A 55,965-nucleotide genomic window follows, 5' to 3' on the forward strand; every position below is an offset into this window, starting at 1 on the left:
TCGGCGTGCTCGGTCAGCCACTGCTGCTTGAGACGGCCCAGCGTCGAGGCCGACAGCCCCTGGGCCTGGTCGCCCAGCAGCGCGCTCAGCGCCTCCTGGAAGTCGCCCGAGGACACCCCCTTGAGATAGAGCCAGGGCAGCAGCTCCTCGACCGAGCGCGCCCGGCGCAGATACGGCGGCAGCAGGCTCGACGTGAAGTGCCGGCCGCCGCCGGACCGATCCCGGGTCTTCGGCACCTGCACCGGCACATCGCCGATGCCGGTCTGGACCCGGCGCTCCGGCTGATAGCCATTGCGCACCACTGCCCGGCGCCCGTCCGGCAAGCGGTCCTCCGCGTAGCGCTCCATGAACGTCTGCAACTCGGCCTCCACCGCTTGCTTGATCAGATCCCGCGCCCCGCGGCGCAGCAGATCGGTCAACGGGTCCGCTGGTCCGTTCGGGATGTCTGTCGTATCGTGAGCCATGGTGGCGTATCTCCTTTGGCTGGCTGGTTGCTAGCACTTCCATTCCAGCCGGATACGCCGCCTTCCTCAATCCCCCCGTACACCACTTTCGACAGTAACTCCGAGCGCCGATCCAGATACGCATCGAGCGACTCGAAGAGATCCGCGTGGAGGTGCATCAAGGCGAGGAAACCGAGCACCCGGGTCTCAACCCGGCCGAGTTCCAGACGCTCGCCCAACTGATCGAGGTTGCTACCCAGCGGCTCGGGGAAGGCAGACTGAACACCCTGATTCAGGAGGTCCTGAATTCTGCGTTCCGTCTCGGCGATTCCCTCTCCCTGTGCATCCGGACCGTACTCCAACCCTTCACCCTCAAGCCCGCAGGCGGTCATCAGGGAAGGCGTGACCTCGGACCAGCGCAGGCGTGTATGGAGCTGAAGGTCGTGCAGGATGCGCAAACACCACAAACGGACGAGCCGTTCCTGCTGCGTAAGGTCGTCCAACGGGTTGGGAGTAATGGGGGCGACTGCGACCACGACTGTCTCCTGTGCGAGTGCGATTCGATGATCCACCCATCAAGCGACAGTTTTTGACGCCAAGCTGAAAAACCCATTGCACAGCATGCGGCCAACGATCCGCTCGCGGAGACAGGGAGCGGATAAGAAAGGCGACGGCTGTCAGGCGATCGCTTCGATCAGCGTCGGGTCATCTTCGGCCGGCCGATTCACCCGAGTGGACACCGGGTGATACCGAAGCGCCTCAGGGGTCAGGCGCTGCGTCCGCGCCCGGATGGCTGCCCGTTCGGTGAGTGCCGGGTCCAGCCAGTCCCAGCGGCAGGCCGCATCCAGCACCAGGGGCTTGCGGTCGTGGATGTGCACCAGACGGTCCGATGCGGGTTCGGTGATGATGGCGCAGCAGGCGCCGCCGTCGGCGGTGGGTTCCCAGATCCCCGCCATCATCAGCACGTCCTGCGGCGCGTCTTCAGCCAGAGTGATGTAATACGGCTGCTTGCCCTGCTCCGTCCGCCGCCACTCGTACCAGCCGTCGGCCAGCACGATGCAGCGGCGATGCGCGAACGCCGCGCGGAAATACGGGCTGGTGGCCACATTCTCGGCTCGCGCGTTGATGGGCCGCGGGCCTTCCTCGACGCGTTGGGGACGAAAGCCCCAGAACATCGGCTGGAACGCGGCCCGTCCATCGTCGCCCGCCCGGAACCCTTCCAGCTCCGTCCCCGGCGCGACGTTGTACCGCGGTGCGTCGAAACCCGTATCAACCGGTACCTGGAAATAGCGCATGGCCAGCTCGCTGGTCGCGCTGTAACGCGTCATTCGTCCACACATGGGGCCAGCATGCCACGAGAGCTGGGCGAGCCGTAGGAATCGCCCTCGCATCGCCCTCCGCCGGGATGCTCATGCGAAGCCGCATCTCCGAAGTTTTCGATTGCCCAAAAGAAAAGGCGGGGACCTGCCCCCACCTTTTCCGCTCAACGTCATGCACGCCCCAGCCGGCCGGGTGGCCGCTCCGGATCGCTCGGCGACAACCACACAGGACGCCCGCCGCAGAGTCGATGCCAGTATCCGTTGCGGCGCGCCCGAAGCGCCCTCTCCGCAACATCGGCGTGGGCGCTACACTGATCAAGGCCCCGCACCAGAGCCGCCATGGGCGCGCCGTAGTCGTCACCACTGCGATAGGCATCAATCACCCGCCACAGCGCGTCATGGGCGTCCCGATCCCGGTGCCGCAGTGTGGCCATCGGCTCCTGCAGATAGTAGTCAATCAGCCGCTCGTGGCGCTTTTCCGGAATACGGTGCGCATCCGGAGTGACGCATTTGCCGACATCATGGAACAGCGCGAGAAGGACGCCGGCTTCCCGGGAATAAAGGTCCAGACTCATGTTGTCCGTGGCGGCCATCACCCCCTCGGCCACCTCCAGGCTATGGGCCAGCAAACCACCCGGCTCCCGGTGATGACAGTCCCCGGAGGCCCGGCCCGTCACGAAACTCAGGGTGAACGCCGGATCACCGAAGACGGTGCACAGGAAGTCTCGGTAGGCCTCGACCCTCAAGCCTTCCGCGAGCCGTACGAGTCGACCGAGATCTTCGGGGCAAGGCGCTCGATGAACGGGCAGCAGTTCCAGCGCATCCCGTTCACACGGCCGGGTGCCGTACAGGGGATGCGCCACCAGCACCCGTTCCCCACGCGGATTAACGGCTGTGTGCAGGGAAACATCCCGATGCTGCCCGTTCACCAACCCGTGCCCGTCCCAGTCGCGGCGCAGGCCGTACGCCCGCGCGCTCCCCGTCGTGTCATACAGCTGGAAGCGGAAAACCGGTTCGCCCGAAGATGCGACCCCCTCGTTCTCCACTTCCACGCGCGCCGACAACTCAACGGGCTCCGGACACGCCATGTCTTCGAAGTCCCGCATCCGCAGAACCTGTTCCACCGTTTCAGCCTTCATCCCGGACCTCCTTGCCCTCGTTGTCGGTCTCTCCGTGGAAACGCGCGCGCAACAGACGGTCCATCGCCGAACCGTCCTGACGCGTCAGGTTGGGCACGTATCGCGAATAGACCCGAAAGAGCATTTCCGTGTTGGTATGGCCCAGCTGCCGCGCGATCCACTCGGGGTTCTCCCCGGCCGCCAGCCACAATGTGGCGGCGGTGTGCCGGCACTGGTAGGGCTGACGTAACGCCAGCCCCAGATGGCGGAGCAGCGGATACCAGACCCGTTCGGCCACGTTCTTGGTATCCAGTGGCTGCCCGTTCGCCGTGTGGAAGACGTAGTCGCTGCGACCGGTCGCCTCACGCTGTGCCCGCAGGGCATCGGCGACCACTGAGGACATCATGACGTCCCGCTGCGAGCCATCGGTCTTCGTGTACTCCGTCCTCCCCCGGTTGTAGGTTTCGCGCACCAGGATGAGGCCGTTGTCGAAATCCACGTGGCGCCACTTGAGGCCGTGCACTTCCCCGGTACGCAGCCCGGTGAAGAAGCGGACCACGAAGTAGTTCCGGTAATCGGGCCGCACGTGCTCGAGGATCCGCTGGACCTCATCCCAGCTGAACGGCTGAATCTCCCGCTTGGGCTGCTTCAGCCTTTTCAGGTTCTGCAGCGGGAACGTAAACTGGAAACGGTCAGCGGCCTCGGCGAGCACCATCGACAGCACCCCAAGGGTGTGGTTGATGGTCTTGGGCGAGAGCGTAGCGTTGCCCTTCCGGCCGGGGACTTTGGCAAGTGTCGACCGGAATGCAAGAACGTCCGCCTTGCTGATGTCGCTGACCTTCCAGTCACCGAACTGGGGGATCAGGTGTCGTCTGAGAGCGCTTCGATTGCTCTCGAGCGTCTTGAAGCGCCAGAGCACCTCGTTCTCCTGGAGCCACTGCTCCGCGAAATCGCGGAACAGTGGAACATCCGACTCGGGCTCGCTTGCCTCCGCCTCGGCTTCGGCTTCAGGGGCCCGTTCCAGGGCCTCGAACTCCTTAAGCCGACGGCTCTGCGGAAAATACTCGCGGTAGGCGAAGGTGCCGAGGGTCATCTCGGCATCCATCTTCTTCGCCACCTTCTCCATCTTCCGCCGGTTGGCCGAGGTGTTCGGCAACGAGCTGTATTCCCTGCACCGTCGTCCCTTGTAGAAAAAGTCGAAATAGAGCTTACCCGTCTCTTTACGTTCACGGACCTTAACCATGGCAGGCACCCCCTCCCGCCATCGGGATCGTCAGGTCGTCGTCTTCGGCCGCCATGCCGGTCATATCCCTTTCGATGGTCTCCCAGATGTACAGGATCTTCCGGCCGCCGAACGGCCGGATGTAGTGGATCCCTTCAATGAGCACGCTGTCTTTCAGACTGTCCCGGATCGTGCGGGGGGTGTACTGGATCCGTTCGGCCAGTCCTTCAGTGGTCAGGTAGGTGTACCCCATGTATCCTTCCTCCGTATCAATGAAACATTCAAGTTTCGTGTGTAGCCTGTGCGCTTCACACAACTCCGACTCTACACAAAAAATGTAGCCTGTCAACTACGTTTGATGCCTGGGGTGTACATGGCGATCCGAATCCGGCTTAAAGAGCTCGTCGCGGAGAAGGAGTACCGGGAAGGGCGAGTCGTGACGATGAAGGAGATCTCCACGCAAACGGGGATCCATCGCGTCACGCTTTCAAAGATTGCGCATAACCGTGCGCAGAACGTCGGCACCGAGACGATCGACCGGCTGTGCAAGTTTTTCGGGTGCCGTATCGAGGAACTACTGGAATTCGTTGACGACGAGAATCGAGAAGGGGATACGGACTGAAGGAAGGCTGCGGAGCCGAGGCGGGAAAAGAGAAGTGACGGCGCCATGTGTCCCATGGACAGGCGGTCATTTTCAGGGGCGCACACCAGGGCGGAGACGGCGACTGTCCCACAGGTGTCCCAGAACTGTCCCACAGCCCTGGAAGGCCCCAAATGAAAAAGGGACCAGCGACTGTAAGTCACTGATCCCTTTCTCGAAATAATGGCGCGCCCGGGAGGATTCGAACCTCCGACCGCCTGGTTCGTAGCCAGGTACTCTATCCAGCTGAGCTACGGGCGCGTCGACTGAAACGCGAATTATGGGGATCCGGACCGAGTGATGCAAGCCCCCCGGCCGAATCCTTTCAGCGCTTGCGCGGCACGGGGTGATACGGCTGGCTGCGAACGCGGTCGTGTTCGTGCATGCGGTAGTGCACGAAGTCGTCCACCGCCTCGAAGTGCATGAAGGGGTTGCCCTCTTCTTCCTCGGCCAGAGTGGATTCGGACTTTTCCGCGTAGTTGTGGCCGGGATGGATGCAGGTGTGCTCCGGCAGGCCCTCGCGCAGGCCCTTCAGGGTGTGGAACATCTGCTCGGGGTCGCCGCCGTGCAGATCGCAACGGCCGCAGCCGAACACGAACAGGGTATCCCCGGTGATGAGGTCGTCGCCGGCCGGCATGTGGAAGCAGGTCGAGCCCGGGGTATGACCGGGGGTGTGCAGCAGGCGGATCTCGGTGTCGCCGAGCATGAAGCGGTCGCCACCGTGGTGCAGCTGCGGCTGTTCCAGGTCGCGGCCCCAGAACTCCGCCTCGGGCTTGAGCAGGTGCAGACGCGCCGAGGGGTTGTACTCGAGGATCGCCTCGATGCCATTGATGTGGTCGTGATGGCTGTGGGTCAGCAGGATGTCGCTGATCTCCACGTCCTGTTCCCGCGCCTGGCGCAGGATCGCGTCGGGGTCCCAGGCCGGATCCACCACGGCAGCGCGCCGGCTGCCGACATCTTCGATCAGGTAGACGAAGTTCTCCATGGGACCGAGTTCCTGGCGATGGATCCGATAGGGAAGCGCACTGGACTGGGGCATTGGCTGTCTCCGTGGTGATGTCCGTGGTAATGCTGTCGCGATTCCGGCCCGGAACGCGGGCCGGCTACCATGAGGAAGTAAACCTACATCCTGTGGAATCCCGAAACGTCATGCAAAGTTCCGCGCCCGAAGCCGAAAACCCCGAACAGCACTGGCAGGCCCGTTATGACGCGGGTTCGACCCGCTGGGACCGGGGCGAACCCAGCCCTTCTCTGGAGCGCTGGCTGGCGCTCACCGATCTCGCGCCCGGCGCCCATGTGCTGGTGCCGGGCTGCGGCTATGGCCACGAGGTGCCGGCGCTGGCCGAACGCGGCTTCCGGGTAACCGGCCTGGACGTGGCCCCCACCCCGGTTGAACACCTGCAGGCGGAGCTGGAACACCGGGGCCTGCAGGCACACGCGGCGGCCGTACAGGTCGACATGCTCGACTGGATGCCGGAGGCACCCGCGGACGCCATCTACGAACAGACCTCGCTGTGTGCCCTGCCGCCCGCGCAGTGGGAGGCGTACGCCGAGCGCCTGCGGCGCTGGCTGCGCCCGGGTGGCGAGCTGTTCGCCTGTTTCATGCAGACCGGGCGCGAAGGCGGGCCGCCCTATCATTGCGCCCTGCCCGACATGCAGGCACTGTTTCCCGAGGAGCACTGGATCTGGCGCGACGACGCCGGGGCCACGGAGCATTTCAACGGCAAGCATGAAATCCTGCGTCGGCTGATCCGGCGCTGATACGGGCCGCCCGACGGCCGGGAGGTGACCATGTTCCTGCAGCCACCCAGTGGCCTCGACCGCACCCGCGCGGTGCTTCTGGATCTCTCCGGTGTCCTGTATGTCGGGGACAAGGCGCTGCCCGGGGCGGCCGATGCCCTCCGGCGCCTGCACACCGCCGGCTACCCGGTGCGCTACGTCACCAATACCACGCGGCATTCCCGATCCCGCATCGTGCGGGAGATGGCCGCGCTGGGCTTCAGCATCCAGCCGGAGCACCTGGCCACCGCGCCCACGGCCATTCACGCCCGCCTGCAGGCCGAAGGGCGGCGGCCGCTCCTGCTGCTGAATCCGGATCTCGCGCCGGAGTTCGCGGACCTGCCGACGGAAGATCCCGACGTCGTGGTCATGGGCGACATGGGCGAGGCCTTCGACTATGCCCATCTCAACGGCGCGTTCCGGGTCCTGATGCACGGGGCACCCCTGTGGGCCATGGGACTAAACCGGTATTTCCGCGAAGGGGACGGTCTGTCGCTGGATCTGGGCCCGTTCGTGCGCGCGCTGGAATTCGCCGCCGACGTCACCGCGGAAAACTTCGGCAAGCCGGACCCGCGGCTGTTCCACGCCGCCGTCGCCGATCTGGGACTGCAACCGGAAGAGGTCCTGATGGTGGGGGATGACGTGACCGCCGATGTCGACGGGGCACTGGAGGCGGGCATGGCCGCCTGCCTGGTGCAGACGGGCAAGTACCAGCCCGGCGACGAGAACCTGTGCGGTCACCCCGGCGCGGGACTGGCGGGCGATCTGGCGGATGTCGTGGACGGCCTGCTGGATCCCGCCTGCCATCCCGAGCGGGAACGCCCCTGAATGAGGACCGCCCCGACGGACTTCCGGGGGGAGAAGACCGACGGGGCGGATAGGGTACCGGACCACGAACCCGGCACGACCCGCCAGAGCGGGCCGTACCGTTGATCGTGATCAGGCGGCGTCGTTACGGAAGATGAAGTGGTGCCGGGCGCCGCGACGCTCGTCCTGCTGCCGCGCCACCTTCTGCACTTCCGGACGGTTGGCGAACTGCGCCAGGGTGATGCCGTCGAGGAAATCGTACAGCTGCTGGCTCAGCTCGTCCCACAGCTCGTGGGTCAGGCAGCGATCGCCCTCCTGGCAGTCCTTGTGGCCCTTGCAGCGGGTCACGTCCACCGACTCATCCACCGCCGTGATGATGTTCGCGACGCTGATCTGGTCAGCACGCTTGGCCAGACGGTAACCACCGCCGGGACCGCGGACCCCTTCGACCAGACCCGCCTTGCGCAGCTTCGCAAACAGCTGCTCCAGATAGGACAGGGAGATCCCCTGGCACTGGGAAATGTCGGCGAGGGTCACCGGACCGATCCGGTCGTGAATCGCCAGGTCCATCATTGCTGTCACCGCATAGCGGCCCTTGGTCGAGAGTTTCATGTCTTTCGCCTCCGAAATCGTGGTCGGTATGTCGCCTTGTTCCTTTTCCCAATCCTTATGGCAACAGATTCCGTTCCTAGTTCCCGACAACCATGGTCAGGAATAATTCCGCTATCCTAACAAGCGCTTTGACAGATTTCACGCTTTTCTAACGGTTGTACGCATTAGGATATTCGGGAACGGTCAAAGTTCCAACAATCGCGGGGATTTTTTTCCCTGGCGGTATCGGGGCTATAGACCCGGACGGACTACGACCCCGCCCGGGCGTCGGGCAGGATCCGCACGGGCGTGCCGACCGGGAGACGGGGGAACAGCTCGATGACCTCGTCATTGCGCATGCGCACGCAACCATGCGAGGCCGGCTGGCCGATGCGACCCTCTTCGTCGGTACCATGGATGTAGATGTAACGCTGCAGCGAGTCGATGCCCTCGCCACGGTTCACACCATCTTCCAGACCTTCCAGCCACAGGATCCGCGAGGTGATGTTGTCACGCGGACTGCGTTCATCGGGGCCGGTGAGGATCTCGGCCGTCTGCCCGGTATTGCCCCGGGCGCGGAAGATGGTGCCCTTCGGGGCGCCCTCGCCGAAGCGCTCGGCGATGCGATGCAGACCCGGCGGGGTCTTGAGGCTCCCGTCCTCGTTACCCACGCCGTTCTCGGCGGTGGACACCTCGAAGATATCGGTCACCCGGCCGCCCTCCCACACGTAGAGGCGCTGCTGGTCCACGCGGACCACGACCACCGGCAGATCGGCGGAGGCCCGCGCCCGTTCACGGGCGTCGGCCACCACCGGTTCGATCCATTCGAGCGAGGGCAAGGTCACGTCGCCTACTTCTTGTTGGCCAGGTCGAGGACTTCGCCCGCGACCGGCGTGTTCTTCACGCCGTCGGCGCGGGCCGCGGCCAGCTGGTCCAGATAGCCATCCGGCAACTCGGTCACGTATTCGCCGGTGAATACCGAGCAGTCGAATTCGTCGATCGCGCGGTTACCGCGCCACACCGCTGCCTTCAGGTCTTCCAGGTCCTGGTAGATCAGCCGATCGGCCGCGATCGCCTCGCACACCTCGTCCTCATCGCGCCCGTGGGCGATCAGCTCGTGTGCAGCCGGCATGTCGATCCCGTAGACATTGGGATAGCGCACCGGCGGCGCGGCGGAGGCGAAATACACTTTCTTCGCCCCCGCCTCGCGCGCCATCAGCACGATCTCGCGCGACGTGGTCCCGCGCACGATGGAATCGTCCACCAGCATCACGTTCTTGCCCCGGAACTCCAGCGAGATGGCATTGAGCTTCTGCCGTACCGACTTCTGCCGCTTGGTCTGCCCCGGCATGATGAAAGTTCGGCCGATGTAGCGGTTCTTGATGAAGCCCTCGCGGTACTTGATATCCAGCTCGTGGGCCATCTCCAGCGCGACGGTGCGACCCGTGTCGGGGATGGGCACGATCACGTCGATATCGTGATCCGGCCACTCGCGGCGGATCTTCTCGCCCAGCGCGGTGCCCATGCGCATGCGCGCGCGATGGACGAACACGTTGTCGATCACCGAATCGGGCCGGGCAAAATACACATGCTCGAACATGCAGGGCGTCAGCCGCGTATTCTCCGCGCAGGCGCGCGTGTACACCTCCCCCTCGGGCGTAACGAACAGCGCCTCGCCGGGGGCCAGGTCACGCTCCAGCTCGAAGCCCAGCGACTCCAGCGCCGCGCTCTCGGAGGCCGCCATCCACTCCCGTCCCTCACCGTCTTCGGCCTCGCGCGAGCCGTAGACCAGCGGCCGGATCCCCTGCGGGTCGCGGAACGCCAGCATCCCGCGGCCGGCGATCATGGCCACCACGCCGTACGCCCCGCGCGCCCGCTGGTGCACCCGTTCCACCGCATCGAAGACAGAGTCCGGCGTCAGGCCGTTGTCGATGAACCGGAGCAGCTCCTGGGCGAAGACGTTGAGCAGGATTTCGGAGTCGGAATCCGTATTGATGTGGCGCCGATCGGTCGCGAACAGCTCGTGCTTGAGTTCCCCGGCATTGGTCAGGTTGCCGTTGTGCCCCAGCGTGATGCCGAACGGCGAATTCACGTAGAACGGCTGGGCCTCGGCCGAAGACGAGGAACCGGCGGTGGGATAACGCACATGGCCGATCCCCATGTTGCCGGTCAGCGTCTGCATGTGGTGATTGTTGAACACATCGCGCACCAGCCCGTTGTCCTTGCGCAGATGCAGCCGCCCGTCATCGTCGCAGGTCACGATGCCCGCGGCGTCCTGGCCACGGTGCTGCAGCACCAGCAGGGCATCATAAATGGGCTGATTGACCGGGGAACGGCCAACGATTCCGACAACTCCGCACATACTGACTCCAGGGGGTTCGGGATGGCCCTTGCGTGACCGGGCCGGATCGGTGATTCGTTTCGACGGGTAATGATTACGGATGACGTCCTATTGCGGCGCATCCGGCGGTTCGGCGTCCGGTTCGGCCCCGGACTCGAACGGGAACGAGGCCTCTCCGCCGGCGCCCGCGTCCGTCTCGCCGCCGGACAGCAGACCCTCCAGCTGTTCCTGCCAGTCTTCGGGGAGCAGTCCCAGCATCCAGTCGACCACGCGCTCGAAATGCGGGATGAGCATGCTGCGCTCCCACCAGCCCTCCTCCGGCATCAGGGTCAGCGAGGCGAGGAACACCAGCATGGCCACCAGCACCACACCGCGCAGAGCACCAAAGATGACGCCCAGGGAACGGTCGGTCCCGGTGAGCCCGGTTCCCTTCACCAGCTTGCCCGCCAGCACGCCCAGCAGGCCGCCCACGATCAGCACGGCGATGAACAGCACGGCGAAGCCGATCGCCAGACGGATGGTCTCGTCCGGGATCGCATCCGGCAGGACCACGGCCACGTCGGCGGCAAAGCGGATGCCCACCCATACGCCCACGATCCACGTCGCCAGCGAGAAGGTCTCGCGCACGAATCCGCGGAACAGGCTGATGACTCCTGATACGGCGATCAGGGCAATAATGACAAGGTCGATCCAGTTCACGGTGTCAGTCTATCGCAGGCTTGCTGGAACACGTACATCGATGCGTGGCGACCTTCAGGGGAAGGTCACCACGATCCCGGACAAATCCCGTTCTTCTTCCAGGTCCTCGCGCAGGCGGATCGCCGCTTCGCGATCGGCCCGAGGCCCGACCTTCACCCGGTACACGGTCTCGCCGTCCACCGTCACGTCCTCGACAAACGCCGCCAGTCCGGCATCCCGCAGGGCCCGTTCCTGTTCGCGCGCATTATCCCCGTCACGGTAACTGCCGACCTGGACCGCCCATCCACTGGTAACCTCCTGCGTCGGTTCCCCCTCGCGCCGCAGCGGTTCCGGACCCTGCGCCGCCTCGGTTTCGGGACTGGCCACAGAGTCGTCCGCGGCCATGTCATCTTCGTCATCTTCCGCGTCAAGGTCCGATGGCAGTCTCCGCGCCTCCGCAACGCGCGACGTATCCATGCCGGGCGTTTCCATCTCGTCCTCCGGTGCTTCATCGCGCATGCGCGTGTCACGTTCCGATGGCAACGGCACGTCCGGCTCGGCGAACTGCGGTGCCTCGGGGACCGGGTCTTCCGCATCCGTCATGTACTGGTAGCCCGCCCCGTCGAACAACCATGGCAGGAAAATCACCGCGAGCGCGATCAGGATCACCGCGCCGACCAGGCGATAACGCACAACCGGCTCGTCGCTCACGGTGACACCTCGGCCGTGCATACCCGCTCCACCGGGCGCGTCGCCGTGGCTGCCGCCTCGGCCAGGAACGCGGGCCCTTCGGTCGCGGCGGCAGCCACGGTGTGGAACGACCCGAACACCACCACGCGGCCCGACGCCCCGGCCAGCTCCCGCGCCCGATCCAGCCCCTGCGCCACGCTCGCCGCAGGGGCTTCAACCCGGCCGACACCGGCTGCAGCCAGCTCCGCGGCGATGTCAGCCGCCGGCAACGCGCGCGGAAGATCCAGGGACAGCGGCACCCAGTGGTCGACCACCTCGTCCAGGGCCGCCCACATCGCGGCACGCTCCTTGTCGGCCATCACCGCCACGGCGGCCACCACCGGACCCGATACCGGTCGCGCCCGCAGCCAGCGAGCCAGTTCCGCGACCGCATGCCCGTTATGGGCTACGTCGAGCAACCATTCGGGCTCGGACCCACCCGGCAGAACCCGCTGCAGCCGACCCGGCGCCTGGCTGCGCAACGCGGCCTCGACCACCGCGCCGTCCAGGCGGTATTCCAGCCCGAGACCCGCCACCACGGCCATGGCCGTGGCCAGGTTCACGCGTGCCGCACCATCCACGCTCGCGACCACCTCCGGCGCGAGTTCCAGCAGGGTCTCCGCGCCTTCGAAGCACCACCGCAGCGCATCCGCGCGCCCCACTGCAGGCTGCAGGTCGTAGTCCTCGCCCACCCGACGTACCGGCACGTCGAGCAGGCGAGCCCTGGCCTGCACGCTGTCCGGCGGATCCGGGTCGCCCAGCATCAACGGGCGAGCCTCGCGCAGGATCCCCGCCTTTTCGGCCCCGATCGCCTCGCGGGTGTCACCCAGCCATTTCTGATGATCCAGATCCACCGCGGTAATGACGGCAATGTCGGCGTCCCAGATATTGGTCGCGTCCAGCCGCCCGCCCAGGCCCACCTCCAGCACCTGCACGTCCACCGCGGCCTCGCGAAAAAGCCAGCCGGCGGCGAGCGCGGCGAATTCGAAATAGGTCAGCGAGTCCTCGCCCCGCGCCCGATCCACCGCGTCAAAGGCCCGGCACAGCGCATCGTCCTCGGCCTCGACGCCGTTGATGCGAATGCGCTCGTTGTAGCGAACCAGGTGGGGGGAGGTGAACAGACCGGTGCGCAGACCCATTGCCTGCAACAGGGCCGCGGTCCGCGTGGCCACGCTGCCCTTGCCGTTGGTCCCGGCCACCAGCACCGTACGCGGCGCATGCCGGCACAGCCCCAGGCGATCGGCGACCAGGGTCGCCCGCTCCAGGGTCAGATCCATGGCGACCGGATGCAGGGTCTCCTGCCAGCTCAGCCAGTCGTCGAGACGTTCGAAGCGCACGGCCTCAGTCGGCCGGCCGGCCGCGGCTTTCGTCCGCTCCCGCGGTGGCCGGCACGGCCGTGTCCACGGAACCGGAATGAGCTTCGCGGCTTCCGGGCTCGGGATCCTCGCCCGGGGCCGGCGCGTGCATCATCATGCCCAGGATGGACGCCATGCGGGTGCGCATCTCGCGACGGTCGACAATCATGTCGATAGCGCCGTGATCCAGCAGGAATTCCGAGCGCTGAAAGCCCTCCGGCAGAGTCTCGCGCACCGTCTGCTCGATCACCCGCGGGCCGGCAAAACCGATCAGCGCCTGAGGTTCCGCCGCGTTGACATCGCCCAGCATGGCCAGACTGGCCGAAACCCCGCCCATGGTGGGATCGGTCATCACCGAGACGAACGGGATGCGCTCCTCGCGCAGGCGCGCCAGTACCGCGCTGGTCTTGGCCATCTGCAGCAGCGAGAACAGCGCCTCCTGCATGCGCGCTCCGCCCGAAGCGCTGAAGCAGACCAGCGGAATCTGTTTCTCCAGCGCCCGATCCGCACCGCGCACGAAGCGCTCGCCGACCGCCGAGCCCATGGAGCCGCCCATGAAACGGAAATCGAAGGCCGAGGCCACCAGTGGCCGGCCCAGCAGCTGCCCTTCCATCACCACCAGGGCGTCGCGCTCACCGGTGGATTTCTGCGCGGCTGCGAGCCGGTCCTTATATTTCTTGGAATCGCGGAACTTGAGGACATCCGAGGATTCGATGTTTTCCGCAATCTCCTCGCGTCCCTGTTCGTCGAGGAAGGTCTCCAGACGCCGCCGCGCGTGCATGCGCCGGTGATGCCCGCACTTGGGGCAGACATCCAGATTGCGCTCCACCTCGGGACGGTAGAGCGTGGCATCACAACCTTCGCAACGCACCCACAGACCTTCCGGGACCCCGCGCTTGTTCGCGTTGTCGGTGCGGATGCGCGAGGGCATCAACTTTTCGAACCAGCTCATGCCGACTCCGTCACGGACGCAAAACGCGCATTCTACACCGAGCCGGCGGCACTCGTGGAGCGTGCCGCATCCATCGCGCGACGCATCTCACCGAGTTTGTCCGCCGCCGCACGGATGAAGCCCGCCGAATCCCCCGGATGGGCCTCCGCCAGGCTGACCAGCGCACTGCCAACCACCACCGCGTCGGCCACCCGCGCCACGGCCGCCGCGGATTCCGCATCGCGGATCCCGAAGCCTACGCCCAGGGGCAGATCGGTGTATTGGCGGATCGCGTCGAGACGTTCATTCAGTGCCGAGGGGTCCAGACTCTGCGAACCGGTCACGCCCTTGAGCGAAACGTAGTAAACGAACCCGCGTGCCGCACGCGCCAGGTGACCGATCCGTTCGCTGGAGGTTGTCGGGGCCACCAGGAAGATCGGATCGATCCCCGCCCGGTCGAGCAGCCCGGTCACCTCGTCGCATTCCTCCGGCGGCAGGTCCACCGTCAGCAGACCGTCCAGCCCGGCCGCCGCGGCCTCGGTGGCGAAGGTCTCGAAACCCATGCGCTCGACCGGGTTCAGATAGCCCATCAGCACCACCGGCGTATCCGCGTCGCGTTCGCGGAACTGACGCACCATCTCCAGCACGTCGCGCAGCCCGGTGCCATGCTGCAGAGCCCGTTCGTGCGCGCGCTGGATCACCGGCCCGTCGGCCATCGGGTCGGAAAACGGGACCCCCAGCTCGACCAGGTCCGCGCCGGCCTCCACCAGCGCATGCATCAGGTCGACCGTGGCGCCCGGTTCCGGGTCGCCGGCGGTGATATAGGGCACCAGGGCCGCACGCCCGGCCCCACGGCATTGTTCGAAGCGTTGCTGGATGCGGCTCACAGCGTAATCCCCTCGCGGTCGGCCACGGTGGCGAGATCCTTGTCGCCACGGCCGGACAGGTTGACGATGATGCTCTGGTCCGGGCGCATGGTGGGCGCCAGATCGAGCACGTGCGCGATCGCATGGCTGGTTTCCAGCGCCGGGATGATGCCCTCGGTGCGGGTCAGTCGATGGAAGCCGGCCAGGGCCTGATCGTCGGTCACCGACACGTAGCTCGCCCGGCCGATGTCCTTCAGCCACGCATGCTCCGGCCCCACGCCGGGGTAGTCCAGCCCGGCCGAGATGGAGTGCGTGCCGATGATCTGGCCGTTGTCGTCTTCCATCAGGTAGGTGCGGTTGCCGTGCAGCACGCCGGGGCGCCCGGCGCCCAGCGGCGCGGAATGGCGCCCGGTATCCACGCCCTCGCCGCCGGCTTCGACGCCGACCATCTCCACGGACTCATCCGCAAGAAACGGATGGAACAGTCCGATGGCATTGGAACCGCCACCCACGCAGGCCACCAGAGTGTCGGGCAGGCGACCGGTCGCTTCCACGTGCTGCTCGCGAGCCTCGCGTCCGATCACCGCCTGGAAGTCGCGGACCATCGCCGGATACGGGTGCGGACCGGCGACCGTGCCGATGATGTAGAAGGTGTCGTCGACGTTGGTGACCCAGTCGCGCATCGCCTCGTTGAGGGCATCCTTCAGGGTGCGGGTCCCGGAGGTCACCGGCACCACCTCGGCGCCCAGCAGACGCATGCGGTACACATTGGGGGCCTGACGGCGAGTATCTTCCTCGCCCATGTAGATCACGCACTCCAGGCCCAGGCGAGCCGCGACGGTGGCGGTGGCCACGCCGTGCTGCCCGGCCCCGGTCTCGGCGATGATGCGCTTCTTGCCGAGATGCCGCGCCAGCAGTGCCTGGCCGATGGTGTTGTTCACCTTGTGCGCGCCGGTATGGTTGAGATCCTCGCGCTTGAGGTAGATCTGCGCGCCGCCCAGCTCGCGCGACAGCCGCTCCGCGTGATAGAGCGGATTCGGCCGCCCCACGAACTGCCGCAGATCGCGATCCAGCTCGGCCAGAAATGCCGGGTCCTTCATGTAACGTTCGTACACGCCCTGCAGTTCGTCCAGCGCCCCCATCAGGGTCTCCGACACGAACCGCCCGCCATACACGCCGAAATGCCCGCGGGCATCCGGGAACGCCCCCCAGTCGATCGCTTCACTCATTCAGTGTCACCTCGTTGCGTCGCACCGCGCGCACGAAGGCGCGCATGCGTTCCGGTTCCTTGATCCCGGGTGCGGACTCCACCCCGGAACTCACGTCGACCCCCCAGGGCCGCGTTACGTTCAATGCCGTCTGTACCGACTCGGGATCCAGACCGCCGGCCAGCAGCCACGGCCGTGGCAGATCGGCCGGAATCCGCGACCAGTCGAAGCGGTGACCGGTTCCGCCGGTACGCCCGCCACCGTGGCTGTCAAGCAGGAACCCGCGTGCCTGCGGGTGCGCGTCCATCGCCCGGCGCGGATCCGCATCGCCGGCCATCGCGACCGCCTTCAGATACGGCCGGCCGAACCGCATACAGTCCGCCGCCTCCTCGTTCCCGTGGAACTGCAGGCAGTCCAGCGGCACGACGTCCAGGACCTCCTCCACCCGCCGGGGATCCGGATCCACGAACAGACCCACGGCACTCACCAGCGGCGGCAGCGCCGCGGCAATCCCTGCGGCCTGCTCCGCGCCCACGCAACGCCGACTGGCCGGGTGAAACACCAGGCCCACGGCATCGGCCCCGGCCTCGGCCGCCGCGCGCGCCTGTTCCGGGGTCGTGACCCCGCAGATCTTGATCCGATAACGCATTGGCCAAGCCTACCAGAACGCGCCGGATTCCCGCGGATACCCTGCCCGGGATCACCCTTACACACTGGCCGGCACCGGTCCCAGAACCGGTGCCTCCTGATCCGGCAGCGCAAACTCCGGCGGGTATTCCACCTGCACGAAGTACAGCCCCCCGGCCGGCGCCGTGATCCCCGACTGGCGTCGATCCCGCGCCGCCAGCACCTCACGGGGCCACTCCAGCTCCGCGCGGCCGTCGCCCACCGCCAGCAGTACGCCCGCGATGTTGCGCACCATATGATGCAGAAACGCATTGGCATGCACGTCCACCAGCACGTACTCACCGCGCCGCCGGACCGTCACTTCGTGCACGCGACGCACCGGCGACTTCGCCTGACAGGCCGCCGCGCGCAGACTGGTGAAATCCTGCTCGCCGACAAAATGCCGCGCCGCCTCCTGCATCCGCGCGACATCCAGCGGCCGCCGCCACCAGGCCACGCGGCCCGCCTCCAGACCCGGCCGCACGGGTCGGTTCGCGATCACGTAGCGATACCGGCGGGAACGCGCCGCGAAACGGGCATGGAACGCCGGTGCGACTGGCTGCGCCCAGCGAATCGCAATCGAATCCGGCAGGTTGGTGTTGCCCCCCAGGATCCAGGCATGGGCCTCACGCCGGCTCGCGGTGTCGAAATGCACCACCTGAGCCGTGGCATGCACCCCCGCATCGGTTCTTCCGGCGCAGGTCAGCTCCAGCGGGTGATTCGCGACGAAGCTCAGCGCCTTCTCCAGCTTCTCCTGCACGCTGGGCCCGTCCTTCTGCCGCTGCCAGCCCAGCCACGGCGTACCGTCGTATTCGACCCCGGCCGCCCAGCGCTGCAAGCCCGCCTCCGGTTCCCTTGTCTCGCCCATCCGCTGCCCGTACTCCCCGTCTTTCCTCGGTGCCGGTTCATCCCGTCACCCAACCGCCCCACTGCAACCCCAGTGCGACCATTCCCACCAGCGCCATCCAGCCGGTCTCCACTCCGCGCCAGCGATCCTCGCGCACCGGCATCGGGGAGCCCGGAACGGACTGTTCCCGTTCGGCCGGATCCAGGGCCGCGTCCAGCCGCTGCACCAGCCATTCACGCACCGCATCCACCCTCGCCCTGCGGTCCCCCGACAGCCGGCCCCGCCGAGCTTCGATTCCGGCCCGGTCGCGTTCGAACGCCTCCAGCGCCAGGAACAGCCGGCGCGCGAAAGAGTGTCCGGCCCCCAGCGCTGAACCCCGCCGACCGCCCAGCACGCTGCCCAGGGCCGGCACCAGTTCCGTGCGCGCGTACCGATCCGTCAGCCAGACCACGGCCAGCACCACCAGCATCAGCGCCACGATCCGCGTAGCTGCCTCCAGCAGCCCCGCCGCGGTGCCTCCATCCACGGGCCACAGCCCGAAGAACAGGGCCAGCGACAGGTAGAACCACTTCATGCGCCACCACATGCGCAACGCACGCTCCCACGGGAACGCCCGCAGCCCCGGGGCCAGCAGCAGAGCCGGCACCGTCACGGAGACAGCCACCGGGGATGCCGTCAGCACGGCCCCCGACAAGAGCAGAACGGCCCCCAGGGCCCCGATCGCCGGTTGCATGACCACCTCCCCAACGCGAAAAGGGGCCCGCAGGCCCCTCTCGCCGGTACGGTCCGGACCGCGGGCGAACCCGCCGACCGGCCACCCCGTCAGGCGTCTTTCAGTTGGTCCTGGATCGCCCGGGCCCGCTCTTTCTCTTCATCCGACCCGGAGGCCATGATCTCGTCGATCAGATCCTGCGCGCCTTCCTGATCACCCATGTCCGCATAGGCCTGGGCCAGGTTCAGCCGGGTCTCGTTATCGTCTTCGCCTTCGGCCGCCGGAGCTGCGGAATCCAGCGCCGCCGGTTCGTCTGCTTCGGCGGACGCAACCGGTGGCTCGTCGCCGCCGGCTTCGTCGCCCAGCAGTTCGTCCAGATCCATGGACGGGACATCGCTGCCGGCATCGCCGCCGGCAGGCTGACTGTCATCGGCAGAGGGCAGATCCGATTCCTCGATATCAAAGGACAGATTGTCGAGGTCGTCGAGATCCCCCGCCGCATCCACGGCTTCCGAACCCTGACTGGCAGCGGCCAGCTCTTCGTCGAGCCCGGTATCGGCCTCGAAATCCATACCGGAATCGAGCTCACCGGCCGCCTTTTCCGGCGCCGCCGGCTCGCCCGCACCCGAGCCCTCCTGTTCCTCGGCAAAACCCGACAGGTCAAACTCCCCGGGTTCGTCGGCCGAATCGCTGGCTGCGGTATCCGCGGACGGCGTACCCGAGGCCGCAGAACCGTCGCCCGATCCGGCTTCCAGGTCCGCGAGTTTCTCGCGGATCTCGCCGTCTTCCGGACCCAGGCGTTCACGCAGGCTGGCGGCGGCCTGGCGCATCTCGGAGTCGCGCTCCTGAGCCGCGAAGGCTTCCACCAGCTTCAGGCGGTACTGGAGATTATCGGGCTCGTCGTCGATGGCCGAGGACAGGGTATCGACGGCCTGATCGTTCATGCCGTAGGCAAGGCAGACATCCACCTCGGCCAGCACGTCGTCGGCACTCATACCCCCGGTTTCCGACGCCCCGCTTTCACCAGCCGGGGTCGGCTCGCCCACCGCTTCTTCCGCCTGGCTCATGCCCGCATCGTCCCCGTCGCCCGGGCGCGCGGGCGTGGCCGGGGCCTCGTCCTGCGGTTCCGTACCGGTGCCACCGGCCGAGGCGGCAACGGCGCCTCCAGCAGCCCCCCCCGTGGCACCCGCCACCGCGGCGCCCGAAACGGACGGCTCGGACGCCTCCTCGCGGGCCTCGTAACCGCTGCGCGGATCCGGGGTCGCCTTGACGCCGGAGTTGTCCACCCGGGCATTGCGGTCGCCACCCGGGCCACCCGGGCCGCCACCACGACCGCCGCGGGCAAATGCCAGCAGAACCAGCACCAGCAGCACCACCAGAGCGATGGCCATCATCATGAGCAGCGGATCGTTCATGATCCGCTGGTGCAGCGGAGCGTCACGTTCGGCCTCGGCCTCTTCCATGCGCGCCCGCAGTTCCGCCCGCTCGTCCTGCAGCTCCGCGAGCTGGGCTTCCAGCGTGGCCAGTTCCTCGCTGGCGATCTCGGCCACCTGTTCGCGATCCTGCAGGGATTCGCGCATGCGTGCGATTTCTTCCTGCATTTCGTCCATTTCGGCGCGCTGCGAGATCAGGGCCTCCTGAACGACTTCGGGCGATTCGGCGATCAGCGCCGCTTCCTCACCTTCCGGCAGCACGTCGGTGACGATTTCGAGACGATCATCCACTGCGTCCGCATCGTCTTCGGCCGCCACGGCTTCGTCATCTTCGCGTTCGGCTTCCTCTTCACGGACTTCTTCGGGATCTTCCTCGGGCTCGTCCCTGGCCTCTTCCTCGACGGCTTCCTCGGCCACGTCCGGATCCGTCTCCTCGGTCACTTCTTCTTCGGTAACCTCGGGCTCGGGTTCCGGTTCGGGGCGCGTACGCGCCTGCCAGGCTTCGGTCTGACGCTGGATTTCTTCACGCGCCCCGGCGGCGTCGACCGCTTCCAGCGTCGCACGGTCCGGCGTGCGCAGTTCCGCGTCGGCACGCAGTGCATTGACGTTGCCATCGATAAAGGCATCGGGATTTTCCCGCAGGAACGCAAGCATGGCCTGCTCGTTGCTGACCCCGCTCAGCCCTGCCCGCTGCACGATCGCATACAGCGTGTCACCGGAGCGTACGCGATAGGTATCCTGCGGGGCCGCGCGGTCATCATCGGGCGCGGCCGCGGTGGTGCGTGCCGCCGCACGATCATCCGGAAGCGTGCCCGGAGGATCCAGCAGCAGGTTGATTTCACGGTAACTGCGCCCCCCGTCCCAGCGGGCTTCGAGAAGGACCCCGATGTAGGGCTCGCGCACGGGCTCGCGGGTGCGCAGGACGACTTCGCGATCCTGCCCTTCGCCACGGAGTTCAACCCGCAGGTCCCCCGGCACGCGGCCCCGGTCCAGTCCCGCACGGCGGTACCGCTCTTCGGAGGCCTGACGCACCTGCAGCGATTCATCGGTCGCCGCGCCTCCGCGCAGCGCCACCCGGACATCCAGCGCCTGGTTCAACGTGGACCGGATCTGGGGATCGCCCAGCCCCACGGAGCTGGAAGAGGCCGGCGCGACCAGCAAAAGAATGATTAGCCCGAATAGTAACTTGCGCACGAACGTCCCCCTGTGTGTGCGTGGTTGCTGTCCGGGGCCGCCCGTGTCTCTGCCGACACGGGCTGTTGCCCGGCCCCTTGAACAATGAGGCTACCAGATCCCCGGCATATTGTGGGATTTAATCACAGGTAATCGCGGATCAAAACCTCGGCGATCTGGATCGTGTTCAAGGCTGCGCCCTTGCGCACATTATCGGAGACCACCCACATATCCAGCCCGCGGGGATGCGAGATGTCCTCGCGGATACGGCCGACGTAAACCGCATCGGTGCCACTGCTTTCGGTCACGGCGGTCGGGTACCCTCCGTCCTCGTGGCGATCCAGCACCTCGATGCCCGGTGCGGCCGCCAGCAATTCGCGCGCGCGTTCGGCCGAGATCTTCTCGCGGGTTTCGATGTGCAGCGCTTCGGAATGCCCGTAGAACACCGGGATGCGCACCGCCGTGGGATTCATCTGGATGGACTCGTCGCCCATGATCTTGCGGGTCTCCCAGACCATCTTCATCTCTTCCTTGGTGTAGCCGTTGTCCTGGAAGACATCGATATGCGGCAGCGCGTTGAACGCGATCTGCTTGGGGTAGACGCTGCATTCCACCGGGCGACCGTTCAGCAGTGCCGCAGTCTGGTGCGCCAGCTCCTCGATCGCGTCCTTGCCGGTACCGGAAACCGCCTGATAGGTGGCCACGTTCACGCGTTCCACGCCTACCGCATCATGCAGCGGCTTGAGCGCGACCAGCATCTGGATGGTGGAGCAGTTGGGATTGGCGATGATCCCGTGGCGCTCGTAGTCGCCTACCGCATCCGGATTGACCTCCGGGATCACCAGCGGGATCTCGGGGTCATAACGGAACTGCGAGGTGTTGTCGATCACCACGCATCCGGCCGCGGCCGCCTTCGGCGCGTATTCCTTCGACACCGATGCTCCCGGCGAGAACAGCCCGATATCCACCTGCGAGAAATCGAACTGCGCGAGGTCTTCCACGATCAGTTCGCGGTTCCCGTAGGAGACGGTGCTGCCGGCCGAGCGTTCACTGGCCAGGGCATGCACACGGTCCAGCGGCAGGTCACGCTCGGCCAGGATGGAGAGCAGGGTCTCGCCGACGGCACCGGTGGCGCCGACGACGGCCACGTTGAACTTGCGATCACTCATGTCGGGGTCCTGTAACGTTGAGAAAGGGTGTCAGGCGTCGTCCAGCGCAGCCACCAGCGCATCGCCCATGCCCTGGGTCGATACCAGCTGCATGCCGTCGCCATGGATGTCCGGGGTGCGCAGGCCCTGATCGAGCACCCGGCCCACCGCGGCTTCCAGGCGTTCCGCAAGATCGTTCCGGTTCAGGCTGTGCCGCAGCATCATGGCAATCGACAGCACCGTCGCCATCGGATTGGCCTTGCCCTGCCCGGCAATGTCCGGCGCGGAGCCATGGATCGGTTCGTACAGACCCACGCCCTCGCTGTTCAGCGAGGCGGACGGCAGCATGCCGATGGAGCCGGTCAGCATCGCGGCCGCATCCGACAGGATGTCACCGAACATGTTACTGGTCACCATCACGTCGAACTGCTTCGGATCGCGCACCAGCTGCATGGCCGCGTTATCCACGTACATGTGCGACAGCTCGACCTCGGGGAACTCCTGCCCGACGCGCTCGACCACCTCGCGCCACAACTCGGAGACCTCCAGCACGTTGGCCTTGTCCACCGAGCACAGGCGCTTGTTGCGTTTCATCGCGGCCTCGAAGCCGACCCGCGCGATGCGCTCGATCTCGGACTCGCTGTAGCCGGCGGTATTGAAGCCGTAGCGTTCGCCGTCACGCTGCTCGATTCCGCGCGGCTGGCTGAAATAGATCCCGCCGGTCAGTTCGCGCACGATCAGCAGATCCAGCCCGCTCACCACCTCGGGCTTGAGGGTGGAGGCCGAAGCCAGCTGCGGGTAGAGGATCGCCGGGCGCAGATTGGCGAACAGCTCGAGATCGGAACGGATCCCCAGCAGGCCGCGCTCGGGGCGCAGGTCACGTTCCAGGGATTCGTACTGCGGGCCGCCGACCGCACCGAGCAGGATCGCATCGGCGCGGCGCGCCTGCTCCCGCGTCGCCTCGGGATAGGGGTGGCCCGCCGCATCATGCGCGGCGCCCCCGATCAGACCCTGTTCGATCTCCAGTTCGAGGCCGCCGATCTCGGCGACGCGTTCCAGCACTTTCAGCGCCTCGGCCACAATCTCGGGCCCGATCCCGTCACCGGGCAATACCAGAATTCGGCTCACAAACCTCTCCCAAGCAACTGTTAGTTTTTACTTGTATGCCCCCAATGGCACCGTCATTGCGAGGAGCCGCAGGCGACGAAGCAATCTCCGTCCGGAACCACCGGATCCACGTGCCGGCGATCTGCCAGCTTCCGGAGGTTGCCACGGCCCCTTTCGGGGCCTCGCAATGACGGGTTCGGCCCCGGCGCCCGGTCGGCCAGGCCGTTATTCCACCATCCACGGGCGTTCCTGCCGCAGGTGTTCTTCATAGGCACGAATATCGTCCGCGAACTGCAGGGTCAGGGCAATGTCGTCCAGCCCGTTCAGCAGGCGGTGGCGCCGGTCCTCGTCGAGCGTGAAACGAAACACCGTACCGTCCGGCGCCGTTACGGTCATCTCTTCCAGGTTGACCTCCACCTGCGCACCCGGATTCGCCTCCACCTGCTCGAACAGGCTCTGCACCTCGTCCTCGGCCAGCACCACCGGCAGCAGCCCGTTCTTGCAGCTGTTGGAGAAGAAGATGTCGGCGAACGACGGCGCGATCACCGCGCGAAAGCCGAAATCGGTCAGCGCCCACACCGCGTGCTCGCGCGAGGAGCCGCAGCCGAAGTTCTTGCGCGCCAGCAGAATAGTCGCCCGGTCATACGGCGGCCGGTTGAGCACGAAGTCGGGGTTCGGCCGGCGCTGCGAGTGGTCCATGCCCGGCTCGCCCGGGTCCAGGTAGCGCCAGTCGTCGAACGCGTTGGGGCCGAAGCCGGTGCGCTTCACCGACTTCAGGTACTGCTTGGGGATGATCGCGTCGGTATCGACATTGGAGCGATCCAGCGGCGCGACGATCCCCTTGTGCACGGTAAAGGCCTGCATCGCTCAGCCCTCCAGCTTCGACGGTTCGATGAAATGCCCGGCGACGGCCGCCGCGGCCGCCAGCGCGGGGCTGACCAGGTGGGTACGCCCGCCCTGCCCCTGGCGGCCCTCGAAGTTGCGATTCGAGGTCGAGGCGCAGCGCTCGCCCGGCTCCAGCCGGTCGGCGTTCATCGCCAGACACATCGAGCAGCCCGGCTCGCGCCACTCGAAGCCGGCATCCAGGAAGATCCGGTCCAGCCCTTCCTGTTCCGCCTGCTGTTTCACCAGCCCGGAGCCCGGCACCACCATTGCCAGCTTGATGTTGTCGGCCTTCCTGCGACCCTTCACCACCTCGGCGGCGGCGCGCAGGTCCTCGATGCGCGAGTTGGTGCAGGAGCCGATGAACACCTTGTCCGGGCGGATCTCGGTGATCGGCGTGCCCGGCTTCAGGTCCATGTATTCCAGGGCGCGCTGCATGCCTTCGGCGCGCACCGCATCGGACTCGGCCGCCGGATCCGGCACCCGGCCATCGATCGGCGCGACCATCTCCGGCGAGGTGCCCCAGCTCACCTGCGGGGCAATCTCGGCCGCGTCGAGCTCCACCACCGCGTCGAACTCGGCATCCGGATCGGAAACCAGCGTACGCCAGTACTCGGCGGCCCGCTCGAACATCTCGCCGGTCGGCGCCTGCGGCTTGTTGCGCACGTACTCGATGGTCTTCTCGTCCACCGCGACCATGCCCGCGCGGGCCCCGGCCTCGATGGACATGTTGCAGATGCTCATGCGGCCCTCGATCGACAGGCTGCGGATCGCCGAGCCGGCGAACTCGATCGCGTAGCCGGTGCCGCCCGCGGTGCCGATACGGCCGATGATCGCCAGCACGATATCCTTGGCGGTCACGCCCGGGCGCAGCTCGCCCTCCACGCGGATCTGCATGGCCTTCGTCTTTTTCTGCCACAGGCACTGGGTGGCCAGCACGTGTTCCACCTCGGAGGTGCCGATACCGAAGGCCAGCGCGCCCAGCGCGCCGTGAGTAGAGGTATGCGAGTCGCCGCAGACCACGGTCATGCCCGGCAGGGTCGCGCCCTGCTCCGGCCCGATCACGTGCACGATGCCCTGGCGCACGTCGGCCATCGGGAAGAACTTCAGCCCGAAGCCGGACACGTTGCTCTCCAGCGTCTCCACCTGAGTGCGCGAGACCGGATCCTCGATCCCGGCATCGCGGTTGGTGGTGGGCACGTTGTGGTCCGGCACCGCCAGCACGGAATCCCCGCGCCACGGCTTGCGCCCGGCCAGGCGCAGACCCTCGAAGGCCTGCGGACTGGTCACCTCGTGCACCAGGTGGCGGTCGATGTAGAGCAGCGTCGAGCCGTCCGGCTCTTCGCGCACCACATGCGCCTCCCACAACTTGTCGTACAGGGTCTTGCCTGCCATTTCTCACTCCCGCGGCCGCGCCGCGTTCTGTCGTTCTTGCGCCCCACCGCCGGCGATCCACCGGCGCCATAAAGGCCCGCCCTTGCACAGCGCCCCAACACGCACCGTCATTGCGAGGAGCCGAAGGCGACGCGGCAACCTCCGAAAGCTGGCAGAGCGCCAGTGTCCGGTCCCGGTGGTTCCGGACGGAGGTTGCCACGGCCCCTGCGGGGCCTCGCAATGACGGTGCCACTGGCCACGCGGCGCAATGACGTCATTTCAGGACAACCGTTTAAGCAGAGTCTGCGGCCGCTCTTCTATTCTTTCAAATCCGATTTCTTATCCGTATCATTCCATACAGTTATCAATCGGCGGCAGACGAGCCGGATTCCGCCATCGAATCGGCCATTATCGCACGCGGCCCCCGGAGAGACAGGCATGCGCCCGGAGCAACTGAGTGTTGAGTCCCTGCAGGCCTTCGTCGCGGTGGTCGACACGGGTGCGTTCTCCGCGGCAGCCGAACGTCTGCACCTGACGCAACCAGCGATCAGCAAGCGCATCCACTCACTCGAGACCACCCTGGAACGCCCCCTGTTCGAACGTCGGGGACGCCGCGTGCGCCCGACCGAAGTCGCCGAACGCCTGCTGCCCGAGGCCCGCGAGATCCTCGCCCGGCTGCGGGCGATCGAGCAGCAGATCGCGGATCTGGACACCGTGGTACGCGGTCGCATCCGCCTGACCACCTCCCATCACATCGCGCTGCACCGCCTGCCCGACCCGCTGGCCGCGCTGCGCGGGCGCTACCCGGAACTCGAACTCGAGCTGGCATTCATGGACTCCGAGGCGGGTATCCAGGCCGTGCTGCACGGCGACGCCGATCTGGCCCTCGCCACGCTGCCCGAGTCGCTGCCCGACGGAATCGAGGCCCGGACCGTGTGGACCGACGAACTGGTGCCCATGATCGCCCGCACGCAGGCTGTCCGAGCGCCCGGCGACACCCTCACGCGCCTGCGGGACTGGCCGGCCATCCTTCCCCCGGCGGATTCCACCACCCGTCGGCGGATCGAACAGGCCCTGGCCACGACGGAGCTGCGCCCGGCCGCCGCCCAGGAGAGTCCCTATCTGGAGGTGATCCGCATGATGATCGCCGCGGGTCTCGGCATCGGCTTCCTGCCACGCGACATGGCCACCGACGATCTCGCGGTGCTCGACTGGCCGGGGCCCCCGGTTGTCCGTTCCCTCGGCTGGGTACGCTACGCCGGACGCTACCGCTCGCGTGCCCTACAGGCCGTCATCGAGGAACTGGAAGGCGCGACGCAGACCTGAATTCTCGCCGCTCAGGCGGCGTCGTCGGCCTGCACGCGCACACAGTTGCGCCCTTCGGCCTTGGCTTCGTACATACCCAGGTCCGCCCGGGCCAGAACGGCATCGATCGATTCCTCCGGCATCCAGGCGGCCACCCCCACGCTCGCGGTCATGCGCACCACCGCATTCCCGCTCTGTACGCAAAGGGCCTCGACCTCGGAACGCAGGCCCTGCGCGCGCTTCTCCGCCCGTTCCAGCGGCACGCCGGGCAGCAGCACCCCGAACTCCTCCCCGCCCAGTCGGGCCAGGGTCTCGCCGGGCTTCAGGGCATCGCCCAGCACCCGCGCCACCCGACGCAGGACCTCGTCACCGACGGCATGACCGTGGCGATCGTTCACACCCTTGAAGTGGTCCAGATCCAGCAGCACGACCGTCAGCGGCTCCTCCTCCAGACGCGTGCGATGGCGGGCCGCCTCGGCGGCATCGAAGAATCCGCGCCGGTTGGCCACGCCGGTCAGCGGATCCGTGGTGGACATCCGCACCAGCCGGTCCATGGCCGCAAACTGCCAGTGGCGCAATGTATCTTCGCGATGCGCGATGGCCAGCAGCGCAAGCAGCACGAAGGAGACAAACAGCCCCGCCAGTCGGGCCTCCGCTTCCTCGGCGCCGGCAGCACTGCCAAGCACCACGCCCCAAGTGGCCAGCAACAGCACCACGGTGAGTCCCCAGCGCCAGCGACCGGTGTTCGGCAGCAACAGCACGAACACCACCCCGACAAACGCGAACTGGCTGACGTCCAGCGCCGGATTCGAGTGTTCCAGTCCATAGACAAAGGTCAGCGCGAGGGTCAGAAGCGTCACGCCAATGCCGGTCAGCGGGGCGACGGTGAGCAAGCGTTCCGGCCAGCGCCAGACACTCACCGCCGCCGCCACGAGCATCACCGCGAAGATCCCTCGCAGCCCCAGCGCGAGCGAAAGCCATTCGGCCTCCAGGCGCGACAGATCCAGCGAGACCAGCGCCCCCAGCATGGCCAGTATCAGCGCGAGGACTACCAGGAACGTCCCCCGCATCCCGCGCGAACGCTCGCTGCGAAAACGTCCTTCCAGCTCCCGGTCCGGGAACTCGGCCGTCCACGGGGAAGGGCGCGGCAGCGACACCGGGAGACCGCCATACGGCATGTAGCTGGGACGATCGGCCACCCGCTTCCCCTTCGAATGGATATTGACAGTGCAGGATCCCACGACAGCTGTGAGCGTACCAGAGGCATACCGTGACCGGCACGGGGATTCGCTCAGGCGTGCAGGGCCTCGCGCGGCAGCGCCGAGGAGATCATCCAGGCGGCAAAGACAAACAGCGTGGAAGCCACCAGCGCCCCCTCCAGCCCCCAGAGCATGAAGATCGCGCCGGAGGCGACGGTTCCGACCAGACGCCCCCCGGCATTGGCCATGTAGTAGAAGCCGACCTTCATCGCGACCCGGTCGGCCTCGGCGTAGTCGAGGATCAGGAACGAGTGCACGGCAGAGTTGATGGCGAACACCACGCCGAACACGCCCAGCCCGACCATCAGCACCCAGGCCGGATCCAGGCCCGTCTCCAGGCCGATCACGATGCCGATGGGCAGCAGCATCAGGATGAAGGCCCAGAGCCGCGCGGTCATCCCGGTCGGGTGCAGCCCGCCCCGGCCCAGCAGGCGCGGCACCGAGGCCTGCACGATCCCGTAACCGATCACCCACAGTGCCAGAAACGCCCCCACCTGCATGTGGTTCCAGTCCAGCGTCGCGCTCAGGAACACCGGCAGGGCGACCACGAACCAGACATCGCGCGCGCCAAACAGGAAAAAGCGCGCGGCCGAGAGCACGTTGATCGCGGTGGAGTTCGAGAACATCCGGGTGAACTTCGGCTTGCCGCCGACCTTGCCAAGGCCACGCGGCAGCCCGACCACCGAGAACAGCATCACCACGGCGAGCATCCCGGCCAGGACCACCAGCGCCATCTGGAATCCGACCGAGTACAGCAGCGCCCCACCGACGAAGAAACCGACCCCCTTCAGTGCGTTCTTGGAGCCGGTGAGCACCGCGACCCAGCGAAACAGACGCCCTTCGCCGTCGCCGGCGACCAGCTTCACGCCGGATTTCGCGCTCATCTTGTTCAGGTCCTTGGCGATCCCCGACAGGGCCTGCGCGAACATCACGTACGCCACGCCCAGCCACGCCTCGGGCACCGTGAGCATCAACAGCGCGGCGACCTGCAATAGCGTCCCGCCGATCATCGTGGTGTTCACCCCCAGCCGCGCGGCCAGCCAGCCGCCCGTCAGATTGGTGACCACCCCGAACAGCTCGTAGAACAGGAACAGGAAGGCGATCTCCAGCGGGCTGTAGCCCAGCTGGTGGAAGAACAGCACGACCAGCATGCGGATTGCGCCATCGGTGATGGTGAACGCCCAGTAGTTCGCGGTGATGCGCGCGTAGGCGCCCACGCCGAGGACCGGCGAAGCGTCAGGATCCGGACCAGGGAAACGCTGATTCATGTACACGCTCGCGCTCGAGTCGCTTTTGCGTGCGGACAAGGCGCGGTGACCGCCGTGCAGTCATTCTGCACAAGGGAGCCGCAACGCCGTGCGCGCGCCCGTTTTCGATAACAACGGGCGGCCGAGCCCCTGCATTCAATAACTTGTGGGGGTTGGCACCCCGGGTTCCCCGATCCTGCGTTGCGGCCCTTGCCGGTAGAACCACTACCGGCTGCGCACCGCGCCTTGTCTCGGAAAACCCGGGGTGCCAACGCAAGCGTGTACATGGATCAGTGTTTCCCTGGGAGCCGCCTTGCTCATCGCGGCGGGGAGTGTAGAGAAAAAGCATGAACGCCACATTACGCCACGGCGGGGCAACGCGCACCCCGCCGTGGCCGTCGACTCATGCTCAGAAATCGCCGGTGCGGCCGGCTTCGACGATGCTGTAGATGGTGTCTCTCACCTCGCGCGCGACCTCTTCCAGATCCTCGGGCAGATCCGTGGCATGCAGCATCATGTCCATGTTGGTGGTCACGATCCAGCCCTGGCCCTCGTCGTCCTCCACCACCGCGATGCGACACGGCAGGAAACTGGCGAAGATGATGTCGTGCTGCACCATTTGATTGGCGATCAGGGCATCACAGAACGCCAGTATGCGCATGTAGTTGCCCTCGCCGCCCATGGCCGTCACCTGCTCGGAAAGCGGCAGGTTCGCCACTTCCTGAAAGTTGCGCAGATTGGCCCGCAACTGCATCGACTCCACCGCCTCCTCGACGCTCACCCCGTCCTCGATCCGGAACACCTCGGCGCTGTGCCGCACCATCTGCTGAAGCGTTTCGCGATCGAGCTCCGGTTCCTGCGTCGCATCCGGTGGCGAAGCCATCAGGCCGGGAGTCCAGCCCAGCAGCAGCAAAAACAGAATCCACCGTTTCATGTTCCACCTCCCGCCGTTGCGCGGCCCTCGGCCGCTTCATCGAAGGTAGACCACTCACCGGAACACAGGCGCCAGATCACCAAAAAACCCCGTGCCGCTCGTGCGACACGGGGTCCGCCATGAAGCCCCTGCGACCGCGGCGCCACGATCGCTCGGGCCGTCTGCGCCGGGCGGTCAGGCGCTGGCCGCGGCCATCACCGCATCCGGTATGCGCGGGGCCTCGTTGCCCAGGCGCCGGCCGGCGGCGTTCAGGACCGCCTGCAGGGTCGCGGCGGTGGTGTCCTCGCCCAGGGCCACGCCCACCGAGCGCTCGCCGTCCACCGAGACATCCACCGCGGCCATCGCGCGCGCCTCGGTCCCGGCCTCCACCGCGTGCTCGTCGAAATGACTGACGCGCACCTCCACGCTGCGGCTGGCGTGCAGCGCCTCGGCCAGCGCCTCGACCGCGCCGTGACCGGCCCCGTTCAGGCGGGTCTCCTGTCCGGGCGGGCCCACGGTGGCATCCAGGCGCACCACCGGCCCTTCCTTCTCCATTTCGTAGCGCACCAGATCCCAGCCCGGCACCGGCGCCAGGTAGTGCTTCTCGAACAGCTCGTGGATGCGCTGCGAGGTCACTTCCTCGCCGGAAGTCTCGGCGTCCTGCTGCACGATGCGGGCGAACTCCACCGCCAGCCAGCGCGGCAGCTCGATGCCGTAGTCGCGCTCCAGCACGTGGGTCACCCCGCCCTTGCCGGACTGCGAGTTGATGCGCACCACCTCTTCGTAGCGCCGCCCCAGGTCGCCCGGGTCGATCGGCAGGTAGGGCACGTTCCAGTGGCCGCCATGCTCGCGGTAATGCGCCAGACCCTTGCGGATCGCGTCCTGATGGCTGCCGGAGAACGCGGTGTACACCAGCTCGCCCGCCCAGGGATGGCGCGGATGGATCGGCATGTCGGTGCATTCCTTGTACACCTCCATCAACCGCTCCATGTCGGACAGGTCGATGGTCGGGTCGATGCCCTGCGAATACAGGTTCATGCCGACGGTGACCAGGTCCATGTTGCCGGTGCGCTCGCCATTGCCGAACAGCGTGCCCTCCAGCCGGTCGGCCCCGGCCAGCAGACCCAGCTCGGCCGCGGCCACGCCGGTGCCGCGATCGTTATGCGTGTGCAGCGACACGCAGATATGTTCGCGGTGCTGCACGTGATCGCAGAACCATTCCACCTGGTCGGCGAACACGTTGGGCGTGGCCGACTCCACCGTGGCCGGCAGGTTGATGACCACCTTCTGGCCCTGATCCGGACGCCAGATCGCCGTCACCGCGTCGACCACCTCGACGGCGTAGTCCAGCTCGGTGGTGGAGAAGCTCTCCGGCGAGTACTGGAAGATCCAGTCGGTCTGCGGGTACTTCGCCGCATAGTCGCGCACCCAGCGCGCGCCGTTCTCGGCGATGCCGCGGATGCCGTCGCGGTCCATGCGGAAGACCTGCTCGCGCTGCGCCGGGTTGGTGGAGTTGTACACGTGCACCACCGCGCGCGGCGCGCCCTCCAGCGCCTCGAAGGTGCGGGCGATCAGGTCCTCGCGCGCCTGCGTCAGCACCTGCACGTACACGCCCTCGGGGATGCGCTGCTCGTCCACCAGCCGGCGGGTGAAGTCGAAGTCGATCTGCGAGGCGGCCGGAAAGCCGATCTCGATCTCCTTGAGCCCGATGTCCACGAGCACCTCGAAGAAGCGCATCTTCTGCTCCACGCTCATCGGGTGCACCAGCGCCTGGTTGCCGTCGCGCAGGTCCACCGCGCAGAAACGCGGGGCCGCGGTCGTGCGGCGCGCGGGCCAGCGCCGGTCCGACTTGTCGATCGGCGGGAAGGGGGCGTACTTGGTGTGATCGAAGCTCATGACGATCTGTCTCCTGATACGGATGCTTACGGCTTTCCTGTTGGGACAACAGAATAACGCAGAGTTCGCCGCAGGGAATTGCGAATTACCCCCATGCCGCTTCTTTTTCGCCACGGGATTGCGCCGGATGACGCTTGCGCGCAAGATTCGGCTCATGGAAAACGAACTGCACCGCCTCGATCGCTACGACCGCCGCATCCTCGAGATCCTGCAGGAGGACGCCGGCATCTCCAACCAGGCGCTGGCCGAGCGCGTGGGGCTCAGTCCCTCGCCCTGCCTGCGCCGGGTGCGCGCGCTGGAGAATGCGGGGATCATCCTGCAGCGCGTGGCCCTGCTGGACCGGCGGCGTCTGGGGCTGGAACTGACCGCGCTGATCCATATCGGCATGGATCGGCACACCCCGGAACGTTTCGCCCATTTCGAGGAAACGGTCGCCACCTACCCCGAGGTGCAACGCTGCTACCTGATCACCGGCCAGGCGGCCGACTACATGCTGCAGGTGGTGGTCCCGGACATGGATGCCTATCAGGAATTCCTGCTGCGGCGCATCACCAGGCTGGAGGGGGTGGACAGCGTGCACTCCAGCTTCGTGCTGCGCCGGGTGCTGGACCGCACCGCGCTGCCGCTGGACTATTCCCCGGGATGACCCGGGCGGCGCTCAGACCTCCGGGGTCTCGCCACTGACCGGCGCGGCCGGGGCCGCCGAGCCGTCGGCCACGAAACGATGCCCCTGACGCAGGCAGTAGCGCAGCCACTTGTACAGGAAACGGTTGTGCCGCCAGCGACACCCCAGGCCCGGCTGGCCCGCGAGGGTATCGATCATGCGGTCTTCCCCGGTGCTGCGGCAGTAGCGCCCCAGCACCTCGGCCTGGCGGGCGTCGTGGAACATGCGCACCCGCACGTCCGGCTGCTCGCGCACCCGGTCGCCTTCGCCGAAGCGGTAGGTCAGGCGCAGCGTAGTGGTATAACGGGTGCGCTCCAGCACCTCCAGATGGAGATCGAGGGCCCCGTCCACGCGCGAGACGGCCCGTCCGCCCACGGCGGCGGGATCGGGACACAGGCGGCGCAACTGCAGATAGTTGTCCTCGTAGAGCTCCATCAACGCGGCGAAGGTCACCGGCCGCGGCTGGAGATACGCGGGGGTACGGCTGTCCAGCAACATGGTGGCGAAGTCTAACAGCCCTGCGCCGGCACCGTCCGGCGACCCCGTGCCCGGGGCGGACACCCCCGGAGGTTTCTGCTAACGTCGGAACAAAGCCAAGGGAGCAGCGGACCACATGGACATCAGCGTCGTCACCACCCATCCGTTCGAAGACCAGAAACCCGGCACCTCCGGCCTGCGCAAGCGCGTCGCCCGCTTCCGTCAGCCGCATTACCTGGAGAACTTCGTCCAGGCCGTATTCGACAGCCAGCCCGCGCTGGAAGGGGCCGAACTGGTGCTGGGCGGGGACGGCCGTTTCCACAACCGCGAGGCGATCCAGACCATCCTGCGCATGGCCGCCGCCAACGGCGTCGGCCGGGTGGTGGTCGGGCGCGGCGGGCTGCTGTCCACGCCGGCCGCCAGCCACCTCATCCGCAGCCGCGGTGCCACCGGGGCCCTGATCCTGTCCGCCTCGCACAACCCCGGGGGACCGGAAGGCGACTTCGGCATCAAGTTCAACACCGCAGCGGGCGGACCGGCTCCGCCCGCGGTCACCGACGCCATCCACGCCCGCAGCCAGGCCATCACCCACTACCGCATCCTGAAGGAAGCGGTGCACGTGGATCTGGATCATCTGCAGGCGACCACCCTGAACGGCATGGACGTGGAGGTGGTCGATCCGGTCGCCGCCTACGCGGATCTGATGGACGAGCTGTTCGATTTCCACGCCATTCGCGAGCTGCTGGCCGGCGACTTCCGACTGCGCTTCGATGCCATGCACGCGGTGACCGGCCCGTATGCGGAAACCCTGCTCGTGGACCGCCTGGGGGCGGCCCCGGAAAGCATCCTGCGGGCAGAACCACTGGGCGATTTCGGCGGCGGACACCCCGACCCCAACCTGGCCCACGCGCGCCAGCTGCGCGAGGCGATGTTCGGCCGCGACGCCCCGGACTTCGGTGCCGCCTCCGACGGCGACGGGGACCGCAACCTGATCCTCGGGCGGCATTTCTTTGTCACCCCGTCGGACAGTCTCGCCATCATGGCGGCCAACGCCCACCACATCCCTGCCTTTGCCGATGGCCTGCGCGGGGTGGCGCGCAGCATGCCCACCAGCCAGGCGGTGGACACCGTGGCCGAGGCCCTGGGCATCCCCTGCTACGAGACGCCCACCGGCTGGAAGTTCTTCGGCAACCTGCTGAATGACGGGCGCATCCGCCTGTGCGGCGAGGAGAGCTTCGGCACCAGTTCCGACCACGTGCGCGAGAAGGACGGCCTGTGGGCGGTCCTGTTCTGGCTCAACCTGCTCGCCGTGCGCCGGCAGTCGGTGGAGACCATCGTGCGCGAGCACTGGGAGCGTTTCGGCCGGCACTACTACACCCGGCACGATTACGAGGGGATCCGCAGCGAACACGCCGAGGCGGTGATGGATCGCGTGCGCGACCGGCTGGCCACCCTGCCGGGGCAATCGTTCGCCGGACAGACGGTGCGCACGGCCGACGACTTCGCCTACACCGACCCGGTGGACGGATCGGTGGCCGAAGGTCAGGGCCTGCGGGTGATGTTCGAGAGCGGTGCGCGCATCGTCTTCCGGCTGTCGGGCACCGGCACCGAGGGGGCAACGCTGCGGCTGTACATCGAACAGCACGAGACCGCCCCGGAGCGGCTCGGCCTGGATCCTCAGGAAGTGCTGCGGCCGCTGATCGACGCCGCCGGCGAACTGGGCGATATCCCCGGGCTGACCGGACGCCGGAGCCCCGACGTCATCACCTGACCCTTCAGGGCCTGATTCGTCCGGGCCGGAAGGGTCAGGGGGCGAGCTGCAGGGTCATCACCCCCTCATCGACCTCCACCGACTCGATCCCGGCGCCCAGTCCCCGGAACGGTTCCAGAGCCAGCAGGTCCTCGCCCTTCAGCCCGCCCAGCCAGGCATCCGGCAGCGGGATCCCGGCCACGCTCACCCCGACCAGGCGCGCACGCACGCCTTCGTCTTCGGTGGTCTCGAAATGCACGCCGGAATTGACGTTCAGTGTGCGCCCGCCCAGCAGCGGTACGTCCGCGGGGACATCCACGCGCACGCGCGTGCTGACCTGCCCCGGCGTCAGCCGCACCGACACCCGGTTGGCCAGGTCCGGATCACGGGCGATCAGGGCGTTGAGTTCGCGCTCGGAGAACGAGATGCGCCGGGCAGCCGGCTCTTCTTCATAGAGTTCGGGCACCAGCGGTTCGGCATCGGGATCGTCCAGGTCCACGATGGCCTCGCCGCGATCCGCATCCGGGCGCGGCCGCGCCGGTTCACGCGTACGTTCCAGGGCCTGCAGCTTCTCGTCCAGCGCCTCCTGCTCCACAACATCCAGTTCCACGGACTTCGGCTCGCCGGACTGCAACTGCACCCAGCCCCAGAAGCCCGCCCAGATGATCGCCAGGCCGAGCAGGATCAGAAGATAGCGCGGCGGGCGGCCGGTGGAGCCGGCCACACCCTTGCCGGAGGAATCACGTTGAGCCATGTCAGGGATCTCGAGGAAGGTCCGCCGGCATCATCGGCCCGGGCTCGCGGCGCGTCAAATGAAATCGAACAGCGACAGCCGGCTGGTCTCGCTGTAGGTCTGCTGCGCGGCCTGCAGCGCCACCTGCTGCTGGTTGAAGCGGCTGATGGCCTCGGCATAGTCCAGATCGCGGATCTCCGAAACGGCGGTCTCCAGATCCAGCAGCCGGTCCTCATTGAGCTCGGTCTGGTCGTCCATGGTCTTCAGCCGCGAGCCCAGGTCGGCCCGGACCTCGTTGAAGTTTTCCAGCGCCGCATCCATGTCGGCCAGGGCCGTATTGGTGGCGGTGGCCAGGTTGGCCCGGTTCTCCCGCGTACCGGTGCCGTCCTCCAGCGCGGCGATGATGTCATCCAGCGTGGAGAAAATGTCCTTGTTTTCGGCCGGACGCGAAACCACCTCGTCGCCGTCGACCGGATCCCCGCTGATCGTCACCGAGCGACCGGCAAAATCGATGGACTCTCCCGGGACGAAGGGCTGATTCTCCAGGAGCGGCTCTCCCTCCGGTTCACCATCCTCATCCTTCTCTTGCACTGTGTAGGTGGTCTCGCCACTATCGACCGAGAACTCGATGGCGAACTTCTTATCGCTGTTGTCCTTCTGCTCGGAGACATCGTAGATCTCCACCTTGTCGATCACCAGGGAACTGCCCTCGCCGCGCTCCTCGACTTCAGCGGTAGCCCGACCGTCGTTTTCGGGGATGTTCATGAACACATCCGCGCCGGTGTCGCCGATCGGCACCGAACGGGTCGGCGAGATCTCGACCTCACGCACGCTGCCGGTGCCCTCGGCACCCTCATAGTGGACCGTCCCCTCGCCATCCTGCTTGAACGGCTGCTCCAGCGAATTGGTCCCGGCAAAGATGTACTCGCCGTTGGGATCGCGGGTATTGGCGATCTCGAACAGTTCGTCGCGCAGCTGGCGCAGCTCGTTCGCCTGGTAGCGCCGGGTCTCGTCGGTCTGGCTGTCGTTGTTGCCGGCGATGACCAGCTCGCGCGCCCGCTGCAGGGCATCGGTTCCCGACTGCATCAGGGATTCCTGCTGCTGTAGCCGCGGCTGGGTATTGTCGATGTTGCGCTGGTACTGCTCGGTGGCCTTGATGATCCGCTCGAACTGGTTGGTCTGGGTCGCCCCGCTCGGATCATCGGAGGGCGTCAGGATGCGCTCCCCCGAGCCCAGCTGCAGCGACGTGCGGTTGAGTTCCGCCTGATTGCGCTGGATCTGGTCGATTCCGGTCTGGAAGATCTGGGTCGTCGATACACGCATCGTTTCATCCCCGGATGCCGTGGCATCCCGTCCGCTTCTTGTCATTGCTGCCCGCGTGCGGGGGCATCAGCCACGCACCGCGCCCAGCAGGCTGTCGAACAGGCTGTTGCCGATCTGGATCACCTGCGCCGACGCCTGATAGGCCTGCTGATAACGCAGCAGGTCGGCCGCCTCCTCGTCCAGGTTCACGCCGGACACCGCCTCGCGCTGCTCGCGCGCCTGATCGAGCTGGGCACTGGCCGATTCCTCCGCCACCTGCGCCTGACGGGTCTGCGTGCCGACGCTGGCGATCAGGCTGTTGTAGGCGTCGCCGAAATTGCGCCGCCCCTCGACGATGTCCTCCTCGGCCAGCGCGTTCATCGCCTGCATGTTGCGGTTGTCACCCTCGCGGTTCTCGTTGGTGAACACCTGGAACGTATCGCCATCTTCCGGGGATCCGCGGACCTCCATCTCCCAGCCGTCGCCGCTGACCCGGTACACCCCGTCGTCCAGCAGCTCGGTGTCGATTTCATCGTCATCCGCCCGTGTAAATGTGCCAGGTTCGTCGTCAGACGGCGGGGCTTCGTAGGTCAGCGTCAGCCCGTCTTCGTCGGCACCGGCGAAATCTTCGTCGAATGCCTCGGAATCCGGATCCGTAGCCGCGATCGAGCTCACCGTGGCATCACCCTGATTCTCGTCGCCCTCCCGGGCCCGCAGGGCCGCTGCGGCGGCGAGCTCGTCGCCGTCCTGCATCAGGACTTCCATCTGGCTGGCGCCGCTGCGGGTCGGCTGGATCAACCATTCACCCGTGTCATCCAGATCACTGACATCGATTTCGAGCCCCTCCACCTGGTGGACGCCATCTGCCGAATCCAGGCTGTCTACGACGGAGTTATCCGAGACACGCCGCACCTGATATTCCCCGCCTCCCTGGGGAAGCAAACGATAGCCGTCGGTGGTCAGGGCCGAGGCATCGGCGATGCTCACCTCGGGATTGGCTTCCGGCTTTGGGTCCCCAACACCCCACACCTGTGGCTCGCCCAGTGAGAAGATCGGCCCGCCCTGCTCGCCGTTGAGGTCCAGACCCAGCTGGTTCTGCTGGTTGAAGCTGTCACCCAGGGAATGGGCGATCTGGCCGAGGGTGTTCTGGGCCTCGTCGATCAGGCCACCGCGCGTCTCCAGCAGGGCCCCCAGCTCGCCGCCCTGGATGAACCGCGAGATACTGGCGGTGCCGTCGCCGCTGGGCACGCCGATATCCAGCTGGTCGGGGGCCCCTGACAGCGGCTCGGCGCGCAGCTCCCGTGCATCTCCGCCCAATACCAGGGACTGGCCATTGCCGACGAACACGTTCAGCGCGCCGTCATCCTGCTCCACGGTGCGCACGTCCACCTTTTCCGCCAGTTCATTGACCAGGCGGTCGCGCTGGTCGAGCAGATCGTTGGGTGATCCCTGGGTGGAGCCGGAGACGATGGCACGGTTCACGTCGGCCACCGACTCGGCCAGGTCGTTGACCTCCTGCACCCCGGTCTTGATCTGGTTGTTGACGATGTCGCGCTGCTCCTGCAGGCGGCTGTCGATGGAGCCGAGGCGTTCGACCAGCGATTCCGCCTCGGTGCGGAACACCTCACGCGCGGCGCTGGAAGTCGGGTCGCTGCTGACGTCCTGGGCCGCGGCGAAGAAGCTCTGCAGCACCGGCTGCAGCCCCGAGGCCTCGTCCGCCAGCAGGTTGTCGATGCGGTTGGCGATCTGCACCCGGGTCTCGGCGCCGGCGGCGGCGGTAGTCGCATCAGTGAGCTGCCGGTTCACGAATTCGTCGGAGATCCGGCGAATGTTGTCGACCTGCACCCCCTGCCCCTGGAAGTTGCCGCCCAGGAACTGCGGCGGCCGGTTCGCCAGGGAGGTCGACTGCCGGGAGTAGCCTTCGGTGGAGGCATTGGCGATGTTGTTGCTGGTGGTGCTGATCGCCCGCTGATAGGCGAGCAGCCCGGACGTCCCGATGTTGAGGGAACTCATGACGCCATCCTCCGTGGCCGGTGGGAACCCTGTTGTACGCGATCCGTGTTATGCATGCTTCACCCCTCGACCGGGTTATCGGCCGCGCCGGCCGAGACTTGAGCATGGACCGGCTCGCGGGCCTGCGCCACCCGGTCACGCAGATCCAGGATCTTTTCCGCATAGCGCGGATCGGTGGCATAACCCGCCGCCTGCAGCTCGCGCACGTAGGTCGCGTCGTCGCCTGCCTGCAGGGCCCGCTCGTAGCGCGGATTGCTACGGATGAAGTCGACGTAGTCCGCGAACGAGCGTTCCGGATCGTCATAGGCGCGGAAACGCGCCTGTTCGCGCTGCGCCACACCGTCGCGGTACTCCAGGGTACCCACCGAGACCGACTCCCCGCTCCACGAACGATCGGCCTTGATGCCGAACAGGTTGAAGCTGGGCTCGCCGTCCGTACGGCTGGGCACATGCTGCCCCCAGCCGGTTTCCAGCGCGCTCTGCGCCAGCAGCACCGATGCATCCACACCCAGCTCGGCCGCGGCCCGTTCAGCCGCCGGCCCGAGCTTTTCCAGGAATTCGTCCGGATTGCGCGGCGGCCAGTCGACCGGGGCTCCCCCGGCCGCCTCCGGCATCGACCGCGGCGCATCGCCCGCCCCGGCCTGTTCCGCCGTCCCGCCGGGGCCCGCCCCATCCAACGCATCCGTCTCATCCGCAGGCGCCGCGGGCCGTTCCCCGTCCTCACGCGGCCGCATGGGGGTCAGGCTCTCGTTGCGCCGTGGCGCCTCGAGGTTCTGCTGGCGTTCCGGATCGTGCAGGACCTCGGGATCGGTGGGTGCATTGCGCTCCATGTCACGGATCAACGCCTCGCGCAGCCCGAGACCCTCACCCTGACTGACGGAGCGCGCGACCTCCTGGTCGAACATCTCCTGATACATTTCGGTCTGTTCGTTCTCGAAGATCCCGTCGCCCAGCGAAGCCTCGCGCATCTGCTTGAGCATCTGGCCGACCAGCATCGCCTCGAACTCGCGTGCCACCGCCTCCATGCCCTCGCGCCCCCCGCCGCGCGCGGCTCGCGAAAGCTCGTGCAGCCCCGACGGATCGGACGCCATCGCCGACTGCGCCTGCATCCGGCTTTCTCCGCTCGGCCCGATCATCAGATCACCACCAGCTCCGCCCGCAGCGAGCCTGCCTCGCGCAGGGCCTGCAGGATGGCCACCAGGTCGCTGGGTGCCGCGCCGACGTTGTTCACCGCACGCACGATCTCGTCCAGCGAGGTCCCCGCGTCGAACAGGAACATCGGGTTGTTCTCCTCCTCGATCGCGATGTCGGTCTCCGGCTGGATCGCGGTCTCGCCCGGGGCCAGCGGCAGCGGCTGCACCACTTCCGGCGATTCGGTAATGGTCACCGTGAGGCTGCCGTGCGACACCGCGGCCGGCGATACCTGCACGCTGGAACCGATCACCACGGTGCCGGTGCGCGAGTTGACGATCACTCGGGCCGGGGCCTCGCCGCGCTCCACCGGCAGGTTTTCCAGTTCCGCGACGAAGCTGACCCGCTGACTGGGGTCCGACGGCGCCCGAACCTGCACCGACGAACCGTCCAGCGCCCGAGCGGTGCCCGCGCCGAAGGTCTCGTTGACCGTCTCCGTCAGGCGCGTGGCCGTGGTGAAATCGGGCCGGTTGAGATCCAGGGTCACGGTGTCGCCGGAGGCGAACGCGGTCGGCACCTCACGTTCCACCGTGGCCCCGTTGGGGATGCGCCCGACACTCGGCACGTTGACCGTGATGCTGGACCCGTCGCCGCCCTCGGCATCGAACCCGCCGACGATCAGGTTGCCCTGGGCAATGCCGTAGGTCTCGCCATCGGCGCCCTTCAGCGGGGTCATCAGCAGGGTGCCCCCGCGCAGCGAATCGGCATTGCCCATGGACGACACCGTTACGTCGATCTCCTGGCCCGGCTTGGCGAATGGCGGGAGGTCCGCGGTCACCATCACCGACGCGGCATTCTGCAGCTGCGGGTTGGCCCCCTCGTCCGGGGTCAGACCGAGCTGGGTCAGCATGTTGTTGAGGCTCTGCACCGTGAACGGGGTCTGGGTCGTCTGGTCACCGGTGCCGTCCAGCCCCACCACCAGGCCGTAGCCAATCAGCTGGTTCTCGCGCACGCCGGACACGCTGGCCAGGTCCTTCACCCGCTCGACGATGCCCGAACCGCCGTGGTGCGGCTGCTGTGCCATGGCCTGCTGCTGGATCGCGGTCTGCGCGGCCGCACCCTGCAGCCCGAGGGCCACCAGGAAACCGGCGGAGCCCGCCAGCCACGCGAGCTGACGCATCCGTTCGCGGATCCCCTCACGAAACCCGTTGCGCGTTTGTGCGTTCATGTCCACCTCGTCCTAAAAGGGCCACAGCGGGCTGTTGAAGAAACGGGTGATCCACCCGGGGGTGTTGCTGTCGGCAATGAAGCCGCTGCCGCCATAGGAAATCCGGGCGTCGGCCACCTGTCCCGACAGCACCGTGTTGTCGGCATTGACGTCCTGCGGCCGCACGATCCCGCGCAGCCGCACGTATTCCTCGCCCTGGTTGATGCCCAGCCATTTCTCGCCCTGGATCACCAGGTTGCCGTTGGGCAGAACCTCGGCCACGGTCACCGTGATCTCCCCCTCCAGCTGGTTGCTCTGGCTCGAATCGCCGCCGCCGTCGAAGCCGCGCGAGCTGTTATTGCTCACCCCGAACAGCGGCCGCCCGCTGCGGGTCGCCTCGCCGCCAAAGGCCTCGAGATTGCCCAGATCCAGGTCCGAATCCTTGCTGGTGCTGGTGGACGACGATTTCTGCGCGTCGGTGCTCTCTGCCAGGACCACGGTCAGGATGTCGCCGACCCGGGCAGCCTTGGGATCGGTAAACAGGCCGTGCGAATGCGAAGCCTGATAGATGCTGCCGTTGTTCTGGGCCTGCGGGACCGGTTCCGGCGGCTGCACGGCGTGATACTCGGGCGCATCGCCGGGGGTGGTGTCGTGCGGCATGCTGGCGCAGCCGCCGAGCAGGACCAGGGCCAGCGGAGCCAGCCAGCGGATGAGGGACAGCGTCGCGCGGTTCATGCGATCACCCGATGGTCTGATTGATGAACTGCAGCGACTGGTCGGCGCTGGAGATGGCCTTGGAGTTGACCTCGTAGGCCCGCTGGGTCTCGATCATGTTCACCAGCTCCTCGGCGATATTCACGTTGGAGGTCTCCAGCGAGCCCTGGATCACCGTGCCTACGCCGTTGAGCCCGGGGTTGGCCTGCTGCGCCACCCCGGAGGCCGCGGTCTCCTTGAAGATGTTCTCGCCCACCGCCTCCAGGCCGGCGGGGTTCACGAAGTCCGCCAGCTGGATCTGCCCCAGGTCCACCGGTTCGGCCTGCCCCGTAATGCGCGCGGTCACGGTGCCATCCTTGCCGATGTCGATCGACTCGGCATCATCCGGCACGAACAGGCCCGGCTGCAGCGGATAGCCGTTGGACATCACCACCTGGCCGTCGGAATTCACCTGGAAGCTGCCGTCGCGGGTGTAGCCGATGTCACCGTTGGGCATCAGCACCTGGAAGAAACCGTCGCCCTCGATGGCGACGTCCAGCGAGTTCTCGGTCTGCTGCAGGTTGCCCTGTTCGAACATCTTTTCGGTGCTGACCGTGCGCACGCCGGTGCCGATCTGCAGGCCCGAAGGCAGCTGCTGATCCTGGGTCGCCTGCGCGCCCGGCTGGCGCACGGTCTGGTAGATCAGGTCCTCGAATACCGCCCGGTCCTTCTTGAAGCCGGTGGTGCTCGAGTTGGCCAGGTTGTTGGCCACGGTCGACATGCGCGTGTCCTGCGCGTCGAGTCCGGTCTTGGCGATCCACAGTGCCTGGTTCATGGCGTTTCTCCTGTCAGTCGGGGCCGCGTCGGGATCATCCCGGTCAGCCCATGCCGAGCAGCCGGTTGCTGCTCTGTTCCAGCGTGTTGGCGGTGTCCATCATCTTGATCTGGGTCTCGAAGGTTCGCGACAGCTCGATCATCCGCGTCAGCGCCTCGACGGTGTTCACGTTGCTGCTCTCGAGCGTGCCGGATACCAGCGTCACGTCCGCGTCTGCCGCGGCCTCTTCACCGTCCGGCAGGCGGAACAGTCCGTCCTCGCCCCGTTCGAGATCCTCGACATCCGGATTGACCAGACGGATGCGCTCCACCGCCGCGAGGGCATCCGCCGGGGCGCCCTGGGGCCGGACGCTGATGGTCCCGTCGGTGCCGATCTCCACCTTCTCCGCCGGCGGAATCGCGATCGGCCCGCCGTCACCCATCACCTGCATCCCGTCCGCGGTGCGCAGCAGACCGAAGCCGTCCACCTGCAGGTTGCCGGCGCGGGTGTAGCCTTCCTGCCCGTCCGGCCCCTGCACGGCGATGAAGCCCTCGCCCTGGATGGCCACGTCCAGATCACGCCCCGTACTGCGCAGCGTCCCGCGAGAGAAGTCGGCCGCCTCGTTCCCCACCTGTACGTAATCGCGCGTGTCGTAGACCGGGCCGCGCACCGGGACGGTGTCCGCGGTGGCAAGTGCCTGCCGGAAGCCGTCGGTATTGGCGTTCGCCAGGTTGTGATTGTTGACGGCCTGGGCGTGCTCGACCTCCCGGGCCCCCGACATCGCGATGTAGAGAAAACGGTCCATGGTTCGGCCTCCCGCAGGATCCTCCGGTTACCGCCCTAGCGGATATTGATGATGGTCTGGGTCACGGTGTCGGCCGTGGAGATGGTCTGGGAATTGGCCTGGAAGTTGCGCTGGGCCGTGATCAGGTTCACCAGCTCCTGCGCGATATCCACGTTGGAGGCCTCCAGGGCCCCGGCCTGGATCTGCCCGGTACCGCCCGCACCCGGCGCGTTCACCGTGGGTCCGCCTGAGGCGAAGGTCTCCGCCCAGTTGTTGTTGCCCAGCTGCTCAAGGCCCTGCGGGTTGTCGAAGTTGGCCAGCGTCACCTGGCCCAGCACGTCCGACTGCCCGTTGCTGTAGCGGGCGAACACCACGCCCTCGTTGTCGATATCGATGTCGGTCAGCGTGCCCGGGGCAAACCCGTTCTGATTGAGATCGCTGACACCGAAGTCGGACCCGTACTGGGTCGTCCCATCGAAAACGATAGAGACCTCATCATCGTCCTCGAAGTTACCGCCGGGAAAGAAAGAGAAGGTTACGTCCTCCTCATCCGGAGGGTCGCCATCTTCATCCACCAGCTCACCATTACTACCGAAAAGCAGCTGCGCGGGGAAATCCCCATCTTCGACCACTTCACCGTTGACCGCGACGTTGACCTCCCACTCGTTGTCATCGGTCTTGGTGAAATAGACCTCCGCGTCCTGGGCCTCGCCTTGGCCGTTGTACACCGTCAGCGAAGTGGAAAAGTTGTAGCTGTCGGGGACGGCCACGCCGTCATCAGTATCGAAGCCATCGTCGATTACCGGCGCATCGGACTGCAGGTTCAGCCGGGCATCGATCCGGGAAGTCACCTGTGGCGAACCCTCGCCGGTCTGCAGCCGCAGGTTGTCCGGGGTTCCACCCAGATCGGCGGGATCGGTATCACCGTCTTCGGCGATGTATCCCTGCAGGTTCTGGCCCTGGCTGTTCACCAGGAAGCCCTCGCGATCCACCTGAAACTCGCCGGCGCGCGAGTAGAGCGTGTTGCCGCCGTCATTGAGCTGGAAGAACCCCTCCCCGTCGATCGCCAGATCCAGGCCGTTCTCGGTGAACTCGGTCTGCCCCTGGGTGAACTGCTGGGTCACCGCCAGCAGGCGCGACCCGGCACCGGTGGCGGTCTGCGCGGTCCCGCCGAAGGACTGCGCATAGACATCCCCGAATTCGGCACGCGATTGCTTGAACCCGGTGGTCCCCGAGTTGGAGATGTTGTTGCCGGTCACGTCCAGGTCGGCCTGGGCCGAGTTCAGTCCGCTCAATCCGATGTTGAAGGGCATGTTCCGTTCCTCCGGTTGTTTTTTGTGTCGGGCGTCAGCCGGAAATCCGGCGTACGTCCGAAAAATCGATCTCGCCCACACCTTGCACATTCAGTGCCAGGCCGTTTTTCTCCCCGCCCATGGAGACGCTGTCCACGCGCTGGTTAAGAAAGGTCTCCAGCGATTCGGTGCGCTCCCCGCTGCGCGCGGTCGCCCGGACCTCGTAGACCCCGGCCGGCGCGCGCTGGCCGTTGTCGGTCAGGCCATCCCACTGGAAGTCCTGCAGCCCGGCGCCCATCGCGCCGAGATTCATGCGCCGCACGCGCTCGCCGGCCCCGTTCATGATCTCGACCTCCACCGACTCGGCCGAGGCCCCCAGTTCGAACGCGCCGCTCATGCCGCCCTCGGGGCCCAGCTGGCCGAACTCCACCGGCACCAGCACGTCCTTGCCAACCAGATTTGCGCCCTGCACCGCCTGGTTCTGTCCCATCGACTGGGCGAAGCCCTCGAACGACTCGTTCAGCTGCTGGATCCCGGTGACGCTCGAGAACTGCGCCATCTGCGCGATGAAGTCCCCGTTTTCCATCGGCTCGAACGGGTCCTGGTTCTGCAGCTGGGTCGTCATCAGCTTGAGGAAGTCCTCCTGTCCCAGCTGATCCGGCCCGCCTTCCTTCTCCTGACGGTCTCGCTGGGCCTGGCGGTCAGTGCGAATCCCCGCCCCTTCCAGCATGTCGGGTGTCAGTCCGTTCATTTCCGGTCTCCTAGCCTTGTCCGCCCATCTGCAGCGTGCGCATCATCAACTGGCGGGTGGTGTCCATGACTTCAACGTTGGCTTCGTAATTGCGCGAGGCCGACATCATGTTGGCCATCTCCTCGACCACGCTGACCGCCGGGCGAAAGATGTAGCCATCGTCGTTTGCCTTCGGGTGATGGGGCTCGTAATGCATCTGCGGCTCGGCATCCGACTCCTCGATCCCGGCCACCCGCACCGGCGTCGCGGTACCGTCGCGGCTGGCCTGGTCCATCGCTGCCTGGAACAGCACGTGTTTCCCGCGATAGGCCTCCTCGGCGCTGCCGGCCGCCGTGTTGGCGTTCGCCAGGTTCGAAGACACCGTATTCAGCCGCGCCGACTGTGCCGTCAGCGCCGAAGCCGAGGTATTGAACAGATTGAACAGATCACTCACGGCAGTGGCCTCCCGTCAGGTTCAGCGATTGCCCCGGAAGGCATCGCGAATGCCGGAAACCCGGCGATTGAGAAATTCGAGGCTGCTCTGGTACTTGACCGAGTTCTCGGCGAACGCCGCCCGCTCCATCTGCGGATCCACGGTATTGCCGTCCAGAGACGGCTGCGAAGGGATGCGGTACTTGAGCTCGGCCCCGGTGCCCGCGGCAGCCGTCCCCGGATCCTGATGACCCGCGCGGGTCTGGCTGAGCTGAAGCTGGCCACCATCACCCGAAGCCGCCTCCAGCTGGCTGCGAAAATCCAGGTCGCGCGCCTTGTAGCCGGGGGTGTCGGCATTGGCGATGTTCGAGCTCAGAACCTCCATGCGCTGCGAACGCAGGTTCACCGACTCCGGCAGAATCCCGAGCGCCTTGTCCAGCGATATGCTCATCCCGTTCCGTCCGGCCCGCGCATGGCGGGCATCCGTTGCCTGACCACGACGATGCAATCGCCGTGCCATTGGCTGCCGGCAAAAGGGGAAAAAGGATAGGGAGGGACACCGGCACGCGGCCGGCCACGCGGCGAATCACCGCGCAGGGAACGAGCGCCGGGCCCGTTGCAGGCCCGGCGTGGAGGGGTTCAGCCCTTCAGCCGCAGGACCGAGCCGTACTCGGTGCGCACGGTTTCGTACGCCTTGCTGTAGGGCCCGACCGTCTCGGAAGCGCCAAGAAACAGATAGCCACCGGGGTTGAGCTGCTTCGCAATACCGTCAAGGACCTGACGCTTGGTCTCGGCGGAGAAATAGATCAGGACGTTACGGCAGAACACGATGTCGAACTTGCCCAGCGCCGCGTAGCTGTCGACCAGATTGAGTTTCTGGAACCGGCAGCGGCGCTGCACCTCGGGGATGATCTTGTGCCCCTCGGGCACGGTCTGGAAGAACCGGGACCGCCGCGACTCGCTCAGCCCGCGCACGATGCTCAGACCGTCATAGACTCCCTTGCGGGCGTCTTCCAGCACGCCCTCGGACAGGTCCGTGCCGAGAATGCTGACGGGCACCACCCGGCGCGGGCGCGAGGCCTCCCATTCCGAGACCACCATCGAGATACTGTAGGGCTCCTGGCCACTAGAACACCCGGCCGACCAGACCTTGATCGACGACCGAGTGGACGCCAGCTCCGGGAGGATCACGTGGCGCAGGATCTCGAACGGAAAACCGTCGCGAAACCAGGAGGTTTCGTTGGTGGTCATCGCATCGATGACGCGCGTGCGCAGCTTCGGGCTGGGCGCCTTGCGCAGCGCGTGCAGCAGTTCCGGCACGTCCTTGTAGCCAAATTCATCCAGCAGGCGGGACAGCCGGCTGGACACCAGGTACTGGCGGCTGTCCCCCAGCACCAGGCCACAGCACTCGGAGAGAAAGCGCGCGAATTCTTCGTAGTCACGGGAATCGATCACGCACACATCTCCGCCTTGACGCGTGCCGGGCCCGTCCGCCGTCCGCTGGTTGTTCGGTTCGATGATTCCATGCCGCCACAGTATAGGGCTTCGAGGCAACCTTGCGGAAGTCCGCAGCCTGCAAAGGGGCGGCAAGCGCCGGCCACCCGCCCCGGCCGGGCCGGCAACCGTTCGCCCCCGGCAACCACCGACATCTCAGGCGGTCTTGTTGATCTGTTCCAGGACCGCACTGGCCAGTTCGTCCGGGTTGAACTTGGAGAGGAACGCATCCGCACCGGCCCGACGCACCATGTCGGTATTGAATTCGCCGCTGAGCGAGGAATGCAGCAGCACCCGCAGCGGTCGCAGGCCCTCGTTCTCGCGGATCTTTGCCGTCAGGGTGTAACCATCCATGCGCGGCATTTCGATATCCGAGATCACCAGCTCGACCGTGTCGTGGATCGGACCCTCGGCGGCTTTCTCCTCCAGGTAATCCAGGGCTTCACGCCCGTCCTTGCACAGCACGTAGGGCCACTCGAGCCCCTGGATGGCGCTTTCGATCTGGCGGCGAGCCACCACCGAGTCGTCGGCGATGACGATTTCCCGACGCTCGGGTGTCTGCTCGGCCACTGCGGAACGCACGCTTTCCGACACCTCGGTGGGCAACGGATTGACCAGCGACAGCACGCGCTCCACGTCGATGATCTCCACCAGCTTGTTGTCGAGTTCGGTGACCGCCACCAGAAACGACTCGCGCCCCGTGCCGCGCGGCGGCGACTTCACCTGGTCCCAGTTGACGTTCACGATGCGATCCACCGCCGATACCATGAAGCCCTGCACCGAGCGATTGAACTCCGTCACCACGACCTTCTGCTGGCCGTCCGCCCCGGCCCGCGTCGACTGCATGCCCATCGCCCGCGCCAGATCGATGATCGGCACGGTCTTGTCGCGCAGGGTGGTGACCCCCCGCACCACCCCGGCGGACCCGGGAATCTGGCGCAACTGCGGCAGCGGAACCACCTCGCGCACCTTGAACACGTTGATCCCGAAGGTCTGCGTGCCGCCCAGATAGAACAGCAGAAGCTCCATCCGGTTCTGCCCGACCATCTGCGTGCGCTGGTTCACGTCGTCAATAAACTGACTCACGGTTCTCGCCCCCTGGGTTGTTCTCCCTGCTAACGGCCGCGCCGGCGGGAGCTTGAACCACGCATCGGACGCGCAGGACAGGCGCCGGATGCCATGGCACAGAATCTGCATGTATTCCGTCACGAAGACACAGGGTCAACGGTGACCGGACATGCACCTTTTCAAGTTACAGGCTTTGCTCCCGTACCGCAGCCCGGGCCGCAGCGGGGGTGCGCTTCTTCTGATGCTCGCGCTCCTCGCCCCGACCGCGCAAGCGGAGATCGAGCCGGTGCAGAACATTCGTGACAGCGCGGAACGGTTCCTGCACCAGCAGCTGGGGGACCACAACGGCGACGATGTGGAGGTGCAACTCGGTCATGTCGACGACCGCCTGCGCCTCAAGCGCTGCGAAGAACCCCTGGAGGCCTCGCTGCCGCCCGGCGGCCGCCCGAGGGGCAATACCGCGGTCAACATCCGCTGTCCCGGGCCGGTGACCTGGTCGGTGTACGTTCCGGCCACCGTGGAACGCCACGCCGAGGTGGTGGTGGCCCGCCGCAATCTGTCGCGCCAGCAGACCCTGGGGCCGGGCGATCTGCGCATGGAGCGCATCGAGACGTCGCGCCAGGCCAGCCATTATTTCGAGGACGCATCCGAGGTGGTCGGTCTGCAGACCCGCCGCGCGATTCGCCAGGGCCAGGTCATCGGCCAGCAGCACGTTAAGGAACGTCAGGTGATCCAGCGCGGCCAGCGCGTTACCATCCTCGCCAGCAGCGGCAGCGTCACTATCCGCATGCAGGGCGAAGCCCTGGAAGACGCCACGGCCGGCGACTGGATCCGCGTGCGCAACACCTCCTCCGGACGCGAGATCGAGGGCGAGGTCCAGCCATCGGGCACGGTTCGCGTCGCCCTGTAGTAAAATGTGACGGAAATCCCGCAACCGACCCTACAGTTTCGGGCATTCCGGCCGATACACGAGCCAGACCAGTCAAACGACAGGACAAAGTCATGGATATCAAAGGCCCCAACATCAATGGCCTGCGCCCCGACAGCCAGAACGGCGGGGTCCGCGGCCGTGACGACGACGCCCGCACCGGCGGTAACGGGGTGGATCGCGCCGGCAATGGCGATGCCGCCAGCGGCGACGCCGTCACCCTGACCGGCGCCGCCCAGGCCATGAACGGCAGCGGCGAAGCCAGCGAGGCCGCACCGTTCAACGAGGCGAAGGTGGCCGAGATCCGCGAGGCGATCGCTCAGGGGAACTACCCGATCGACAACGAAGAGCTGGCCGATCGCATGATGGAAATCGAAGGCCTGCTGCGGTGATCCGGTGGTGACCGACGAAACCGGAATCCGTCCTTCCCTGGAGGAATCCATCCGTCTCGGACAACGGCTGGAGGATATCCTGCTGGAGGAAACCCGGGCCATTGAGTCACGCGAACCGGATCGGCTGCAGGCCGCGGTCCAGCGCAAGCAGGAACTGCTGCAGGCACTGGAAACCGAAACCCGCAAACAGCAGCAATGGATCGAAGCCCGCGGTGCCGAGTTCACCCCGGAAGGGGTAGCGCGGCTGTTCGCGCGTCTGGAGGGAGGAGAGCACCTCAACGACCGCTGGCAGGCGCTGCGGGCGACGATCGAACGCTGCAACGAACTCAACCAGGGCAACGCCCGGCTGATCGAACGCAATCAGCGCCGGGTGCAGATGTCCATGCAGATCCTGCGTGGCGAAGACAACGGACCGGCCACGACCTACGACCCCTACGGCAAGGCCCGTCATCGCCGTACCACCGGCCAGACCATCACCCGCGCCTGAGCCCGAGTTGGGCCGGAAAGGCGTGAACTCCGTCACAGGGTGTATGATGCGCGAACCCACTTCGGACGCGACGTGCCCTCATGGATGACAACGACTATACCGTCGACACCCCGGAACGCATCGGCCAGATACTGCGCGACCTGGACCACGGCCTGACGCTGGTCAGTATCCGCCTGGAAGAAAGCGGCCCGCTGCACACCTCGGCGCTGATCCGTCTGGATGCCGACGCACGACGTCTCTACCTCGACCAGCTGCAACCCCCTTCCCTCCACCAGCGGATCCGGCCCGGCCAGTCCCTGCGCGTCTTCGCGACCCTGCGCGGCGTGGCCGTGCGGTTTACCACCGAGGTCCGCCAGATCGTGAGCGAATCGCCGGGAGACCTCTACGAGTGTCCGTATCCCGCCGAACTGCAATACCTGCAGCGTCGCGAGACCTTCCGCGTTCATATCCCCCTGAGCAACCGCCCGACCCTGCAGATCCAGGGCGAGATGCACGAAGAACCGATCGAGGGATCGGTGGTGGACCTTTCGGCCGAAGGCATGTGCGTGGAACTGCCGAATGAAGTGCTGCAGGAGATCCCCTATGGCAGCCGCCTGGAATTCACCAACCTGCTGCTCCCGGACGTGCAGGAAAGGGTCTCCGGCGCCGTCAAACTGGCCAACTCGCGCCCTTCCACTCGCGAAGGCCATTCGTATGCTGGCTGCGCGATCATCGAGATGTCGGCCCGCCTGGAACGTGCCATCAACGTCGCCCTGCTGTTCTATCAGCGTGAGGAACGCCGCCGCGCGATGAACTGACCGACCCCGGCTTGCGTGCCCACAAAAAAGGCCCGCACGAGCATCACTTGCCGTGCGGGCCTTTTGCGTTTTGGCGGAGAGTGAGGGATTCGAACCCTCGATGGGCTTTTGACCCATACTCCCTTAGCAGGGGAGCGCCTTCAACCACTCGGCCAACTCTCCGTGACTGCGGTGCAGAGGATACGGATTCACGCTGCGGAATGAAAGCCCGCGCGGCCCCGAATTGATGATTTTAACTTCATTCGGGCCACGCGGAGATCGCAGCGTCGGACGTCACTCGTTCCCGCGATTGTCGCCGGAGCCGTGTTCCGAATCTTCGTCCTGAATCCGCTGAAAGATCTCTTCGCGATGAACCGCCACGTCCGGGGGCGCATTGATGCCGATCCGGACCTGGTTGCCCTTCACACCCAGAACGGTGACGGAGACGTCATCGCCGATCATGAGGGTCTCCCCCACCCGACGCGTCAGTATGAGCATGCTTTTCTCCACAGTACCTGTGTCGGACGAGGTCGGTCGCCCGGAATCCGTTGATTGAGTCGTCACCCCTGCCCCTTTGGTAGACCGGCTGGCTCCTCTTCGAGTTCAAAGGCATCGTGCAGCGCACGCACCGCCAGTTCGAGGTATTTTTCGTCCACGACCACCGAGATCTTGATCTCCGACGTCGAGATCATCCGGATGTTGATGTTTTCCCGCGACAGGGCCTCGAACATCCGGCTGGCAATACCCGCATGCGACCGCATGCCGACACCCACGACCGAGATCTTGACGATGTGGACATCGCCCGAGACCTCGCGGGCGCCCAGTTCGTCCGCTGCCCCCTGCAGCAGTTCCAGCGCCTTCTCGTAGTCGTTGCGATGCACGGTGAAGGTGAAATCGGTCGTGCGGCCGTCCTCGCCGACGTTCTGCACGATCATGTCCACCTCGATGTTGGCATCCGCCACCGGCCCGAGGATGCGATGCGCGACCCCGGGCTGGTCCGGCACGCCGCCCACCGTCAGCTGCGCCTCGTTCTGATTGAACGCGATTCCCGCGACCAGCGCCTGTTCCACCGCTGCATCCTCCTCCGTGGTGATGAGTGTCCCGGGTCCCTCGCCAAACGACGAAAGGACACGTAAGGGGACGTTATACTTGCCCGCAAATTCCACTGCCCGGATCTGTAGCACCTTCGAACCGAGGCTCGCCATCTCCAGCATCTCCTCGAAGGTCACTCGTTCGAGGCGCCGGGCCTGGGGAACCAGTCGCGGATCGGTGGTGTAAACCCCGTCCACGTCGGTGTAGATGCGACATTCATCGGCTTTCAGGGCCGCGGCCAGCGCGACGGCGGTGGTGTCGGAGCCGCCACGCCCCAGGGTCGTGATCGCCCCGTCCTCGTCCACGCCCTGGAAGCCGGCCACGACCACGATGCGCCCGGCCTCCAGATCGTCACGCACGCGGGCATCGTCGATACTGCGGATCCGCGCCTTGTTGTAGGCGCTGTCGGTGAGGATGGTCACCTGAGCACCGGTATAGGAGCGCGCCGGGCAACCCTTGGCCTCCAGTGCCATCGCCAGCAGGGCGATGGTGACCTGCTCCCCGGTGGACAGCAGGACATCCAGCTCGCGCCCGTCGACCCGCGGGTTGAGCTCGTTGGCCAGCCCCAGCAGGCGATCGGTCTCGCCGCTCATCGCGGACACCACGATCACCAGCTGATGGCCCTCCTCGCGCAGATGCAACGCGCGTTCGGCCACCGCCCGGATGCGTTCGGTCGTCCCGACCGAGGTGCCGCCAAATTTCAGTACCAGCAACGCCATTGCAGAATCCCTGTCCGGCCCGAAGGCGGCGCATTAAACACGAAATCGGGATGCATCCAAAGCAAACCCGCCCTTCCAATCCGGAATTTGGTCAGCCCAGCAATTCGCGAACGGTGTCCTCCACCGAGGCCAGCGCCGCCTCGAGTTTCTCGGGGCTCTGCCCGCCGGCCATGGCCATGTCCGGCCGGCCACCGCCCTTGCCGTCGACCTGAGCGGCCACGCGCCCGACGACATCGCCGGCACGGATACGGCCGGTCTCCTCCTTGGTGACCCCGGCCACCAGCGAGACCTTGCCTTCCTCGGTGGCGGTGCCCAGCACCACCACGGCACGGCCGAGCTTCTGCTTGAGCTGATCGACCATGTCGCGCAGGGCCTTAGGCTCCACGCCCTCCACCGGGGCCGCCAGCACCTTCAGGCCGTCGACCTCCACCGCACGGCTGGAGAGGTCGTCACCGGCCTGGCTGGCGAGCTTACCCTTCAGGCGCTCGATCTCCTTCTCCAGCTCGCGATTGCGCTCCTGCAGCTGACGCACCTTGTCCGGGGCGTCGGCGCGGCCGGCCCGCAGGCGGTCCGCCACCGCATCCAGATGCCCCAGCTGCTGATCCATCCAGCGCAGGGCCACCTCGCCGGCCACCGCCTCGACGCGCCGGATGCCGGCGGCGACCCCGCCTTCGACCGTAATCCGGAACGGCCCGATGTCGCCGGTGCGCTCCACGTGGGTGCCACCGCACAGCTCCACCGAGGAACCGATCTTCAGCACCCGCACCTCGTCACCGTATTTTTCGCCGAACAGGGCCACGGCACCCGACTCCATGGCCGAGTCGATGTCCATGATGCGGGTGTCGGTGGCCTCGTTCGCCAGGATCTCGGCGTTGACCTGATCCTCGATCGATTTCAGCTGCTTGGCCGTCAGCGGCTCCATGTGGGTGAAGTCGAACCGCAGGCGCTCGGAGTCCACCAGCGAGCCCTTTTGTAGCACGTGGTCGCCCAGCTGGTCGCGCAGGGCCTTGTGCAGCAGATGCGTGGCCGAATGATGGCGCTTGATGGCCTCGCGCCGCGGCCCCTCCACCGAGCCGGACAGGGTCTGGCCGACCTCCAGGGTACCGGCGCGGACCTGACCCACGTGCAGATGCGCCGCGGCCTGTTTGCGGGTGTCCTGCACCTGGAAGCGGACGCCGGAGCCCGACAGGGTGCCGATGTCGCCCACCTGGCCGCCGGACTCGGCGTAGAACGGCGTGCGGTCGAGCACCACGATGCCCTCTTCGCCGACCTCCAGGCGATCCACGGCCTCGCCCTCGCGGAACAGCGCCAGCACGCGGCCCTCGCCCTCCAGGTATTCATAGCCGCAGAACTCGGTCGTGTGGTCTTCCAGCCCCGGCAGGTTGCCGGTATCCATGCTGAAGCGGGAGGCGGCGCGCGCCCGCTCGCGCTGCTTCTCCATCTCCGCCTCGAAACCGGCCATGTCCAGTTCCAGGCCACGTTCGCGCGCGATGTCGCCGGTCAGGTCCACCGGGAAGCCGTAGGTGTCATAGAGCAGGAAGATGGTCTCGCCCGGGATCACCCGTCCCTCGAGATCCTTCAGGTCCTCTTCCAGGATCTTCATGCCGTGGTCGAGGGTTTCGAGGAACTTGCGCTCCTCCTTCTCCAGGACCTTCTCCACCTGCTCGCCGGCCTTGACCAGCTCGGGATAGGCCTCGCCCATGGTGTCGATCAGCGGGCGCACCAGGCGGTAGAGGAACGCATCCTCGGAGCCGATCTGGAAGCCATGACGCGCCGCGCGCCGGATGATGCGCCGCAACACGTAGCCGCGCCCCTCGTTGGAGGGCAGCACGCCATCGGTAATCAGGAACGCGATCGACCGGATATGGTCGGCGATCACGCGCAGCGAGGCGGAATCGGCTTCCTGCGCCCCGGTCACCCGCCGCGCCGCGGCGATGAGATCCTGGAACAGGTCGATCTCGTAGTTGGAATGCACGCCCTGCAGCACGGCCGACAGGCGCTCCAGCCCCATGCCGGTATCCACCGACGGACTGGGCAGCGGATTCAGCGTGCCGTCCGCGTCGCGGTCGTACTGCATGAACACCAGGTTCCAGACCTCGATGTAACGATCGCCATCTTCATCCGGCGAACCGGGCGGTCCGCCCGCCACTTCCGGACCGTGGTCATAGAAGATCTCGGTGCAGGGACCGCAGGGCCCGGTGTCGCCCATCTGCCAGAAGTTGTCCGAGCCACCGTCCGGATCGTCGCCGATGCGAATGATGCGTTCGGCCGGGACCTTGATCTCGTTGGCCCAGACGTTGTAGGCGTCGTCATCGGTCTCGTAGACCGTGACCCACAGCCGCTCGGGGGGCAGGCCCAGCACGTCGGTAAGGAAATCCCAGGCGTAGTGGATCGCATCGCGCTTGAAATAGTCCCCGAACGAGAAGTTGCCCAGCATCTCGAAGAACGTGTGGTGCCGGGCGGTGTAGCCCACGTTCTCCAGATCGTTGTGCTTGCCGCCGGCGCGCACGCAGCGCTGGCTGGTCGCCGCGCGGCTGTACGGGCGCTTCTCGCGGCCGAGGAACACATCCTTGAACTGGACCATCCCCGCGTTGGTGAACAGCAGGGTGGGATCGTTGGCAGGCACCAACGGGCTGGACGGCACCACGGTATGGTCGTGCTGCGCAAAGAAATCGAGGAAACTCCGGCGTATTTCGGCGCTCTTCATGCGTGTCCGGTCGGGTATGGGGTCAAAAGCGGAATCGTATCACGCTCGCCCCGGACCCGCGTATTGCCGCCTGCGGCCTCGGGCCATGCTGCAGAAGGCCAGCCCCCTGGCCGATGGGGCAGCGAACCGGACATTCCGACGGGACCCGTTCATGGTCATCGGGAGAAGCCCGCGACACGCCAGGGCGACGTCACCGCAAGCACTCCGGACCCGAAAGACCCCGTCATCCCGGGCAGCCCGGACCGGATATCACCACCGTCATCGCAAGTCGCCCATAACGGGAAAGGACGC

At 66.6% G+C, this 55,965-nt stretch carries 56 protein-coding genes and 2 tRNA genes; 10 read left to right on the forward strand and 48 right to left on the reverse strand.

What is annotated here, in order from left to right:
* From F790_RS0111845 to F790_RS0111870, 6 genes are all read right to left on the reverse strand, one after another.
* Nucleotides 1–464 (reverse strand): transposase (locus F790_RS0111845; protein WP_038036820.1); only part of this gene is annotated, 464 nt, incomplete at its 3' end.
* Entirely contained in the window at nt 416–979 is a 564-nt protein-coding gene (locus F790_RS14545) for a hypothetical protein (RefSeq protein WP_019591788.1), read from the reverse strand. The genes F790_RS0111845 and F790_RS14545, both read right to left, overlap by 49 nt.
* Nucleotides 980–1,120: 141 nt before the next feature.
* Nucleotides 1,121–1,771 carry an SOS response-associated peptidase gene (locus F790_RS0111855; RefSeq protein ID WP_019591789.1) on the reverse strand — a complete coding sequence of 217 codons (651 nt, stop codon included), beginning with the start codon at nt 1,769–1,771 and terminating at the stop codon, nt 1,121–1,123.
* Nucleotides 1,772–1,932: 161 nt separating this feature from the next.
* A complete protein-coding gene (locus tag F790_RS0111860) occupies nt 1,933–2,901 on the reverse strand; it encodes a hypothetical protein (protein ID WP_019591790.1) in 969 nt (322 codons plus the stop codon).
* Entirely contained in the window at nt 2,891–4,123 is a 1,233-nt protein-coding gene (locus F790_RS0111865) for a site-specific integrase (RefSeq protein ID WP_026332948.1), read from the reverse strand. The genes F790_RS0111860 and F790_RS0111865 overlap by 11 nt, the downstream gene beginning before the upstream one ends.
* Nucleotides 4,116–4,355: a hypothetical protein gene (locus F790_RS0111870; protein ID WP_018936046.1), complete on the reverse strand. Its 240-nt coding sequence runs from the start codon at nt 4,353–4,355 to the stop codon at nt 4,116–4,118. Before F790_RS0111870 ends, F790_RS0111865 begins: the two co-directional genes overlap by 8 nt.
* Before the next feature lie 120 nt (nt 4,356–4,475).
* Here F790_RS0111870 and F790_RS0111875 point away from each other — a divergent pair, with 120 nt between their 5' ends.
* Entirely contained in the window at nt 4,476–4,724 is a 249-nt protein-coding gene (locus tag F790_RS0111875) for a helix-turn-helix transcriptional regulator (protein WP_018936047.1), read from the forward strand.
* A gap of 202 nt (nt 4,725–4,926) precedes the next feature.
* On the opposite strand, the gene F790_RS0111880 is transcribed toward F790_RS0111875, so the two are convergent.
* Both F790_RS0111880 and F790_RS0111885 read right to left on the reverse strand, forming a co-directional pair.
* Nucleotides 4,927–5,003 (reverse strand) — tRNA-Arg (locus F790_RS0111880).
* Nucleotides 5,004–5,067: 64 nt separating this feature from the next.
* Nucleotides 5,068–5,781, reverse strand: a complete 714-nt coding sequence (locus F790_RS0111885) for an MBL fold metallo-hydrolase (RefSeq protein WP_019591792.1) — start codon at nt 5,779–5,781, stop codon at nt 5,068–5,070.
* Nucleotides 5,782–5,891: 110 nt separating this feature from the next.
* Here F790_RS0111885 and F790_RS0111890 point away from each other — a divergent pair, with 110 nt between their 5' ends.
* Together F790_RS0111890 and F790_RS0111895 are read left to right on the forward strand one after the other, a co-directional pair.
* Nucleotides 5,892–6,503, forward strand: a complete 612-nt coding sequence (locus F790_RS0111890; protein WP_019591793.1) for a methyltransferase domain-containing protein — start codon at nt 5,892–5,894, stop codon at nt 6,501–6,503.
* A 30-nt stretch (nt 6,504–6,533) separates the two neighbouring features.
* A complete protein-coding gene (locus F790_RS0111895) occupies nt 6,534–7,349 on the forward strand; it encodes a TIGR01458 family HAD-type hydrolase (protein ID WP_019591794.1) in 816 nt (271 codons plus the stop codon).
* A 111-nt stretch (nt 7,350–7,460) separates the two neighbouring features.
* Here the strand turns inward: F790_RS0111895 and iscR are convergent, their stop codons facing one another.
* From iscR to leuC, 17 genes are all read right to left on the reverse strand, one after another.
* Nucleotides 7,461–7,940: a Fe-S cluster assembly transcriptional regulator IscR gene (gene iscR, locus F790_RS0111905; RefSeq protein ID WP_018936055.1), complete on the reverse strand. Its 480-nt coding sequence runs from the start codon at nt 7,938–7,940 to the stop codon at nt 7,461–7,463.
* 248 nt (nt 7,941–8,188) lie between these two features.
* A complete protein-coding gene (locus tag F790_RS0111910) occupies nt 8,189–8,758 on the reverse strand; it encodes a L,D-transpeptidase (RefSeq protein ID WP_019570844.1) in 570 nt (189 codons plus the stop codon).
* An 11-nt stretch (nt 8,759–8,769) separates the two neighbouring features.
* On the reverse strand, nt 8,770–10,281 hold the full coding sequence (purF, locus tag F790_RS0111915; protein ID WP_019570845.1) for an amidophosphoribosyltransferase: 1,512 nt from the start codon (nt 10,279–10,281) through the stop codon (nt 8,770–8,772).
* An 87-nt stretch (nt 10,282–10,368) separates the two neighbouring features.
* Nucleotides 10,369–10,959 (reverse strand): CvpA family protein, encoded by a 591-nt coding sequence (locus F790_RS0111920; RefSeq protein WP_019591797.1) that lies wholly within the window; start codon nt 10,957–10,959, stop codon nt 10,369–10,371.
* A 54-nt stretch (nt 10,960–11,013) separates the two neighbouring features.
* Complete coding sequence (locus F790_RS0111925; RefSeq protein ID WP_019570846.1) at nt 11,014–11,670, reverse strand: SPOR domain-containing protein; 657 nt, start codon at nt 11,668–11,670, stop codon at nt 11,014–11,016.
* Nucleotides 11,646–13,004, reverse strand: a complete 1,359-nt coding sequence (locus tag F790_RS0111930; RefSeq protein WP_019591798.1) for a folylpolyglutamate synthase/dihydrofolate synthase family protein — start codon at nt 13,002–13,004, stop codon at nt 11,646–11,648. The genes F790_RS0111925 and F790_RS0111930 overlap by 25 nt, the downstream gene beginning before the upstream one ends.
* A 4-nt stretch (nt 13,005–13,008) precedes the next feature.
* Nucleotides 13,009–13,974, reverse strand: coding sequence for an acetyl-CoA carboxylase, carboxyltransferase subunit beta (gene accD / locus F790_RS0111935; RefSeq protein ID WP_019591799.1), 966 nt, complete (start codon nt 13,972–13,974; stop codon nt 13,009–13,011).
* Nucleotides 13,975–14,006: 32 nt separating this feature from the next.
* Nucleotides 14,007–14,840: a tryptophan synthase subunit alpha gene (gene trpA, locus F790_RS0111940; RefSeq protein ID WP_018870832.1), complete on the reverse strand. Its 834-nt coding sequence runs from the start codon at nt 14,838–14,840 to the stop codon at nt 14,007–14,009.
* On the reverse strand, nt 14,837–16,048 hold the full coding sequence (gene trpB, locus F790_RS0111945) for a tryptophan synthase subunit beta (RefSeq protein ID WP_018870831.1): 1,212 nt from the start codon (nt 16,046–16,048) through the stop codon (nt 14,837–14,839). Before trpB ends, trpA begins: the two co-directional genes overlap by 4 nt.
* A complete protein-coding gene (locus tag F790_RS0111950; protein WP_019591800.1) occupies nt 16,041–16,676 on the reverse strand; it encodes a phosphoribosylanthranilate isomerase in 636 nt (211 codons plus the stop codon). Before F790_RS0111950 ends, trpB begins: the two co-directional genes overlap by 8 nt.
* Before the next feature lie 57 nt (nt 16,677–16,733).
* A complete protein-coding gene (gene truA / locus F790_RS0111955) occupies nt 16,734–17,561 on the reverse strand; it encodes a tRNA pseudouridine(38-40) synthase TruA (protein ID WP_026300863.1) in 828 nt (275 codons plus the stop codon).
* Between the two features lie 37 nt (nt 17,562–17,598).
* Nucleotides 17,599–18,273 carry a hypothetical protein gene (locus tag F790_RS0111960; protein ID WP_019591801.1) on the reverse strand — a complete coding sequence of 225 codons (675 nt, stop codon included), beginning with the start codon at nt 18,271–18,273 and terminating at the stop codon, nt 17,599–17,601.
* A gap of 89 nt (nt 18,274–18,362) precedes the next feature.
* Nucleotides 18,363–20,846, reverse strand: coding sequence for a FimV/HubP family polar landmark protein (locus F790_RS0111965; protein WP_019591802.1), 2,484 nt, complete (start codon nt 20,844–20,846; stop codon nt 18,363–18,365).
* 155 nt (nt 20,847–21,001) lie between these two features.
* Nucleotides 21,002–22,027 carry an aspartate-semialdehyde dehydrogenase gene (locus F790_RS0111970; RefSeq protein ID WP_018870826.1) on the reverse strand — a complete coding sequence of 342 codons (1,026 nt, stop codon included), beginning with the start codon at nt 22,025–22,027 and terminating at the stop codon, nt 21,002–21,004.
* A 30-nt stretch (nt 22,028–22,057) separates the two neighbouring features.
* Nucleotides 22,058–23,134 (reverse strand): 3-isopropylmalate dehydrogenase, encoded by a 1,077-nt coding sequence (leuB, locus tag F790_RS0111975; protein ID WP_196801927.1) that lies wholly within the window; start codon nt 23,132–23,134, stop codon nt 22,058–22,060.
* Nucleotides 23,135–23,338: 204 nt separating this feature from the next.
* Entirely contained in the window at nt 23,339–23,977 is a 639-nt protein-coding gene (gene leuD, locus F790_RS0111980) for a 3-isopropylmalate dehydratase small subunit (protein WP_019591803.1), read from the reverse strand.
* A 3-nt stretch (nt 23,978–23,980) separates the two neighbouring features.
* Nucleotides 23,981–25,390 (reverse strand): 3-isopropylmalate dehydratase large subunit, encoded by a 1,410-nt coding sequence (gene leuC / locus F790_RS0111985; protein ID WP_019570811.1) that lies wholly within the window; start codon nt 25,388–25,390, stop codon nt 23,981–23,983.
* Nucleotides 25,391–25,807: 417 nt separating this feature from the next.
* Between leuC and F790_RS0111990 the strand changes: the two genes are divergently transcribed.
* Nucleotides 25,808–26,695 carry a LysR family transcriptional regulator gene (locus tag F790_RS0111990; protein ID WP_019591804.1) on the forward strand — a complete coding sequence of 296 codons (888 nt, stop codon included), beginning with the start codon at nt 25,808–25,810 and terminating at the stop codon, nt 26,693–26,695.
* An 11-nt stretch (nt 26,696–26,706) separates the two neighbouring features.
* Here the strand turns inward: F790_RS0111990 and F790_RS0111995 are convergent, their stop codons facing one another.
* From F790_RS0111995 to F790_RS0112010, 4 genes are all read right to left on the reverse strand, one after another.
* Nucleotides 26,707–27,873: a GGDEF domain-containing protein gene (locus tag F790_RS0111995; protein ID WP_019591805.1), complete on the reverse strand. Its 1,167-nt coding sequence runs from the start codon at nt 27,871–27,873 to the stop codon at nt 26,707–26,709.
* Between the two features lie 92 nt (nt 27,874–27,965).
* Complete coding sequence (arsJ, locus tag F790_RS0112000; RefSeq protein WP_019591806.1) at nt 27,966–29,201, reverse strand: organoarsenical effux MFS transporter ArsJ; 1,236 nt, start codon at nt 29,199–29,201, stop codon at nt 27,966–27,968.
* A gap of 388 nt (nt 29,202–29,589) precedes the next feature.
* Nucleotides 29,590–30,114 (reverse strand): DUF302 domain-containing protein, encoded by a 525-nt coding sequence (locus tag F790_RS0112005; RefSeq protein WP_019022240.1) that lies wholly within the window; start codon nt 30,112–30,114, stop codon nt 29,590–29,592.
* Between the two features lie 174 nt (nt 30,115–30,288).
* Complete coding sequence (locus tag F790_RS0112010; protein ID WP_019591807.1) at nt 30,289–31,989, reverse strand: 2-isopropylmalate synthase; 1,701 nt, start codon at nt 31,987–31,989, stop codon at nt 30,289–30,291.
* A gap of 154 nt (nt 31,990–32,143) precedes the next feature.
* Between F790_RS0112010 and F790_RS0112015 the strand changes: the two genes are divergently transcribed.
* Nucleotides 32,144–32,635, forward strand: coding sequence for an Lrp/AsnC family transcriptional regulator (locus F790_RS0112015; protein ID WP_019022242.1), 492 nt, complete (start codon nt 32,144–32,146; stop codon nt 32,633–32,635).
* Nucleotides 32,636–32,647: 12 nt separating this feature from the next.
* Here F790_RS0112015 and F790_RS0112020 read toward each other — a convergent pair whose 3' ends face one another.
* Entirely contained in the window at nt 32,648–33,151 is a 504-nt protein-coding gene (locus tag F790_RS0112020; RefSeq protein ID WP_018871210.1) for a DUF1249 domain-containing protein, read from the reverse strand.
* 115 nt (nt 33,152–33,266) lie between these two features.
* Here F790_RS0112020 and F790_RS0112025 point away from each other — a divergent pair, with 115 nt between their 5' ends.
* On the forward strand, nt 33,267–34,901 hold the full coding sequence (locus F790_RS0112025; RefSeq protein ID WP_019591808.1) for an alpha-D-glucose phosphate-specific phosphoglucomutase: 1,635 nt from the start codon (nt 33,267–33,269) through the stop codon (nt 34,899–34,901).
* A 34-nt stretch (nt 34,902–34,935) separates the two neighbouring features.
* Here F790_RS0112025 and F790_RS0112030 read toward each other — a convergent pair whose 3' ends face one another.
* The 14 genes from F790_RS0112030 to F790_RS0112095 all read right to left on the reverse strand — a co-directional run bounded on the left by F790_RS0112030 (nt 34,936) and on the right by F790_RS0112095 (nt 48,591).
* On the reverse strand, nt 34,936–35,634 hold the full coding sequence (locus F790_RS0112030; RefSeq protein ID WP_019591809.1) for a hypothetical protein: 699 nt from the start codon (nt 35,632–35,634) through the stop codon (nt 34,936–34,938).
* A 54-nt stretch (nt 35,635–35,688) separates the two neighbouring features.
* The gene (gene flgL / locus F790_RS0112035; RefSeq protein WP_019591810.1) at nt 35,689–36,936 is read right to left on the reverse strand and encodes a flagellar hook-associated protein FlgL; all 1,248 of its coding nucleotides are present in this window, start codon (nt 36,934–36,936) and stop codon (nt 35,689–35,691) included.
* A gap of 66 nt (nt 36,937–37,002) precedes the next feature.
* On the reverse strand, nt 37,003–38,928 hold the full coding sequence (gene flgK, locus F790_RS0112040) for a flagellar hook-associated protein FlgK (RefSeq protein WP_019591811.1): 1,926 nt from the start codon (nt 38,926–38,928) through the stop codon (nt 37,003–37,005).
* Nucleotides 38,929–38,987: 59 nt separating this feature from the next.
* Complete coding sequence (gene flgJ / locus F790_RS0112045; protein ID WP_019591812.1) at nt 38,988–40,064, reverse strand: flagellar assembly peptidoglycan hydrolase FlgJ; 1,077 nt, start codon at nt 40,062–40,064, stop codon at nt 38,988–38,990.
* Nucleotides 40,064–41,239, reverse strand: a complete 1,176-nt coding sequence (locus F790_RS0112050) for a flagellar basal body P-ring protein FlgI (protein WP_026332949.1) — start codon at nt 41,237–41,239, stop codon at nt 40,064–40,066. Before F790_RS0112050 ends, flgJ begins: the two co-directional genes overlap by 1 nt.
* 60 nt (nt 41,240–41,299) lie before the next feature.
* A complete protein-coding gene (gene flgH, locus F790_RS0112055; protein WP_019591814.1) occupies nt 41,300–42,001 on the reverse strand; it encodes a flagellar basal body L-ring protein FlgH in 702 nt (233 codons plus the stop codon).
* A gap of 4 nt (nt 42,002–42,005) precedes the next feature.
* On the reverse strand, nt 42,006–42,794 hold the full coding sequence (gene flgG / locus F790_RS0112060) for a flagellar basal-body rod protein FlgG (RefSeq protein ID WP_019022250.1): 789 nt from the start codon (nt 42,792–42,794) through the stop codon (nt 42,006–42,008).
* Between the two features lie 43 nt (nt 42,795–42,837).
* Complete coding sequence (gene flgF, locus F790_RS0112065; RefSeq protein WP_019591815.1) at nt 42,838–43,578, reverse strand: flagellar basal-body rod protein FlgF; 741 nt, start codon at nt 43,576–43,578, stop codon at nt 42,838–42,840.
* A gap of 35 nt (nt 43,579–43,613) precedes the next feature.
* Nucleotides 43,614–44,870 carry a flagellar hook protein FlgE gene (gene flgE, locus F790_RS0112070; RefSeq protein ID WP_019022252.1) on the reverse strand — a complete coding sequence of 419 codons (1,257 nt, stop codon included), beginning with the start codon at nt 44,868–44,870 and terminating at the stop codon, nt 43,614–43,616.
* A gap of 34 nt (nt 44,871–44,904) precedes the next feature.
* On the reverse strand, nt 44,905–45,600 hold the full coding sequence (locus tag F790_RS0112075) for a flagellar hook assembly protein FlgD (protein WP_019570795.1): 696 nt from the start codon (nt 45,598–45,600) through the stop codon (nt 44,905–44,907).
* A 10-nt stretch (nt 45,601–45,610) separates the two neighbouring features.
* Entirely contained in the window at nt 45,611–46,033 is a 423-nt protein-coding gene (gene flgC / locus F790_RS0112080; protein ID WP_019570794.1) for a flagellar basal body rod protein FlgC, read from the reverse strand.
* Nucleotides 46,034–46,054: 21 nt separating this feature from the next.
* Nucleotides 46,055–46,462 (reverse strand): flagellar basal body rod protein FlgB, encoded by a 408-nt coding sequence (flgB, locus tag F790_RS0112085; protein WP_019591816.1) that lies wholly within the window; start codon nt 46,460–46,462, stop codon nt 46,055–46,057.
* Nucleotides 46,463–46,650: 188 nt separating this feature from the next.
* A complete protein-coding gene (locus tag F790_RS0112090; RefSeq protein ID WP_019022256.1) occupies nt 46,651–47,466 on the reverse strand; it encodes a protein-glutamate O-methyltransferase CheR in 816 nt (271 codons plus the stop codon).
* A 195-nt stretch (nt 47,467–47,661) separates the two neighbouring features.
* On the reverse strand, nt 47,662–48,591 hold the full coding sequence (locus F790_RS0112095; RefSeq protein WP_019591817.1) for a chemotaxis protein: 930 nt from the start codon (nt 48,589–48,591) through the stop codon (nt 47,662–47,664).
* Nucleotides 48,592–48,814: 223 nt separating this feature from the next.
* Between F790_RS0112095 and flgA the strand changes: the two genes are divergently transcribed.
* From flgA to F790_RS0112115, 4 genes are all read left to right on the forward strand, one after another.
* Nucleotides 48,815–49,483 (forward strand): flagellar basal body P-ring formation chaperone FlgA, encoded by a 669-nt coding sequence (flgA, locus tag F790_RS0112100; protein WP_019591818.1) that lies wholly within the window; start codon nt 48,815–48,817, stop codon nt 49,481–49,483.
* A gap of 92 nt (nt 49,484–49,575) precedes the next feature.
* On the forward strand, nt 49,576–49,893 hold the full coding sequence (flgM, locus tag F790_RS0112105) for a flagellar biosynthesis anti-sigma factor FlgM (RefSeq protein WP_018871227.1): 318 nt from the start codon (nt 49,576–49,578) through the stop codon (nt 49,891–49,893).
* Nucleotides 49,894–49,897: 4 nt separating this feature from the next.
* Nucleotides 49,898–50,380, forward strand: coding sequence for a flagella synthesis protein FlgN (locus F790_RS0112110; RefSeq protein WP_018945704.1), 483 nt, complete (start codon nt 49,898–49,900; stop codon nt 50,378–50,380).
* Nucleotides 50,381–50,460: 80 nt separating this feature from the next.
* A complete protein-coding gene (locus F790_RS0112115; RefSeq protein ID WP_019591819.1) occupies nt 50,461–51,177 on the forward strand; it encodes a flagellar brake protein in 717 nt (238 codons plus the stop codon).
* 71 nt (nt 51,178–51,248) lie between these two features.
* Here F790_RS0112115 and F790_RS0112120 read toward each other — a convergent pair.
* From F790_RS0112120 to alaS, 4 genes are all read right to left on the reverse strand, one after another.
* Nucleotides 51,249–51,339 (reverse strand) — tRNA-Ser (locus tag F790_RS0112120).
* Nucleotides 51,340–51,450: 111 nt separating this feature from the next.
* Entirely contained in the window at nt 51,451–51,654 is a 204-nt protein-coding gene (gene csrA, locus F790_RS0112125; RefSeq protein ID WP_019022261.1) for a carbon storage regulator CsrA, read from the reverse strand.
* 62 nt (nt 51,655–51,716) lie between these two features.
* Nucleotides 51,717–52,967: an aspartate kinase gene (locus tag F790_RS0112130; RefSeq protein WP_019591820.1), complete on the reverse strand. Its 1,251-nt coding sequence runs from the start codon at nt 52,965–52,967 to the stop codon at nt 51,717–51,719.
* Nucleotides 52,968–53,058: 91 nt separating this feature from the next.
* On the reverse strand, nt 53,059–55,674 hold the full coding sequence (gene alaS / locus F790_RS0112135) for an alanine--tRNA ligase (RefSeq protein ID WP_019591821.1): 2,616 nt from the start codon (nt 55,672–55,674) through the stop codon (nt 53,059–53,061).
* Nucleotides 55,675–55,965 lie beyond the last annotated feature (291 nt).

This window comes from Thioalkalivibrio sp. ALE20, from assembly GCF_000381405.1.
In the GTDB taxonomy this organism is placed as follows: Bacteria; Pseudomonadota; Gammaproteobacteria; order Ectothiorhodospirales; family Ectothiorhodospiraceae; genus Thioalkalivibrio.

What these genes read in the sequence shown, in the direction of transcription:
- F790_RS0111855 (WP_019591789.1), bottom strand. Translation starts at nt 1,771, where the DNA reads ATGACGCGTTACAGCGCGACCAGCGAGCTGGCCATGCGCTATTTCCAG.
- F790_RS0111860 (WP_019591790.1), bottom strand. Translation starts at nt 2,901, where the DNA reads ATGAAGGCTGAAACGGTGGAACAGGTTCTGCGGATGCGGGACTTCGAA.
- F790_RS0111865 (WP_026332948.1), bottom strand. Translation starts at nt 4,123, where the DNA reads ATGGTTAAGGTCCGTGAACGTAAAGAGACGGGTAAGCTCTATTTCGAC.
- F790_RS0111870 (WP_018936046.1), bottom strand. Translation starts at nt 4,355, where the DNA reads ATGGGGTACACCTACCTGACCACTGAAGGACTGGCCGAACGGATCCAG.
- F790_RS0111875 (WP_018936047.1), top strand. Translation starts at nt 4,476, where the DNA reads ATGGCGATCCGAATCCGGCTTAAAGAGCTCGTCGCGGAGAAGGAGTAC.
- F790_RS0111885 (WP_019591792.1), bottom strand. Translation starts at nt 5,781, where the DNA reads ATGCCCCAGTCCAGTGCGCTTCCCTATCGGATCCATCGCCAGGAACTC.
- F790_RS0111890 (WP_019591793.1), top strand. Translation starts at nt 5,892, where the DNA reads ATGCAAAGTTCCGCGCCCGAAGCCGAAAACCCCGAACAGCACTGGCAG.
- F790_RS0111895 (WP_019591794.1), top strand. Translation starts at nt 6,534, where the DNA reads ATGTTCCTGCAGCCACCCAGTGGCCTCGACCGCACCCGCGCGGTGCTT.
- iscR (WP_018936055.1), bottom strand. Translation starts at nt 7,940, where the DNA reads ATGAAACTCTCGACCAAGGGCCGCTATGCGGTGACAGCAATGATGGAC.
- purF (WP_019570845.1), bottom strand. Translation starts at nt 10,281, where the DNA reads ATGTGCGGAGTTGTCGGAATCGTTGGCCGTTCCCCGGTCAATCAGCCC.
- F790_RS0111925 (WP_019570846.1), bottom strand. Translation starts at nt 11,670, where the DNA reads ATGCACGGCCGAGGTGTCACCGTGAGCGACGAGCCGGTTGTGCGTTAT.
- accD (WP_019591799.1), bottom strand. Translation starts at nt 13,974, where the DNA reads ATGAGCTGGTTCGAAAAGTTGATGCCCTCGCGCATCCGCACCGACAAC.
- trpB (WP_018870831.1), bottom strand. Translation starts at nt 16,048, where the DNA reads ATGAGTGAAGCGATCGACTGGGGGGCGTTCCCGGATGCCCGCGGGCAT.
- F790_RS0111950 (WP_019591800.1), bottom strand. Translation starts at nt 16,676, where the DNA reads ATGCGTTATCGGATCAAGATCTGCGGGGTCACGACCCCGGAACAGGCG.
- truA (WP_026300863.1), bottom strand. Translation starts at nt 17,561, where the DNA reads ATGGGCGAGACAAGGGAACCGGAGGCGGGCTTGCAGCGCTGGGCGGCC.
- F790_RS0111960 (WP_019591801.1), bottom strand. Translation starts at nt 18,273, where the DNA reads ATGCAACCGGCGATCGGGGCCCTGGGGGCCGTTCTGCTCTTGTCGGGG.
- F790_RS0111970 (WP_018870826.1), bottom strand. Translation starts at nt 22,027, where the DNA reads ATGAGTGATCGCAAGTTCAACGTGGCCGTCGTCGGCGCCACCGGTGCC.
- leuD (WP_019591803.1), bottom strand. Translation starts at nt 23,977, where the DNA reads ATGCAGGCCTTTACCGTGCACAAGGGGATCGTCGCGCCGCTGGATCGC.
- leuC (WP_019570811.1), bottom strand. Translation starts at nt 25,390, where the DNA reads ATGGCAGGCAAGACCCTGTACGACAAGTTGTGGGAGGCGCATGTGGTG.
- F790_RS0111990 (WP_019591804.1), top strand. Translation starts at nt 25,808, where the DNA reads ATGCGCCCGGAGCAACTGAGTGTTGAGTCCCTGCAGGCCTTCGTCGCG.
- arsJ (WP_019591806.1), bottom strand. Translation starts at nt 29,201, where the DNA reads ATGAATCAGCGTTTCCCTGGTCCGGATCCTGACGCTTCGCCGGTCCTC.
- F790_RS0112005 (WP_019022240.1), bottom strand. Translation starts at nt 30,114, where the DNA reads ATGAAACGGTGGATTCTGTTTTTGCTGCTGCTGGGCTGGACTCCCGGC.
- F790_RS0112010 (WP_019591807.1), bottom strand. Translation starts at nt 31,989, where the DNA reads ATGAGCTTCGATCACACCAAGTACGCCCCCTTCCCGCCGATCGACAAG.
- F790_RS0112015 (WP_019022242.1), top strand. Translation starts at nt 32,144, where the DNA reads ATGGAAAACGAACTGCACCGCCTCGATCGCTACGACCGCCGCATCCTC.
- F790_RS0112020 (WP_018871210.1), bottom strand. Translation starts at nt 33,151, where the DNA reads ATGTTGCTGGACAGCCGTACCCCCGCGTATCTCCAGCCGCGGCCGGTG.
- F790_RS0112025 (WP_019591808.1), top strand. Translation starts at nt 33,267, where the DNA reads ATGGACATCAGCGTCGTCACCACCCATCCGTTCGAAGACCAGAAACCC.
- F790_RS0112030 (WP_019591809.1), bottom strand. Translation starts at nt 35,634, where the DNA reads ATGGCTCAACGTGATTCCTCCGGCAAGGGTGTGGCCGGCTCCACCGGC.
- flgL (WP_019591810.1), bottom strand. Translation starts at nt 36,936, where the DNA reads ATGCGTGTATCGACGACCCAGATCTTCCAGACCGGAATCGACCAGATC.
- flgK (WP_019591811.1), bottom strand. Translation starts at nt 38,928, where the DNA reads ATGAGTTCCCTCAACATCGGGACGTCCGGGCTGCTCGCCTATCAGCGG.
- flgJ (WP_019591812.1), bottom strand. Translation starts at nt 40,064, where the DNA reads ATGATCGGGCCGAGCGGAGAAAGCCGGATGCAGGCGCAGTCGGCGATG.
- F790_RS0112050 (WP_026332949.1), bottom strand. Translation starts at nt 41,239, where the DNA reads ATGCGTCAGCTCGCGTGGCTGGCGGGCTCCGCCGGTTTCCTGGTGGCC.
- flgH (WP_019591814.1), bottom strand. Translation starts at nt 42,001, where the DNA reads ATGAACCGCGCGACGCTGTCCCTCATCCGCTGGCTGGCTCCGCTGGCC.
- flgG (WP_019022250.1), bottom strand. Translation starts at nt 42,794, where the DNA reads ATGAACCAGGCACTGTGGATCGCCAAGACCGGACTCGACGCGCAGGAC.
- flgF (WP_019591815.1), bottom strand. Translation starts at nt 43,578, where the DNA reads ATGGACCGTTTTCTCTACATCGCGATGTCGGGGGCCCGGGAGGTCGAG.
- flgE (WP_019022252.1), bottom strand. Translation starts at nt 44,870, where the DNA reads ATGCCCTTCAACATCGGATTGAGCGGACTGAACTCGGCCCAGGCCGAC.
- F790_RS0112075 (WP_019570795.1), bottom strand. Translation starts at nt 45,600, where the DNA reads ATGAACGGACTGACACCCGACATGCTGGAAGGGGCGGGGATTCGCACT.
- flgB (WP_019591816.1), bottom strand. Translation starts at nt 46,462, where the DNA reads ATGAGCATATCGCTGGACAAGGCGCTCGGGATTCTGCCGGAGTCGGTG.
- flgA (WP_019591818.1), top strand. Translation starts at nt 48,815, where the DNA reads ATGCTCGCGCTCCTCGCCCCGACCGCGCAAGCGGAGATCGAGCCGGTG.
- flgM (WP_018871227.1), top strand. Translation starts at nt 49,576, where the DNA reads ATGGATATCAAAGGCCCCAACATCAATGGCCTGCGCCCCGACAGCCAG.
- F790_RS0112115 (WP_019591819.1), top strand. Translation starts at nt 50,461, where the DNA reads ATGGATGACAACGACTATACCGTCGACACCCCGGAACGCATCGGCCAG.
- csrA (WP_019022261.1), bottom strand. Translation starts at nt 51,654, where the DNA reads ATGCTCATACTGACGCGTCGGGTGGGGGAGACCCTCATGATCGGCGAT.
- F790_RS0112130 (WP_019591820.1), bottom strand. Translation starts at nt 52,967, where the DNA reads ATGGCGTTGCTGGTACTGAAATTTGGCGGCACCTCGGTCGGGACGACC.
- alaS (WP_019591821.1), bottom strand. Translation starts at nt 55,674, where the DNA reads ATGAAGAGCGCCGAAATACGCCGGAGTTTCCTCGATTTCTTTGCGCAG.